Annotated in this window: 36 protein-coding genes and 1 pseudogene; 20 read left to right on the top strand and 17 right to left on the bottom strand. The window is 72.4% G+C overall.

Features of this window, described 5'->3' with window-relative positions; genetic code table 11:
• Nucleotides 1-325: 325 nt before the first annotated feature.
• Entirely contained in the window at nucleotides 326-976 is a 651-nt protein-coding gene (locus tag ACWDEN_RS42330) for a type III effector protein (RefSeq protein ID WP_351610519.1), read from the bottom strand.
• Between the two features lie 125 nt (nucleotides 977-1,101).
• Here ACWDEN_RS42330 and ACWDEN_RS42325 point away from each other — a divergent pair, with 125 nt between their 5' ends.
• The 4 genes from ACWDEN_RS42325 to ACWDEN_RS42310 all read left to right on the top strand — a co-directional run bounded on the left by ACWDEN_RS42325 (nucleotide 1,102) and on the right by ACWDEN_RS42310 (nucleotide 4,411).
• Nucleotides 1,102-1,533 carry an Hsp20/alpha crystallin family protein gene (locus ACWDEN_RS42325; RefSeq protein ID WP_351610521.1) on the top strand — a complete coding sequence of 144 codons (432 nt, stop codon included), beginning with the start codon at nucleotides 1,102-1,104 and terminating at the stop codon, nucleotides 1,531-1,533.
• 118 nt (nucleotides 1,534-1,651) lie between these two features.
• Nucleotides 1,652-2,047, top strand: coding sequence for a DUF2267 domain-containing protein (locus ACWDEN_RS42320; protein ID WP_351610524.1), 396 nt, complete (start codon nucleotides 1,652-1,654; stop codon nucleotides 2,045-2,047).
• Nucleotides 2,048-2,128: 81 nt separating this feature from the next.
• On the top strand, nucleotides 2,129-2,566 hold the full coding sequence (locus ACWDEN_RS42315) for a DUF2267 domain-containing protein (protein ID WP_351610527.1): 438 nt from the start codon (nucleotides 2,129-2,131) through the stop codon (nucleotides 2,564-2,566).
• 1,284 nt (nucleotides 2,567-3,850) lie between these two features.
• Entirely contained in the window at nucleotides 3,851-4,411 is a 561-nt protein-coding gene (locus tag ACWDEN_RS42310) for a hypothetical protein (protein ID WP_351610529.1), read from the top strand.
• A gap of 360 nt (nucleotides 4,412-4,771) precedes the next feature.
• On the opposite strand, the gene ACWDEN_RS42305 is transcribed toward ACWDEN_RS42310, so the two are convergent.
• Both ACWDEN_RS42305 and ACWDEN_RS42300 read right to left on the bottom strand, forming a co-directional pair.
• A complete protein-coding gene (locus ACWDEN_RS42305) occupies nucleotides 4,772-5,350 on the bottom strand; it encodes a Type-2Aa cytolytic delta-endotoxin (RefSeq protein WP_450863260.1) in 579 nt (192 codons plus the stop codon).
• 140 nt (nucleotides 5,351-5,490) lie between these two features.
• Entirely contained in the window at nucleotides 5,491-7,203 is a 1,713-nt protein-coding gene (locus ACWDEN_RS42300) for an MFS transporter (protein ID WP_351610534.1), read from the bottom strand.
• 279 nt (nucleotides 7,204-7,482) lie between these two features.
• Here ACWDEN_RS42300 and ACWDEN_RS42295 point away from each other — a divergent pair, with 279 nt between their 5' ends.
• A complete protein-coding gene (locus tag ACWDEN_RS42295) occupies nucleotides 7,483-8,346 on the top strand; it encodes a TetR/AcrR family transcriptional regulator (RefSeq protein WP_450863257.1) in 864 nt (287 codons plus the stop codon).
• A gap of 113 nt (nucleotides 8,347-8,459) precedes the next feature.
• A complete protein-coding gene (locus ACWDEN_RS42290; protein WP_351610540.1) occupies nucleotides 8,460-9,500 on the top strand; it encodes a vWA domain-containing protein in 1,041 nt (346 codons plus the stop codon).
• A gap of 166 nt (nucleotides 9,501-9,666) precedes the next feature.
• On the opposite strand, the gene ACWDEN_RS42285 is transcribed toward ACWDEN_RS42290, so the two are convergent.
• A complete protein-coding gene (locus ACWDEN_RS42285; protein WP_450863255.1) occupies nucleotides 9,667-10,497 on the bottom strand; it encodes an alpha/beta fold hydrolase in 831 nt (276 codons plus the stop codon).
• A gap of 151 nt (nucleotides 10,498-10,648) precedes the next feature.
• Nucleotides 10,649-11,314 (bottom strand): DUF4097 family beta strand repeat-containing protein, encoded by a 666-nt coding sequence (locus ACWDEN_RS42280; protein WP_351610615.1) that lies wholly within the window; start codon nucleotides 11,312-11,314, stop codon nucleotides 10,649-10,651.
• A gap of 255 nt (nucleotides 11,315-11,569) precedes the next feature.
• On the opposite strand from ACWDEN_RS42280, the gene ACWDEN_RS42275 reads away from it, so the two are divergent.
• Both ACWDEN_RS42275 and ACWDEN_RS42270 read left to right on the top strand, forming a co-directional pair.
• A complete protein-coding gene (locus ACWDEN_RS42275; protein WP_351610546.1) occupies nucleotides 11,570-11,809 on the top strand; it encodes a hypothetical protein in 240 nt (79 codons plus the stop codon).
• On the top strand, nucleotides 11,809-12,186 hold the full coding sequence (locus ACWDEN_RS42270; protein ID WP_450863252.1) for a toxin Doc: 378 nt from the start codon (nucleotides 11,809-11,811) through the stop codon (nucleotides 12,184-12,186). Before ACWDEN_RS42275 ends, ACWDEN_RS42270 begins: the two co-directional genes overlap by 1 nt.
• Nucleotides 12,187-12,283: 97 nt before the next feature.
• Here the strand turns inward: ACWDEN_RS42270 and ACWDEN_RS42265 are convergent, their stop codons facing one another.
• From ACWDEN_RS42265 to ACWDEN_RS42235, 7 genes are all read right to left on the bottom strand, one after another.
• Nucleotides 12,284-13,606: an aminotransferase class III-fold pyridoxal phosphate-dependent enzyme gene (locus tag ACWDEN_RS42265; protein ID WP_450863250.1), complete on the bottom strand. Its 1,323-nt coding sequence runs from the start codon at nucleotides 13,604-13,606 to the stop codon at nucleotides 12,284-12,286.
• Nucleotides 13,603-15,159, bottom strand: a complete 1,557-nt coding sequence (locus ACWDEN_RS42260) for an aldehyde dehydrogenase family protein (protein ID WP_450863248.1) — start codon at nucleotides 15,157-15,159, stop codon at nucleotides 13,603-13,605. The genes ACWDEN_RS42265 and ACWDEN_RS42260 overlap by 4 nt, the downstream gene beginning before the upstream one ends.
• A gap of 35 nt (nucleotides 15,160-15,194) precedes the next feature.
• Nucleotides 15,195-16,571 carry a KamA family radical SAM protein gene (locus ACWDEN_RS42255; RefSeq protein WP_351610557.1) on the bottom strand — a complete coding sequence of 459 codons (1,377 nt, stop codon included), beginning with the start codon at nucleotides 16,569-16,571 and terminating at the stop codon, nucleotides 15,195-15,197.
• A 47-nt stretch (nucleotides 16,572-16,618) separates the two neighbouring features.
• Complete coding sequence (locus ACWDEN_RS42250; RefSeq protein ID WP_450863246.1) at nucleotides 16,619-22,387, bottom strand: amino acid adenylation domain-containing protein; 5,769 nt, start codon at nucleotides 22,385-22,387, stop codon at nucleotides 16,619-16,621.
• A 43-nt stretch (nucleotides 22,388-22,430) separates the two neighbouring features.
• Entirely contained in the window at nucleotides 22,431-25,568 is a 3,138-nt protein-coding gene (locus tag ACWDEN_RS42245) for an amino acid adenylation domain-containing protein (protein WP_450863244.1), read from the bottom strand.
• 60 nt (nucleotides 25,569-25,628) lie between these two features.
• Nucleotides 25,629-26,918 (bottom strand): ATP-grasp domain-containing protein, encoded by a 1,290-nt coding sequence (locus ACWDEN_RS42240; RefSeq protein ID WP_351610565.1) that lies wholly within the window; start codon nucleotides 26,916-26,918, stop codon nucleotides 25,629-25,631.
• 452 nt (nucleotides 26,919-27,370) lie between these two features.
• Nucleotides 27,371-28,528 (bottom strand): hypothetical protein, encoded by a 1,158-nt coding sequence (locus ACWDEN_RS42235; RefSeq protein WP_450863241.1) that lies wholly within the window; start codon nucleotides 28,526-28,528, stop codon nucleotides 27,371-27,373.
• A gap of 384 nt (nucleotides 28,529-28,912) precedes the next feature.
• Here ACWDEN_RS42235 and asnB point away from each other — a divergent pair, with 384 nt between their 5' ends.
• From asnB to ACWDEN_RS42190, 9 genes are all read left to right on the top strand, one after another.
• Nucleotides 28,913-30,784, top strand: a complete 1,872-nt coding sequence (asnB, locus tag ACWDEN_RS42230) for an asparagine synthase (glutamine-hydrolyzing) (RefSeq protein ID WP_351610571.1) — start codon at nucleotides 28,913-28,915, stop codon at nucleotides 30,782-30,784.
• On the top strand, nucleotides 30,784-32,568 hold the full coding sequence (locus ACWDEN_RS42225; protein WP_351610573.1) for a carbamoyltransferase family protein: 1,785 nt from the start codon (nucleotides 30,784-30,786) through the stop codon (nucleotides 32,566-32,568). The genes asnB and ACWDEN_RS42225 overlap by 1 nt, the downstream gene beginning before the upstream one ends.
• Nucleotides 32,569-32,582: 14 nt before the next feature.
• Nucleotides 32,583-34,649: a hypothetical protein gene (locus ACWDEN_RS42220; RefSeq protein ID WP_351610575.1), complete on the top strand. Its 2,067-nt coding sequence runs from the start codon at nucleotides 32,583-32,585 to the stop codon at nucleotides 34,647-34,649.
• A 46-nt stretch (nucleotides 34,650-34,695) separates the two neighbouring features.
• Nucleotides 34,696-35,751: a MupA/Atu3671 family FMN-dependent luciferase-like monooxygenase gene (locus tag ACWDEN_RS42215; protein WP_450863238.1), complete on the top strand. Its 1,056-nt coding sequence runs from the start codon at nucleotides 34,696-34,698 to the stop codon at nucleotides 35,749-35,751.
• 40 nt (nucleotides 35,752-35,791) lie between these two features.
• Nucleotides 35,792-37,141 (top strand): MFS transporter, encoded by a 1,350-nt coding sequence (locus ACWDEN_RS42210; RefSeq protein WP_450863236.1) that lies wholly within the window; start codon nucleotides 35,792-35,794, stop codon nucleotides 37,139-37,141.
• Nucleotides 37,128-38,108 (top strand): threonine ammonia-lyase, encoded by a 981-nt coding sequence (locus ACWDEN_RS42205; RefSeq protein ID WP_450863234.1) that lies wholly within the window; start codon nucleotides 37,128-37,130, stop codon nucleotides 38,106-38,108. The genes ACWDEN_RS42210 and ACWDEN_RS42205 overlap by 14 nt, the downstream gene beginning before the upstream one ends.
• Nucleotides 38,092-41,052, top strand: coding sequence for a carbamoyl phosphate synthase preATP-grasp domain-containing protein (locus tag ACWDEN_RS42200; RefSeq protein ID WP_450863232.1), 2,961 nt, complete (start codon nucleotides 38,092-38,094; stop codon nucleotides 41,050-41,052). Before ACWDEN_RS42205 ends, ACWDEN_RS42200 begins: the two co-directional genes overlap by 17 nt.
• An 11-nt stretch (nucleotides 41,053-41,063) precedes the next feature.
• Nucleotides 41,064-42,299, top strand: a complete 1,236-nt coding sequence (locus ACWDEN_RS42195) for an epoxide hydrolase family protein (RefSeq protein ID WP_450863230.1) — start codon at nucleotides 41,064-41,066, stop codon at nucleotides 42,297-42,299.
• Nucleotides 42,300-42,445: 146 nt separating this feature from the next.
• The gene (locus ACWDEN_RS42190) at nucleotides 42,446-42,589 is read left to right on the top strand and encodes a hypothetical protein (RefSeq protein WP_351610590.1); all 144 of its coding nucleotides are present in this window, start codon (nucleotides 42,446-42,448) and stop codon (nucleotides 42,587-42,589) included.
• A gap of 162 nt (nucleotides 42,590-42,751) precedes the next feature.
• Here ACWDEN_RS42190 and ACWDEN_RS42185 read toward each other — a convergent pair whose 3' ends face one another.
• The 3 genes from ACWDEN_RS42185 to gdhA all read right to left on the bottom strand — a co-directional run bounded on the left by ACWDEN_RS42185 (nucleotide 42,752) and on the right by gdhA (nucleotide 45,197).
• Nucleotides 42,752-43,045: a hypothetical protein gene (locus tag ACWDEN_RS42185; protein WP_351610592.1), complete on the bottom strand. Its 294-nt coding sequence runs from the start codon at nucleotides 43,043-43,045 to the stop codon at nucleotides 42,752-42,754.
• Between the two features lie 204 nt (nucleotides 43,046-43,249).
• Nucleotides 43,250-43,654, bottom strand: coding sequence for a hypothetical protein (locus ACWDEN_RS42180; RefSeq protein ID WP_450863228.1), 405 nt, complete (start codon nucleotides 43,652-43,654; stop codon nucleotides 43,250-43,252).
• 187 nt (nucleotides 43,655-43,841) lie between these two features.
• Nucleotides 43,842-45,197 carry an NADP-specific glutamate dehydrogenase gene (gene gdhA, locus ACWDEN_RS42175; protein ID WP_351610597.1) on the bottom strand — a complete coding sequence of 452 codons (1,356 nt, stop codon included), beginning with the start codon at nucleotides 45,195-45,197 and terminating at the stop codon, nucleotides 43,842-43,844.
• Between the two features lie 262 nt (nucleotides 45,198-45,459).
• On the opposite strand from gdhA, the gene ACWDEN_RS42170 reads away from it, so the two are divergent.
• Entirely contained in the window at nucleotides 45,460-45,621 is a 162-nt protein-coding gene (locus ACWDEN_RS42170) for a hypothetical protein (RefSeq protein WP_351610598.1), read from the top strand.
• Between the two features lie 183 nt (nucleotides 45,622-45,804).
• Here the strand turns inward: ACWDEN_RS42170 and ACWDEN_RS42165 are convergent, their stop codons facing one another.
• A complete protein-coding gene (locus ACWDEN_RS42165) occupies nucleotides 45,805-46,548 on the bottom strand; it encodes a TetR/AcrR family transcriptional regulator C-terminal domain-containing protein (RefSeq protein ID WP_351610601.1) in 744 nt (247 codons plus the stop codon).
• Nucleotides 46,549-46,657: 109 nt separating this feature from the next.
• Here ACWDEN_RS42165 and ACWDEN_RS42160 point away from each other — a divergent pair, with 109 nt between their 5' ends.
• Both ACWDEN_RS42160 and ACWDEN_RS42155 read left to right on the top strand, forming a co-directional pair.
• Nucleotides 46,658-47,695 carry an alpha/beta fold hydrolase gene (locus ACWDEN_RS42160; protein ID WP_351610603.1) on the top strand — a complete coding sequence of 346 codons (1,038 nt, stop codon included), beginning with the start codon at nucleotides 46,658-46,660 and terminating at the stop codon, nucleotides 47,693-47,695.
• 205 nt (nucleotides 47,696-47,900) lie between these two features.
• Nucleotides 47,901-48,047 (top strand): hypothetical protein, encoded by a 147-nt coding sequence (locus tag ACWDEN_RS42155; RefSeq protein WP_351610605.1) that lies wholly within the window; start codon nucleotides 47,901-47,903, stop codon nucleotides 48,045-48,047.
• Between the two features lie 304 nt (nucleotides 48,048-48,351).
• On the opposite strand, the pseudogene ACWDEN_RS42150 reads toward ACWDEN_RS42155, so the two are convergent.
• Nucleotides 48,352-48,489 (bottom strand): annotated as a pseudogene (locus tag ACWDEN_RS42150) (2-oxoacid:ferredoxin oxidoreductase subunit beta); the annotation flags it as partial.

Genomic DNA, 48,489 nt, shown 5'->3' with positions numbered 1-48,489 from the left:
CCTCCGTGCGGTGAAGATTCGACACCTCCACCACACACGGGGGCCTTCGCCACGATCAAGACCGGCCAGCGTTAACAACGCTCGTGATCAATACAGCTAGGGCGTTGACCGCGAAAACGCGCCGGGTGGAGGCATGCTGGGTGGCGGCGATGCTGGTTGCGCCGGCGCAGGCAGGCGTGCAGGTCGCGCGCGAGGGCGGCGCCTGCACGCCATTGCCGGGCATCCCCTGGCATCCGAGATCGGCCGCTTGGCGCTGATGGCTTCCGTCGCGCCTACCAGCCAAGACACCTCAGTGACTGCGATACCGCCACACCGTGCGCATCGGTCAGTCGGAGGCGGCGATCGCGGCTTGGGCGGTGAGGGTGTCGAGTCGGGCGGCGAGGTCGGGGTGGACGGTTGCCAGGTGGGGACGGGCTGCGTTCAGGGGGCGCACGAGGGCGGCAGGATCGTCCTGGGCGAGAGCCGCGTCGAGCTGGCCGACGGGGCCGCGGGCGGCAGCGGGTAGGTCGGTGAGGGTGGTGATCTGGGCGGCGATGCGGCGCAGGTCGGCGGCGTTACGCCGGGCCCAGGCGACCTGGGCGCGGTCTGCGGCGCGGCGTTCGCGGGTGGCCTGGACGCGTTGTTCGCCGGTGGTTCCGGCGGGGCCGGGCCGACCCCGCAGGTAGCGGCGTTCGGCGGCCTGACGGCTGGCGACGCCGAGCGGGTGGGCGAGGTCTGCCCAGCTGGCGCCTGCGCGGCGGGCTGTTTCGATCAGGCCGGTTTCCCAGCCGGCGAGCTGCTCGCGCACCTCGCGCAGCAGCAGGAGGGAGGCCAGGGCCTGCTCGGGACCGGCGCCCGTGTCGTCGGGGGCGCCGGATACCTCGTGGGCGGCGCGCAGGGCTTCGTTGATGGTTTCCAGGGCCGCCGCGGCAGCGAGAAACGAGGCCGGGCTGTGGGCGCCGGAACCGGACGGGACCGGCTGGTCGGCTGCTGTCATCCGCGCCTCCTTCCGAAGCGTCGTCCTTTCGGTGACATCGTGTTTGTCATCCATTGGATGACATGTTACAACGTATACGAGGCGCATTGGCAGACCCTGCCCGACCCCTCTGGAGGTGTTTCACGATGTTGATGCGCACCGACCCCTTCCGTGAGCTCGACCGGCTGGCTCAGCAGCTGATGGGCACCGGCACCTGGTCCCGGCCGTCCGCGATGGCCATGGACGCCTACCGCGAGGGCGACGAGTACGTGGTGGCCTTCGACCTGCCGGGGGTGAGCCCGGAGGCGATCGACATCGACGTCGAGCGCAACATGCTGACCGTCAAGGCCGAACGCCGGCCCGTGGCGAAGGCCGACGACGTGCAGATGGAACTGTCCGAGCGGCCACTGGGTGTCTTCTCCCGCCAGATCGTGCTGGCCGACACGCTGGACACCGAGCACATCAAGGCCGACTACGACGCCGGGGTGCTCACCCTGCGCATCCCGATCGCCGAGCGCGCCAAGCCCCGCAAGATCGCCATCGGCGGGGGAACCTCCCAGAAGGAGATCTCCGGCTGACCGGCGGCGGCAGGAGCCGCCCAGCGGCGGAGGACGGGCATCCGATCTCCCCCTCACCCGCCCTCCGCCCACCGGAGCAAGAACCGGAGCAAGAAACCGAAGAAGGGTGGCGGCCGACGTGACCCTGCGACGCGAAGCGTTCCTCGACCACGTGAAGGAACGCGGCGAGTACAAAAGTGAGCAGGAAGCAGAACGCGCGGCCCGCGTGGTTCTCGCCCTCCTGGGCGCGCATCTGGTCGGCGAGGTACGCGCCCAGCTGGCGGCGCGCCTGCCGGAGGACTTCGCCCTGATCCTGCTCAACCCGCTGACCAGCGCCGAACCGCTGTCACCGGAGAGGTTCGTGCGGGCGACGGCGGCCTGGATCGACGGGGCCACCGAGCAGACCGCGGCCTGGGACGTCAGCGCCGTCCTCAGCACCGTCGCCGACGCTGCCGGCGACGACCTCCTGGGCCGGACCCTGCTCCAGCTCCCCGCAGGCTACGACCTCCTCTTCGGCCACCCCCAGCCCACCTGACCATCCCCGCACCCGGTGCCCCCGCACCCTGCCGGGCACCGGCACCACGACCTCGGCGACAGAAAGGCAACCAACCAAGTGATGTCCGACCAGCTGCGTGCACCGCTTCAGCACGTGCCGGTGATGACGTACGAGCAGATGCTGGAGAAGGTCCGCTACGAAGGCGCCTACCCCACCCGGGAACGCGCCGAAGAAGCCGTCCGACTCGTCGTTGCGGGACTCGGACGCCAGCTGACGGGCGACGAACGCGTCGACCTGGCCGCCCGCCTGCCCTGGGAGGCCGCACGCATCCTCACCGAACAGATCCCCGACACCCAGCCCCTGACCGGCTGGGCCCTCGTCAAGGACCTCGCCGCCCGCAGCGGCGCCACTATGGCCACCACCCGCTGGGACACCGGCTCCGTCCTCGCCGCCGTCGCCGCCGCGGCCGGCCCCGAACTCCTCACCCGCATCCTGCGTCAGCTCCCCTCCGGCTACGCGTTGCTGTTCGGGCGCGCCGAACTCACCCCAGCCGCCTGAGCAGGCTGGACACCAACAGATTCAGGAGAGCCCCGGCGCCCGCCTCACGCCGGGGCCCCTGCCCCACCACCGCCGGCCCGTCCTGGCACGATGCGCAGCCGCTGCCGACGCCCTGCCCCGCCGCCCCGCCGGGCTGATCCCCGAGGCCACAGGCCGGCGACGTGTACGTCGCGGAGGAGACGGCGATGCGCAGCTTCGTCAAGCGGGCCGGTTTGCCTGGTGTGCCCGTGTCGCTTGGTCACACGCTCGGAGCAGCGCCCTGGATGGGGGCCTGAACAGGTCTCGCTCCGGGCGCCGGTGGACGGTGCGGCTGGTCCCCCACGGTCGCCCGTCTGCCGGGGTGTGTGTCATCAACTGTGCGGATCCCACCTGTTCGTGCGCGGATCCCACCTGTTCGCCGGATCCTTCGCGTTTTCGTGACCCGGTCCAGGGACCCGGTCCAGGCCCGTACTCAGGCACTGCGACATGTCCGTGAGCATGTCGCCCGTGTCGAGGTCACGGCCGGCGCGGGGTGTCGGTGCCGCAGCGAGTCGTGTGCCTGGCGTTCGGAGCCGGTCACCCGGTGTCCCGGGCCGCCGGTCCTGGTGCTGGTCCCAGACGTTCTCGGACGCGTGTGGGTGATGGCAGAGGTCTGTTCGGTGTGTGCCCGCAAGGTGCCCCGCTGCAAGATCGTCGAAGAGAGTCCGCGGCCAGAACCACAGACGGCACCGCAACCGGAACCCAGCCCGGAGCCGCCCGACTGCACCGTCTGCGACCGCGAGGCCACTGTCGGGCCCGGGCTGAAGTCCCGCAAGGGCGAGCCGGCTCCGGAGGTCGATGGACGGGGCTTTGGCCCTCCCGGCGCGGGCTGGGCGCCGCGGCGCAGGCGCCGCGACGGGAGCGTGCGGCTCATCACGGAGGATGTCTCCCGAGGCTCGCACCGGGCTGGGTGACGCCGCGCTGGAGGAGCTGATCGAGGACGGCCGGCTCCGCACCAGTGCCGGCTGTCCGGGCCGCCGTGCCCGGAGCCCCGCCCGCCATGGCGAGCGCGAGGTCGCGAAGATCACCGACAGTTCGTGGTCTTCGTACCGGCTCCCGCCGGCAGCCTCGCCCGGCACCGAAAGGCGACTCCACCCTATCGGGAGCCAAGTCCGATGGTCGGCCCGTCACACCAGCTGCTGCAGCTCCCAGTGGGGGCCGTACCAGCAATACGCTCACCGTGAGCGGCTCAGGAATTGAGCAGAGTCGCAGGCCTCCGGCGTGTATGGGCGGGCGATGGCGCCTTCGTGGCGCGAAGCTGAGGGCGTGAGTATCAGAAGCGAGCATCCGGCGAGTGCTGAACAGATCTATGCAGCACTGGTCGCTCTCGGGGCTGAGCCGGTGGCGCATCCGGAGGCACGGCCCGAGGAACTGCGGGAAGCGGACCGTCTGCGGCTGCTGGGGGGTCTGCTGGCCAAGACAGAGTTGGAGATCACCACCGCCACGCGTCTGACCGAGGAGGGAGAGATCGAGGACGTCCTCGACACGATGCTCGGCTGGACGGATCAGCTTGGTCCCGACCCCGGCCTCGCGGTCAACGTCCTGACGAACAGACTGCAGCGCACCGCCATGCAGGTCTCGGAATCCGAGGCGGACGAAACACCTCCGGGCCAGGAGGCGTCCTTCGCCGCCGCGATGACGGCGTTGTACACCCTCAGCGCCCAACTCCACGCCGACCGAGGTGACGTGGAGGCGACCCGCCGAGCTCTCAGCGGGGCGGAGGAAGCCCTCATCGACATCATCCAAGGCATGCATGACCTGCGCGTCGCCATCGGCGACGCGCCCGCGGAGGACGAAGAGCCGGAGGACGAAGAGCCGGAGGACTGACTGCCGGCCGGCGCAACAGGTTGGGCCGAGCGGGCTGAGGTCCCATCGACATGGCCTCCTTCATGGCCGGCCTCCCCTTCCCCGCCGACCGCACGGCCGCCGCAGTGGTTGAGGGGAACGGCGGCCTGTGCCGCAGGAAGGGCGGAGCGGCGGTCTCGCGGCCGTCGGAGAGGACAGCGAAGGCGGACAGGCCCAGGTCGATCCCGGGTGTCGGATGACCGGTGGGAGCGTATCGAGCCGCTGCTGCTCAGTGCCAACTGTCCATCGGTACGGGGTAGTTGTCGGCCTCTGTTCCATTCGTTCCGCTGACTGAGCGATGCGCGATTTCGTGGCCCGGGACGGCGGGCCGTGATCGGAGGTTCAGGCCGCGTTCGCGAGCTTCTGGCGTACGACGATCGCGTTGAGCCGGACCGCGAACGGTGCGGTGTCGGTGAGGCCCAGGGTGCTCACGCGGGACTTGTCGAGGCCGATGGTGACGTCGGCGCAGAAGGCCACGGCGTACAGATACGGGCCGGCTTCCTCGTCCTGGAGGGCGAAGAACAGGTCGCGGTAGTAGCTGGTGTGGTCCGGGCCCTCGTCGTAGTAGGCCAGTCCCGGTTCGCCCTCCTGTGCCGCGAGACGGGTGAAGGCGTCCGTGAGGTCGCGCTCGACGGTGTCCCAGAACGACGCCTGAGCCGCCTCGGGCGGGAGCGCCTGACGGACCGCCTCCTTGAGGGAGAGGGCCATCACCAGGATCGGCGCCTCCTCCTGGAGCCCCCAACCGCGGACCATCTTGACGATGTCGCTGTCGGGGAGTGCGGCGGCGGCATCGCGGATGTGGCCGAAGTCGTAGTTGACGGTGGCGGGCGCGATCGCCTCCTGGAAGGCACGCCCCAGGGCTTCCGCTTGGGCACGGTGAGCCTCTCCCACCTGGGTGACTGTCCTGAAACTGGCTGCCAACTGCCCCTCCTTCAACATTTTGTTGCACTAGTGGGGCGTCAGTATGCCGTAGCGGTACGCCACCGCCAGCCGTGGGGCGCCGGCCGGGCAGCCACCGCGGGGTGGTGCCCGGCCGTTCGTCTCGCCGGGGCCGCCGGGTTTCAGTGACCGGCGGAGCCTTCGGGGCGTGCGTGGCGCGGCAGGAGGAAGGAGAGCAGGAACGTCAGGACGAGCATGCCGTCGACGATCCACAGCACCGTCTTCATCACGGAGCCGAAACCGCTGCGGAAGGCCGACTTCGCGGTGGTCTCCAGCGCGCCGGGTATCCGGGCGCCGGCTTGCGGCGACGTCACGGCGGACCGGGTGTCCTTCTCCAGGCGGGCGCAGGACGCCGGGGTGGCGGCCGGATCCTTGGCGACGGCACGGTCCGAGGCGCACCGCCGCAGGTCCGCCACGACGCGGTCCTGGGCGGCCGGTGCCACGTGCGCGGCGCTCAGCTGACCCCGCAGGCCGGTCGCGTGGTGGTCGACGGCGGTGGCGATGCCGCCGCCCAGCAGGCCGAAGAACACGGTGCCGAGGAGCGCCACGCCGAAGGCGCCGCCGAGTTGCTGCATCGCGGTCATCGTGCCGGACGCCGAGCCCGTCTCGTGCTGCTCGACGCTGGCGAGCACGATGTCGAAGAAGGGTGCCATCAGCAGGCCCATCCCGATGCCGGTGACGAGCAGGGCCGGTACGAGCTGCCAGGGGCCGACGCCGCTGCCCACCGTGTCGAGGGTCAGCCACACGCCGAACACGCCGAGCGCCATGACCAGCGTGCCGGCCTGGAGCACGGCCCGGCCGAACCGGGCGACAGCCTGAGCGACGCCGAAACCGACGATCATGCCGCCCGACCAGGGCACCATCACCAGGCCCGCTTTCAGCGGCGAGTAGCCGAGGCCGATCTGGGTGTAGAGGTTGAAGACCAGCATGAAGCCCTGCATGGTCGAGAAGAAGACCAGTCCGAGGGTCATGCCTCCGCTGAACCCGCGCTTGCGGAAGAGGCTGGGGACGACCAGCGGGTCACGGCCGGCCTTGCTGCGGCGCGACTCGTAGGTGGCGAAGGCGACGAAGACGGCCACCGACGCGGCCATCATCGCGAACGTCCACCCGGGCCAGTCGTACTCACGGCCCTGGACCAGCGGGAAGATGATGAGCAGCGCGGCGAGCGAGACCAGGAGCATGCCGGGGATGTCGAGGCGCGGCCTGTCTCCGGACCGGCCCCTGGGCAGGTAGCGCAGGGCCCCGAGGAAGGCGGCGGCGCCCAGCGGCAGGTTGATCAGGAAGATCATCCGCCAGCCGGTGCCGAAGTAGTCGGCGTCCACGAGCCAGCCCGCCAGGATCGGCCCGCACACCGCGGACAGCCCCATGACCGGGCCGAACATGCCGAACGCCTTCTGCGATTCCTTCGGCGGGAACATCTCCTTGATCATGCCGAGGCCCTGCGGCAGCATCACCGCGCCGAACAGTCCCTGGACGACGCGTGCGGCGATCAGCATCTCGGGCGACACGGCGACCGCGCACAGCAGCGAGCCCAGGGTGAAGCCGGCGGCTCCCACCAGGAACATCCGGCGGCGCCCGTGGATGTCCCCGAGCCGGCCGCCGGTGACGAGTCCGACGGCCATCGAGAGGGTGTACGCGGCGGCGAGCCACTGGAGGGTGGAGGCGCCGCCGCCGAGGTCGGCCCGCATGGAGGGGCCCGCGATGTTCGTGACGACGGCGTCGAGGAGATCCATCACCTCGGCCGCGAGGATCACGAACAGTGCAGCCCAGCGCCACCGGTAGGGCGCCGGCGAGTCGGTGGGCGTCTCGGCGGACGCGACACCGGTGGTGGACATCGGAAACTCCTCGCGGAAGGCCGCGTCGCACTGAGGAGACGCGGGTGCGGTGGGGCGGGTGGAGAAACTGCCCGGCTCGCTGGTACGGCCCAGGGGGACGGGCGACCGGACACTCGGGAGAACGGTGTTCACCGTAGCAGAACAACGTTCATCGAGAGAACGGCGTTCATTAAGATATAGCGCAAACGCCCGGCCGGGACAAGATATATCGCGTTCTGCGACGGTGGACGCCTCCAGCCTGGGCAGAACACTGTTCTCCAGGTCCCTAGACTGGTCCCCATGAGCGACGCGGCCGCCGGCACCCCCGCACCCCCTCCGCCGTCCCCGTGGGAGCGCGAGCGCCCCGCACGCTCCGGCGCGCCCGCACGCGCGCCGCTGTCACGCGACCGCGTCGTCGAGGCCGCCCTCACCGTGCTGGACCGGCACGGGCTCGACGGACTTTCGATGCGTCAGGTGGCGGCCGAACTGGGCGTCGCGGTCTCCGCCCTCTACGCCCACGTCAGCTCCAAGGACGACCTGCTGGAGCTCATGTACACGCGGCTCTTCGACGGCTACGCGCTCCCCGCACCCGATCCGGAGCGCTGGCAGGAGCAGCTGCGGGACTTCGCCCGCGCCTGGCGCCGGCGTCTGCTGTCCCACCGGGACATGGCCAGGATCTCCATGGGGCACGTCCCCTTCACCGCCGAACTGCTGCCGCACGTCGAGGCGTTGCTCGCCCTCTTCCGCACCGCCGGGCTGCCCGACCGCATCGCGGCGGAGGCCGGTGACCTCATCTCTACCTATATCGACGGTTTCGTCCTGGAGGAGGGCATGTGGCGGGACCGGGCCGCTCGGCACGGCGGTGGCACCGTCTCGCCGGCCCGCCCCGACTGGGGCGAGATGGCCGGCGAGATGCAGAAGTACTTCGCGTCCCTGCCCGCCCAGGACTTCCCCCACCTGCGAGCCCTGTCCGGGCTGATGGTGACGGACTCCTCCGACGAGAGGTTCGACATCGGCCTGGAGATCATCCTGCGCGGCCTGGCGAGCTACCTGCCGGCCACGCCAACCGGTGCGGTTCCGGGAGCCGGTGCGGTTCCGGCAACCGGTGCGGTTCCGGAGGACGGCCCGGCACCGGACGCCGGCCCCGGCCCCCGCACCGCCTGAGCAGGGGCGGTCCCGGTCAGCGCGGGCCCGGTGGCCGGGCCGGGAGTCAAGATCGATTGTCAGTGGTGCGTGAGACGGTAGGAGCATCGAGTCGGCAAGAGGGGGAGCTGGTCATGTCCGGAAACCAGAACTACATCAATCACGTTGCTCTGGTGCTTGATGCCAGTTCGTCCATGTCGCATCTGAGCCGCAAGGTCGTCGAGGTCGCCGACCAGCAGATCGCGTACCTTGCCCGCCGATCGAGGGAGCTGGACCAGGAAACCCGCGTCACGGTGTACGTCTTCGCGGACAAGGTGGAGTGCGTCATCTACGACAAGGACGTGCTGCGGATGCCGTCGCTGAAGCAGCTGTACCGGGTCGGTGGAATGACGGCTCTGCTGGCGGCCGCACTGAAGTCACAGCGGGAACTGGCGCAGACGGCCCAACTCTACGGCGACCACAGCTTCCTGACGTTCATCCTCACCGACGGCCAGGAGAACGCGAGTCATCGCTGCCCGGATGCCCCTGCCAGGGATCCGCGTGAACTGGTCGAGGCCGTAGGCGAGTTGATCGCGACCCAGGAGGACAACTGGACGCTGGCCGTCCTCGTGCCCGACCAGATGGGCAAGCGCGAGGCCACGCAGTGCGGTTTCCCGAAGGACAACATCGCCGTCTGGGACGCCACGAGCACCCAGGGTCTGGAGGAGGCCGGGCAGGTCATCCAGCAGGCCACCGAGAAATTCATGGTGGGCCGCAGCCAGGGCATCCGGGGATCGCGGGCGGTGTTCTCCACGGGCGCCGAGACGGTCAACAAGGACACCATCAAGGCGGCCGGCCTCACCCCGGCGGATCCGTCGCAGTACGAGCTGATACCCGTGACGCGTGACGCAGGGATCCGGGACTGGGTCGTCGAATCCGGGCACACCTACCGTACCGGTGGCGCGTTCTACCAGCTGAGCAAGTCGGAGAAGATCCAGGCACGGAAGCAGATCGCGGTGCTGGAGAAGAAGACGGACCGGGTGTACTCGGGACCCGAGGCCCGAGCCCTGCTCGGCCTGCCGGACGTGGAGGTTCGCGTCAAGCCGGACCACAACGACGACTTCACGATCTTCGTGCAGAGCACCAGCGTGAACCGGAAGCTCGTCGCGAACACGCGGCTGCTGCTCATGATCTGACACCGGGGAGACCCGTAGTGGTCGCTCGGTCAGCGGCGCATCCGCGAGGCCGCACGCGAGGGGAGGTGCCCGAAGCGGCTGGTCAGGGACCAGGGCAGTAGCCCGGAGCCGGATCCTTCCCGGATCCACGCAGGTTCACCTCCTGCCCTCTGCGCTGGTCGTGCCTTCAGCGACCCTCGCGGGCGAGGGCAGCCACCTCGCGTACGGCCCCGGCGATGGCGGGGAAGTCCTTGCGCAGCAGCGCACCGTGGTTGCTGGGGACCTTCGCGCTCACCTTGATGTTCGGGTTGCGGGTGACCACCGCGTCGAGGCCGGCGCGGATCCGTTCCTGCTCATCACCCCGGCTGCCCAACGACGTTCCCGAAGCGACCACGTACCGCGCCGGGACGGCGATGCCGTCCAGCACGGGGCCCAGCGCGCACGCGCGGGAGAGCCTGCCGAGCTCGATGTTGCTGTCCGCCTGCTGTTCGGCCGTCATCCGCGGGGTCAGGCCCGTCGGGCGCAGCAGCGGGCTGAACCAGCTCATCCGCCTGAACAGCTTCCGGATCCGCTGCTCCATGGCCTCGTCCAGCCAGTCGTACGGGAACGCGCCGTCGACCAGCACCGCGCCCAGGGCACGCTCCGGGTTCCGGCCTGCCCAGTGTGCCGCGACGACCGCTCCGTAGGACCAGCCCACCAGCATCGCCCGGTCCACGCCCCTGGCCGCGAGGACGGCGTCGACGTCCCGGACGGCGGCCTCGAAGGAATAGTCCGCCGAGGGCTTCGACTTCCTGCCGCGAGCCCGCTCGTCGTAGGTGATGTGCCGCCACTGCGGCCCCAGTTCGGCGACGACCCGCCGCCAGTACCCCTGCGTGGCGAACTGGCCGTTGAGGTAGACCACGGGGACACCGGGGCCGCCGGTGTCGGTGACGGCCAGGGCCGTGTCGTCGACCGGCACCATGCCGGTCCACCGCGCAGTGGTCTTCGAAGTGGTCGAGGACCTGCTGTTCTTCGTCATGGGTTCCCCCTGGTCGGGTGAGAGCGGCTTGTGCGACGTCTCTTCAGGCCTGGCACGTGGAGCGCAGGCGCTGGGGAGGACGGCCGGGTCGTCGGCGACGACCCGGCAGGACCTCGATCCGGGCAGTGCGGTCCTGCTCTTCCGGAGGCCTTCAGAGGCTGCGGGCGGTGATGTCGCCGTGGGAGGTGGTGGCGCGGATGTCGAGCTCGGCGGTGCCGTCGTTCTTCAGGGCATTGCTGATACGGCCGTAGGCGGTGCCCGCGTCCAGGACGGCCGAGACACCCGCGGCGGCACCGACCGTGATGTCACCGGACTCGGTGCGCAGCCCCACCTTGCCGCCCAGGGCCTCGGCGATCCGGATGTCACCGCGCGCGGTGCTGATCTCCGCCGGACCACCCAGCCGGCCGACCTCGACGTCGCCGTCGATCGCGGTCAGGCGCAGGCTCGCGGCCTCGTCGAGCTTGATCTGGCGGTACGCGCCTTCGAAAACCACGTCGCCGAGGCGGCCGACGGTCCGCAGTTCGGCGCTCGCGGCCTTGGCCTCGACGCGGGAGCCGGTGGGCAGCTTGACCGTCACCTCGACCGATCCGGACGGGCCGAAGAGCTGGTTCTTCGGTTCGGCGGTGCGGATCCGCAGGACTCCGTCGGCGTAGTCGGCCTCGACCTGTTCCGCCGCCTTCACGTCCCGGCTCTTCGAGGGGTTCGCCGGCAGGACCTCGACGGTGGTGTCGGCCCGGTCCGCGGCGATGAACTGGACCCGTCCCGCGGGGATGTCCAGGACGGCGGAGATGGCGGCGGGGGTCTCGAACTTCTGCATCATGCTCTCCCATGTTCGTTGCTCGTTTCCAACAACAGAAACGCTACGTTGCTTTCCAGGTTGAGGCAACATCTGTTTTGCACGAGAACAGCATCCATGCAGCTCAGAGGGCAAATTTCATTGCAACACCCTCCCGCTTAACGCAACGAGAGCACAGTAATCGTTGCAATAGCTTGAAGGCGAACGCTATGAACGGCCTCCCCTGCGCCGAGTTCGCACCTGGCGGGCCAGGTACCAACTAGGTACCCTCGGAGCATGCCATCACTGAACGTGTCCTTCTCCGACGAGGAAATGGAAGGCGTCCGCGCCTCCGCCGCGGCGGAGGGCAAGAGTCTGAAGCAGTACCTGCATGATCTCGGTGTGCGCGAGATGCACCGCAAGCGGTTCGTCGCCGGTGCCGCCGCCTGGGCCGACAGGCTGCGCGGCGAGTTCGACGACGCGTTCCCCGACGAGGTCCCGCCGTCCCGGCGCGGCGACGGGGCCGCGGCCGCCTGATGGTGCTGCACATCGACGTTTCCTGGCTGCTCGACGTCCAGGAGGCGGCCCTCGGGCACGAGGACGTGACGGTGACCGACTACTCGGCGCTGGTGGCGGCCGTAGCGCGGCACAAGACCAGGATGCCGACGCTCGAGACGGCCGATCCGGATGCTGCCTGGCGCGCGGCCGCGCTGTTGCACACGATCGTGCGGCTTGAACCGCTTCCGCATCGCAACAGCCTTTTCGCCGCTTTCGTGGCCGCTCAGTACATGGACCAGTCCGGAGAGGGCATCGATCCGCCGTACGGCGCTCTGTCCGACCTCGTCCGGAAGGTCCGGGACACTCGCCTGAGTGTCTATGCCGTCGCCGAGGCGCTGCGTTCCTGGAAGATCTGACGGCCGGCGCGAGGTGGCTGTGGTTCTCGGCTGCGAGAGCCGTGTTTCGGTCGTCGTACTCGCGACAGCCGTTGGCGCGACGCTCCGAGCACCAGCGCTAGCGGGTGGTCGCGGCGCACTCCGCGACGGCCTCGATCAGCAGATCGGCACCGGTGGCGGCCTGGTCCTCGCGCAGCACCAGGGGCGGTGAGACACGGACGGTGCGGTCACCGGCCTGCAGGACCAGCAGCCCGCGGCGGAAGCAGGCGGCCTCGACCCGGGAGGCGAACCGCGCCGAGGTGAAGGTGATGCCGATCATCAGCCCGAGCCCCGTCACGCTCTCCACGTCCGGCTCGTCCGCGAGGCACCCGAGCCGGTCGAGCAGGAAGGCGCCCTGTTTCAGGGCGTTCTCGGCCAGCGACCCGGTGACGAGGTCCGTCGTCGCGAGGGCCGCCGCACAGCTGACGGGGTTGCCCCCGAACGTGGAGCCGTGCGCACCGGCCGGCCAGTCCATCACGGAGCCGCGCGCGATCATCGCGCTCAGCGGCAGACCGCTGGCGAGGCCCTTGCCGGCCAGCAGGATGTCGGGCGTCACGCCGTACCGGTCACAGGCCCAGAAGGTGCCCGTGCGCCCGCAGCCGGTCTGCACCTCGTCGGCGATCAGCAGGATGCCGTGGCGGTCGCACAGCTCCCGCAGCCCACGCAGCCAGTCCGGGTCGGCCGGTACGTATCCGCCCTCGCCGAGCACGGGTTCCACGAGGATCGCGGCCACCTGGTCGGGCGCGGTCAGCCGTGCGAAGAGCACGTCCTCCAGATAGCCGGGCACCGTGCTGGGGGTGCCGTCGCCGAGGGTGAAGGTGTCGTTGTACGGGGCGTGGAACACGCCGGGCAGCAGCGGGCCGAACCCGTCGCGGTAGGCGTGCTTCGAACCCGTCACCGACACGCTCCCGTAGGTGCGGCCGTGGAACGAGCCCAGGAAGGAGACGACGTTCGGGCGTCCGGTGTGGCGTCGCGCGAGCTTCAGGGCCGCCTCCACCGCCTCCGTGCCGGAGTTGCCCAGGAACACCCTGGCGTCCTCGCCGAACGGGCTGAGCCGCGCGAGCCGCGCGCACAACTCGGCGTAGACGGGGACGTAGAAGTCGGAGCTGCAGTAGTGCAGCAGCCGGGCAGCCTGCTCCTGGACGGCAGCGACCACGCGGGGATGGGCGTGTCCGGTGGAGTTGGTGGCGATGCCGGCGTTGAAGTCGAGCAGGACGTTGCCGTCGGCGTCCTCGATGAGGCAGCCCTCGCCGCGCACCGGCACACAGGGGTAGGCGCGGGGCAGCGACGGGCTGGTGACCCGCTCGTCCTCGGACACGGCCCGGCGGGCCCGCGGTCCGGGCAGCGGGGTGCGCAGCACCGGCCCGGAGTGGTCACCGAGTCGACGGACCTGGTCGTTCATGAGGGCAGACCTCGCAGACTGTGGAGGGTGCGGCTCTGTTCCCGCACGTAGATGTGGGTGTAGTGCTCGCCGCCGCCGCCGCGGCCCGTGCTCCCGGAGCCCTTCCAGCCGCCGAACGGCTGCATCCCGGGCCAGGCTCCGGTGGTGGCGCCGCCGGGCCGGTTGACGTAGACCACGCCGCACTGCACGCCGTCGAGGAAGGCCGTGATCTCGTGTTCGTCGCGGGAGAACAGCCCGGCCGACAGGCCGAACCGGGTGGCGTTGGTCTCGGCCAGGGCCTCGTGGAAGGTGTCGAAACGGGAGACGGCGACCAGCGGCAGGAACAGCTCCTCCTGCCACAGGGGTTCGTCGCGCGGCACCGCGACCACGGTCGGCTCCAGATAGACCCCGTGCGCGCGGATCCCGCCCGTCAGCCGCGACCCGCCGGTGAGCACGGTCCCCGCGGCCGCGGCGCTCTCGACCGCCCGGGTGAAGCGCTTGCCCGCGCGTTCGTCGATGACCGGCCCGTAGTCCGTCGCGCGCTCGCGCGGGTCACCCACGCGCAGCCGGGCGGCCCGCTCGACGACCGCGGCGAGGAGGTCGTCGTGGACGCCGTGCTGGACCAGCACCCGGGAACACGACGAGCACTTCTGCCCACCGAACCCGAAGGCCGACCGCACGATGCCCTCGGCGGCGTCCGCGATGTCCGCGTGCCGCGTCACGATCGCGGTGTTCTTGCCGCCCATCTCGCAGATGACCGGGCGGGGCCACGGCCCGGCCGCGGTGCGCTGCAGGATCTCCGTGCCGACGTCGTGGGAGCCGGTGAAGGTGATGCCGTCGACGCCCGCACCGACGAGTTCCGCGCCGACCGTCGGTCCGTCCCCGAGCAGGACCTGCAGGGCGTTGGCCGGCACCCCGGCCGCCAGCACGGTCTGTCGCAGCCGCAGCGCCGCCAGGTAGCCGTGTTCGGACGCCTTGACGACCACGGTGTTGCCCGCGGCGAGGGCCGCGGCGGCGGGGCCCGCGACCAGCGCCAGCGGGAAGTTGAACGGTGCGATCACGGCCCACACCCCGTGCGGCCGCAGCACACTGCGGGTCTGTTCGCGGGGGGACGCGCCGGCCATGGGCCGCTCGAAGCCGCCGTCGGCCCGCCACCGGCCGCTGTAGTAGCGGAAGAACTCCGCCGCCTCCTCGGCCTCGCCGATGGCCTCCAGGCGGGTCTTGCCGATCTCCAGGGTGAGCAGTGCGGCCAGGTCGTAGACCTGCTCGGAGAGCCGTTCGGCCGCCGACTCCAGTATGTCCAGACGCTCCTGCCAGGGCCGCCCGGCCCAGTCGGGTACGGCGGCACGGGCCACCGCCACCGCGTGGTGCACCTCGTCCGTGCGGGCCTCGGTGAAGTGCCCGACGACGATCCGCTGGTCGAGCGGGGAGCGTTCGGTGCGGTGCGGGGCTCGGGTGGCACCGGGCGGGTGCTCCGCGCTGCCGTGCCGCGCGGCCAGCGCCTGTTCGTATGCCCGGTGCAGTTCCTCCCCGGGCAGGGCCAGGTCCGCGTACGTGAGTCTGCTGGGTGCCATGGATGCGTCCTTGTGGAGTCGGGGCCGGGGCGGCTTCAGGCGGCGTGCCGTTCCCACCACCGGCGGCCCTCGGGCGGCAGCGTGTGCAGCGGGTCGTAGTAGTGGAAGGTGCGTGCGGTGCCGTGCGCCCCGAAACGGGCACCGGTGGCACTGGCCTCCCAGCGGGACACCCCGGTGACCCGGTCGTACTCGGCGGCCTGGTGGACCCAGCGCTTGCCGAGGTAGGGCACGTCGCACACCAGACGGGGTGTCGCGAAGCCCGGGAGGTGGCCCATGAGCGCGTTCTGCAGTTCCTGGGCGCGGCCCAGCGGAATCCGCCAGTGCTCGCTCTCGGGGATCATGTCGCAGAGGTAGAAGTAGTACGGCATCGCACCGGCCCCGTCGAGCAGCGCGAAGCACAGGTCGAGCAGCGCCTCCGCGGAGTCGTTGACCCCGGCCAGCAGCACGCCCTGATTGCGTACGTCCCGGATGCCGGTGGCCAGGACGGCCCGGCTCGCCTCCGCCACGATCGGCGTCACGGACTGGGCGGCGTTGGCGTGGGTGTGCAGGGCGATGGCGACGCCGCGGCGCGCCGCGCGGTCGGCGAGCCGGGCGAGGCCGTCGAGCACCTCCGGCGCGAGCCAGTGCTGCGGCAGCCCGACCAGTGCCTTGGAGGCCAGGCGGATGTCACGGATGTGGTCGATGTCCAGGAGCCGGCCCACGAAGGCCTCCAGGCGCGGCCAGGGCACGTTGGCGACGTCGCCGCCGGAGACCACCACGTCCCGGACGCCCGGGGAGCGGCGCAGGTATCCGAGCATGGCCTCGGTGCGGTCCGGGGGACGCATCTGGAACCTGGTCTTGGCCACCGTGGGCGTGGAGTTGCCGACCAGGTCCATGCGGGTGCAGTGCCCGCAGTACTGGGGGCAGGTGGACACCAGCTCCACCAGCACCTTGTTGGGGTAGCGGTGGGTGAGGCCCTCCACCGCCCACATCTCGGACTCGTGCAGCGAGTCGCGGGTGGCCATCGGGTGGGACCGCCAGTCCGGCCGCCGGTCGGAGGCGAGGGGCAGCATGTAGCGGCGGACCGGATCGGCCCGGAACGCCTCGGTCAGCGATCCCGGGCCGGCCGGACTCGCGCCCGGCATCAGCGTGTTGAGCATCTGCGGTGGGACCAGCAGGGACATCGTCGCCTGCTTGTCCTGGTCGGCCTGGAGGTCGTCGTAGACGCTGTCGTGCAGCAGGTCACCGAGGACCCCGCGCAGTCCCCGGACGTTCTTGACGCAGTGGCCGCGCTGCCACTGGGCGGAGCGCCACTGCTGTGCGGTGACGCCCCGCCATCCGGGAAAGCGGGTCCAGTCGGGCTCCTCCAGGGCGCGATGGCGGTAGACGTACGGCGTCTGGCGTTCGACGGGGGCGAGGGTGGGTGCCGTCATGCGCTTACCTCCGTGTGGTGCGGCGGCGGTCGGGGCGGGATGTGCCGTCAGCTCTCTGTTGCGGCCTCCCGCAGACGACCGGCGAAGGAGGCGACCGCGGGCTGCCGCAGCGCGGAGTAGTGGTCGGCGTCGACCGGCAGCACGTCCGGCCCCTCGCCACCGGTGAACCGTTCCCAGCCGAGCGCCGCCGAGGTGCCCTCGGGGCGTTCCTGGCCGGTGGCGCGCACCAGCAGGAACCGGTCGACCTGGAGCCGCCGGGCGCTGGGCCGGTAGCGGGCGGCCGCCGTGGAGTGGGCCAGGTACGTCTTGAAGCGTCGGCGCAGTTCCTCGTCGGGGCCGCCCGCCGAACCGTCCGGCAGGGCGAGGGACTCGGGGTCGGGGATGTCGCCGGGGAACCCCGTACCGGCGAGTTCGGCGGTGAAGGAGCGTGCGCGGGCGCGGGCATCGCCGTCGAACCCGTCGTAGGCACGCGTGCCGGGCGCGTACGTGTCGATCAGGAGCAGCAGTTCGGTGCGCTCGCCGTCGAAGGAGAGCTGGCGGGCGATCTCGTACGCCACCAGACCGCCCAGCGACCAGCCCGCGATCCGGTAGGGCCCGCTGGGCTGCACCTTGCGCATCTCGAAGAGGTAGGCCGCGGCCATCTGGCGGATGTCGCCCCGCGGCTTCTCGCCGAGGTCGGTGCCCTGGGCGCGGAACGCCAGGACCGGTCCGTCGTCGCCGAGTTCCTCGGCCAGCGGCCTGAACGGCAGGACGTCCCCGCCGATGCCGTGGACGCAGAACAGCGGGCGGGTGCCCGAGCCGCCAGAGAGCCGGACCAGCTGGCCGTCCTCGGCCGGGTTCTCCTCGCCGCGGGCGGAGTCGACGGCCCGGGCGAGTTCGGCGATCCGGGGCATCTCCAGGACCTGACGCAGCGACAGCTGGGCGCCCAGCTGCTTGCGCACCCGGGTGATCATGACGGTGGCGAGCAGGGAGTGTCCGCCGATCTCGAAGAAGTCGTCGTGGACGCCGAGTTCGTCCTGGCGCAGCAGCTCGCCCCAGATCCGTGCCAGCGCCTGCTCGGTCGGTGTGCTCGGCGGGGCGGGCCGGCGTCCGGCGGCGGGCCGGGACCGGTCGAGCAGCGCCCGCCGGTCCACCTTGCCGTTGGGCAGCAGCGGCAGCGCGGGCACGGTGAACAGCAGCCCCGGCACCACCGGAGCGGCCAGGCGTTCCGCCAGGTGCCGGCGCAGCGCCTCGGTGCCGACGGCGGTGTCCTCGCGCGGAGCGACGAAGGCGACCAGCTGGGTGCCGCCGTCCTGGGTGACGGCCTCGACGTGGCAGGCGGCGACGTCCGGATGCGTCAGGGCCGCCGCCGCTATCTCCGCGGGATGCACCCGCACCCCGCGGATCTTGAGCAGTCCGTCGCGCCGCCCCTGCGCGACGAGCGTCCCGTCGGGCCGCTCGACTCCGATGTCGCCGGTCCGGTAGGGCACGCCATGGATGCCCGGCAGGACGTCGAGCAGTCCCGGTCCCTGCGGAGGGGTGAGGTAGCCGAGGGTGCCGAAGGGCGTGTCGATGACGATCTCGCCGCGCTCACCGGGCGCACACGGCCGTCCGTCGCGGCCGAGCAGGAGGATCCGGGTGCCGGGCAACGGGCGGCCCACCGGCTGCACCCCGGGGACGGGGTGCGCGGGCACCTCGAACCAGCTCTTGATCATGGTGGTCTCGGTCGGCCCGTAGAAGTTCACCACCTTGGCCGCGCAGTCGGCGAACAGCCGGCGGAAGCCGCTCACCGTGGCGTCGAGCAGCGGCTCACCGGCCAGGCAGACCAGGCGCAGCGCGCGCAGCCCCACCCCGTCGGCGTCCGCGCCGACGGCGAGCAGCGAGCCCAGCACGCTGGGCGTGGTGTGCAGCACCGTGATCCGTTCGCTCTCCAGCCACTGCAGCAGGCGAAGGGCGTCGTCGCGCACACCCGGTGCGGGCAGCACGACCGTGCCGCCGCAGGACAGCGGCAGGAAGACATCGCGCAGCACCGCGTCGAACGAGTACGAGGTCAGCTGGGCCACCCGGTCGTGGGCGCCGACGGCGAACTCCCGGCGCTCCCAGTCCACGAAGTGGTCGAGGGAGCGCCGCATCCCGAGGACCGGCTTGGGCTCGCCCGTGGTGCCGGAGGTGAAGAAGACGTAGGCCGCGTCGTCGGGCACCCGGCACACGGGGAGCGCCGACAGGTCCGGCGCGGTGGTCGTGAACCGGGCGTCGTCCGTGACGTGCAGGGTGGGCACCGGCAGTGCCGCGTCCGGCTCGTCGATCACGACGGCCAGCTGGGCGCCGGCCCGGGCCAGCATCTGCCGGCGCCGCACCGGGGGCAGCGAGGCGTCCACCGGCACGGCCACGCGGCCGCGGTCCGTGGCGGCGACGAGCGCCGCGACCGAGGCGAGGCTGCCTCCGCCGACCACGGCGACGACGGCACGCTCGGGGAGGGCCGCGTCCAGCGCCCGTACCGTGTCGGCGAGTTCGGCGTACGTCCAGGCCCGCTCGCCCGCGCGTACCGCCACCGCTCCCGGTGCGCGCCGCGCGGCCTCGGCGAACAGACCGTGCGCCGAGGGCGGGGTCCCCGTCTCGCGGGTCTCCCGGGCGTCCTCGCGCCCGGCCGGGACGAGCAGGGCCGACTCCGGGATGCGGGGGGCGCGCACGGCCTCGGCGAGCAGGTCGCGGTACCGGGTGCCCAGCGCCTCGGCGACCTCGTCGTCGAACAGGTCGGTGTTGTACTCCAGTTCGCAGACCAGGCCGTCGTCGGCGGCCCGCACCATCAGGGTCAGATCGAACTTGGAGGTCACGAAGGTGCCCTCGAGGTCCACCGGGCGCAGCGCGGTCGCCGCCTCGGTGCGCAGCCCGCTCGGCGGCATGCGGAACAGCACCTGGAACAGCGGGGTGCGGCTCGGGTCGCGCTCCGGGTTCAGCGCCTCCACGATCCGGGAGAAGGGGACGTCCTGGTGCGGGTACGACTCCAGGAAGGTGTCGTGCACGCGCTGCACCGCCTGCAGGAACCCGGGTGAGTCCGCGAAGCCCATGCGCACCGCGTGGGTGCGCACGAAGAAGCCGACCGTCTGCTCCAGCTCGGCGTGGTCACGCCCGGCGCTGTCCACGCCGACCACCACCTCGTCCTGGTAGGCGGACCGGGACAGCAGCAGGCCGAAGGCGGTCAGCAGCGCCATGTAGCGGGTGAAGCCGTGCTCGTGGCAGAACCGGTCGAGCTCCGCGGCGAGCGACACGTCCAGCGTGAAGCGCTGCACCTTGCCGTGGTGCGTGAGCCGGGCCGGCCGGGGCCTGCTCAGCGGCAGGTCGAGCTGGGGGGCGTCGGCCAGTTTCCCGGTCCAGAAGGCCAGATGACGCTCCAGCTCGGTCTCGTCGGTCTGCTCGTGCTGCCACACCGCGTAGTCGCCGTAGCTCAACGGCAGTGCCTGGGCGACCGGACCGCGGCCGTCCAGGGCCGCGTTCAGCTCGCTCGCCATCACCTCCCACGACCAGCCGTCGCACACGATGTGGTGCACGGTCAGCCCGAGGAGCAGTCCCCGCGGCTCGGCCACCAGCCGGGCCCGCAGCAGCGGCCCCTGGGCCAGGTCGAAGGGCTGTGCGGCAGCGGCGGCGAGCGCGCCGAGCGCCGCGGCGCGGTCCTCGGTCGCGGGCAGCACGGCCAGGTCGGGCACCGTCGTGTCGAGCACGATCTGCACGGGCCGGCCATCGCCCCTCTCGCCCGGACGGAAAACCGTGCGCAGCGCTTCGTGCCGCCGCAGCAACTGGCTCAGTGCGCGCTCGACGTCCTCCACCGCCGTGCCCGGTGCCACCTCGAAGGCCCCGGCCATGTGGTAGGCGAAGCTGTCCGGGGCCACCTGGTGGACGAACCACAGGCCCTCCTGCTCCTGGGACAGCGGCAGCGGCCCGCTGCGGGTGCGCCGGGTGATCGTGTCGCCGCTCTCGGCGCCGGCCCCGCTGTCGCGGGCCACCGCGGCGAGCCCGGCGACCGTGGGGTGCCGGAAGAAGTCCTGCATGCCCACGTCGGCACCGGTTTCCCGGCGCAGCCGGGAGAGCACGCGCACCATCGTCAGGGAGTCGCCGCCCAGCTCGAAGAAGTGCCGTCCGCGCGGCACGGCCGAGGGAGCGAGGCCCAGGATCCGCGCCCAGACGGCGGCGACCTTCTGCTCCAGCGGATCCGTCACCGGCTCCTCGTCCCCGGCGGGCCGTTCGGCGGCGGAGGCAGGAGCGGGCAGCCGGGTGCGGTCCAGCTTGCCGTTCCCGGCCAGCGGCAGGGCGTCGAGGGCGAGCAGGTGGGCGGGTACGGCGGCGGTGGACACCCGGGCCGCCACCAGGTCCCGCAGCTCCTGCTGCCAGGTGGCGGGTGCGTCCTGGCCGAGCACCACGTACCCGACGAGCTCCGGGCCGCCGTTCTCGGCCGTGCGCACGACCGTCGCGGCCTGCCGCACCGCCGGGTGCGCGGCCAGCACGGCGGCCACCTCGGACGGCTGCACCCGCACGCCGCGCAGTTTGACCTGGTCGTCGAGGCGCCCGGCGATGAACAGGGTGCCGTCGGCGTCCCAGCGGCCCACGTCGCCCGTGCGGTAGACCCGGTCGGCCGGGTCCTGGCGGAAGGGGTTGGTGCCGAACCCGGACTCGGCGGACGGCTCCAGATAGCCACGGGTCAGAAACGGCGAGCGGACGACGACTTCACCGGGCTCGCCCACGCCGCACAGGGCGCCGCGGCGGTTGAGCACCAGCAGCTGGGTGTCGCCGATCGGCGCGCCCACGGGAAGGGCCGCGTCGTCGGTGTCCTCGGGCACCTCGTAGCAGGACTGCAGAATGGTTCCCTCGGTGGTCCCGTAGAGATTGAGCACCAGGCCGGTGAACTCGGGGAACCGGGCACGCCAGCGGCGCACCAGGGCGCCGGAGAGAGGTTCCCCGGCCAGCCCCAGCAGCCGGACGCGGCGCAGCGAGGGGCCCGCGTCCTGGGCGGCGTGCAGCCAGGAGGCGAGCACGCTGGGGACGGTGTGGACGACGGTGACGCCCTCTTCGTCGAACCATTCGAGCAGCCCCTCCGGGTCCTCGAAGGGACGGTCCGTCGGCGGCAGGCTCAGGGTGGCCCCGCAGCCCAGTGCGAGGAACACGTCGCGCAGTACGGCGTCGAAGGAGAACGAGGCGATCTGCGCGACCCGGTCGTGCGGCCCGAAGCCGTACCGGGACTGTTCCCAGTCCACGTAGTGCGCGAGCGCGCCGTGCCAGCCGAGCACTCCTTTGGGGCGTCCCGTGGTGCCGGACGTGAAGATCACATACGCCGGGTCCTGGGCGTCCACCTCGGCGAGCGCCGCGGGCTCGGTCGCCGCCAGCTCCGCGTACCGCAGCACCTTCCGGTCCGCGCCGTCGCCTGCGTCGTCGGTGGCCACCACGAAACGGGCGCCCGCCTCCTCCAGCAGGATCCGGCTGCGGTCCGCCGCCTGGGCCGGGTCCAGGAGCAGCAGCACGGCCCGGGCGCGCATGACGCCGAGGAGCGCGGCCACCGTCCCGAAGCCGCGCCCGCCCCGCACCGCTACGGTCTCGCCCGGTGCGACCCCCGCCGCCACCAGGCCGGAGGCGACGCGGCGGGCCGTCTCGGCGAGGTCGCGGTAGGTCCACTCCCGCGTGCCGCGGCGCACCGCGGGGCGGTCGGGCGCCTCGGCGGCGAGGCGCTCCACCTGTGCGGTCAGCGGTGCGGGAACGGTGAACGGAAGGGGGGCCGATGCCTGCGCCGCGGTCGGCAGAGCCGGCGCGGTGGCGGTCAGCGGGCCCGCCTGGCTGCTGTGCGAGGTCATGACGGCGAGTTCCTCCGGGTCGGTTGCGGCAGGGGGTGCGGACTCATCGGCGCTGGGGGTCGAGGAGCGAGAAGTCGTAGACGTATCCGTCCGGCTCGGTCAGGGCCTGGTCGAGCAGGGTGACCAGTTGTGCGGCGATCGTCGCGGCCCGGTCGGCGTCCAGCGCGTCGGCCGCGTACACCAGGCGGGTCGGCAACGGCGGTGCCAGGGCGAGGACTTCGAGCTTCAGCAGATAGTGGGTGCGCGGGCTCGGCAGCTCGACCACCTCGACCCGGCGGCCGAGGTGCTCCGCGTGCCACGGCGGTGTGTTCTGCACGACGAGGAGCGCCTGCAGCAGGGGGGACCGGCCGGGACCGCGGTCGGCGTCGGCCAGCGGCATCCGCTCGATGGGCAGCCGTCCGTGGGCCTGCGCGGCGGTCGCGACGGCCCGGGCCCGGTCCAGCAGCTCCGTGAAGGTCTGGTCCTCGTCCAGTTGCAGACGCAGCGGCAGGGTGTTGATGAAGCAGCCGACGAGGGGTGCGACGTCGACACCGGTGCGGTTCGCCACAGGTGCGGCGACGATGACGTCCTCCTGCTGGGCGAGCCGGCCCAGCAGCAGCGCGTACCCGGCGAGGAGCACGGTGAAGGCCGTGACCTCGTGCCGGGCGCAGAACGCGCCGAGCCGGTCGGCGAAGCCGTCGGGCCACACCACCTCGGTGACGTCCGCGGCGATGCTCAGCTCCTGGGGGCGCCCGGGAGATCCGGCCGGCCGCGGGGGCGGCGGCGGGTCGCGCAGCACCTCGCGCCAGTACGCCACGTCCTCCTCGCTCTCCGGCACCGCCGCCTCCCAGGCCGCGTAGTCCTGGTACTGCACGGGCAGGTCGCGCAGCCCGTCGCCGTCCTCGGCCCACAGGCGGGCGAAGTCGTGAGCGAGTACCGACCAGGACCAGCCGTCGGTGACGATGTGGTGCAGGCCGAGGGCCAGGAAGTGGTCGTCGTCCGCGAACGACAGCAGCCGGGCCCGTACGAGGGGGCCGCCCGCGAGGTCGAACGGCGCCGCGCCGATCTCGGCGCAGGCCGCCCGCGCCGCGCGGTCCCGTTCGGGCGCGCTCAGGCCCCGGCACTCCAGCAGCGGCACCTCGATCGCGGTGACCTCACCGACCACCGGGACCGGCCGGCCGTCGAAGTCGGGGAAGGTGGTGCGCAGCACCTCGTGACGGTGTGTCAGTTCCGTGAGGACGCGGGTGGCGACGGCCCGGTCGATCGGTCCGGTCAGCCGCAGCCCGCCGTGGATGTTCATCGCCACGTCCCGGGGATCGGACCGGTGCAGCAGCCACATCCGGCGCTGCGCCGACGACAGGGGCAGCCGGCCGGTCCGGGGCACCGGCAGCACCCGGGCGGACTCCCGCCCGCCGGAGGCGAGCGCCTTGTCGACCATCAGGACCAGACCCTCGATGTGCGGGGTCCGAAGGAAGTCCGCCGTGGAGAGGTCGATGTCGAACTCCCGGCACACGGCGGCCACCAGCTGGCCGGCGAGCAGCGAGTCCCCGCCGGCCACATGGAAGTTGGGCTCCTGCAGCGGGGCGCGGCCCACCATCTCCCGCCAGATCCGGTGCACCCGGGCGACCACGCCGGCCGGCTCCGCGTCGCCGGGGACGGAGGCGGCTTCCGGCTCCTGCGGCGCACCGGTCCCCTCCCCCGGCGGCGGCCACGGCAGCTTCGCACGGTCCACCTTGCCGTGCCGGCTCAGCGGCAGCTGTTCGAGCGGAATCAGCACACCGGGCACGAAGGCCGCGGGCAGCGTCCGCAGCAGTCGCTCCCGGACGCCCGCGGGCCCTTCGGGGCCGAACCGCCCGGTTGTCCAGCCGACCAGCACCGGCCTGCCCGTGGGCCAGGTACGCAGGCCCACCACGGCCTGCTCGACGTCCTCGAGCGCCTCCAGGGCGGCCTCCACCTCGCCCGCCTCGATGCGCACGCCGCCCAGTTTGACCTGGTTGTCGATCCGCCCGTGGTAGTCGACGACACCGTCGGCGCGCTGCGAGGCCAGGTCTCCGGTGCGGTAGAGCCGGGCGCCCGGCTCGTCCGCGTACGGATCCGGTACGAAGCGGGTCCGCTGTTCCTCCGGCCGGTTGAGGTAGCCGCGGGCGATGACCGGTCCGCCGATGCACAGCTCGCCGGGCTCCCCCTGCGGAACGGGGCGCAGCTCCGCGTCGAGGACGTAGAGCCGGGCTTTGTCGATGGCCCGTCCGATGGGCACCCGGTCCGGGTCCTCGCCCGGGGCGCACTGCCAGTGCGTCACGTCGATGGCGGCCTCGGTGGGGCCGTACAGGTTGTGCAGTTCGGCGGTGGGCAGAACCTCGAAGAAACGGTCCCGCACCCGTGGCTTGAGCTCCTCGCCGCTGACCAGCACCCGCCGCAGCGACGCGGCTCTGCGGTCCGGCAGCTCCTTGAGGAACTCCTCCAGCATGCTCGGCACGAAGTGGGTGACCGTCACCTGGTGCCGGTGGACCGTGTCCAGCAGATAGCGCGGGTCACGGTGGCCGCCCGGCCGGGCGAACACCAGCCGGGCGCCGGTGATCAGCGGCCAGAACAGTTCCCACACCGACACGTCGAAGGTGTACGGCGTCTTCTGCAGGACGGTGTCGCCCGGACCGATCGGCAGCGCCCGCTGCATCCACTCCAGCCGGTTGACGATGGCCGCGTGCTCGGTCAGCACGCCCTTGGGCAGGCCGGTGGAGCCCGAGGTGTAGATGAGGTACGCCAGGTCGCCGCCCGTGGGCGCCACCGGCGCGGGCCCACCGGGGCGGGGCGCCGCGTCCGACGGCTCGGCCGGGTCGAGGACGGGCACCGCCCACGGCCCGGCCGCCATCGCGTCGGGTGTCGTGAGGACCGCGACGGCGTTCGAGTCCTCGACGAGCAGCCGCAGCCGGTCCGGCGGGTCCTCCGGCGCGAGGGGCAGATAGGCGGCGCCCGCCCTGATCACGCCGACGACCGCCACGGCCAGGGCGGCCGACCGCTGCAGGGCCAGGGCGACCACCCGGTCGGGCCCCGCGCCGAGCGCGCGCAGCCGCGCGGCGAGGGCCTCCGAGCGCCGCGCGAGCTGCCCGTACGTCAGCGTCTCGCCGTCGCTGACGACGGCCACCGCGTCCGGGGTGCGGGCGCACTGCCGGTCCACCAGGTCCATCAGGGTCGATGTGCTCACGTGCATGGTCACTCCGCTGTCGTCTCGTGCGGGCCGGCAGGAGGGCGGGGCAGGTGCGACTCAGGACGTCCGGTATCCCAGGCGGGACGCCTGGTCGAGCTCGCCGATCAGGTCGCGGTGACCGGCGTCGTCGGCGGCGACGTCCGGTGCCACGGGGTCGACCACGAGCTGGATCCGGGACGCGAGGTCCTGGGCGAGTACGCGGGCCTCCTGGGCCGTGCCGGCCCGGACGACGACGTACCCGGCCCGGTCCAGGGACCAGCGCAGCCGGGGAACCGTGTTGCCCACGGGGAAGTTGACGTGCAGTTCGAGAACCTGCGGGTGGGCCCGCACCTCCTCGGCGCCCAGCACCTCGCGCACCACACCCCGCTCTGCGGTGTAGAAGGACACGGCGGCGCCGCACCGAGCCTCGGGCGAGGCGGGCAGCGCCTCGGCCACGCCGGCCGCCCAGGCCAGACCCAGCTCCTCCAGGTCGACGCCGTACACCGCGTCGGTCATGGTGTTCAGCCGGTCACCGCCGCGCCGGTTGTGTCCCTCGACGATCTTCGGACCGGCGCTGGTGAGCTTGACCTCGACGTGCGAGAGCCCTTCGGTGAGACCGACGCAGTCCAGGAACCCGGAGACCAACTCCTCGACGGACCGGAGCTGTTCGGCGTCGAGCGCGGCCGGCAGCGAGTGGCCGAACTCGATGAAACCGGGGCCGGTGATCTTGTCGCAGACGGCCAGCATGACGTAGCGCCCGTGGAAGCTGATGCCGTCGACGCTGATCTCGTGGCCGTCGAGGAACTCCTCCATGAGGAACAGGTCGAGCCCGACCTCCCGCAACCGCTCCGCCACGGAGGGGACCTCGTGCGCGGAGTCCACCCGGAAGATGCCGAGGCTCGCCGAACCCGCCACCGGCTTGGCGATGAACGGGTAGCCGTGCTCGGCCCCGAAGGCCGCCAGATCCGCCTCGCCCCGGCCGAGTGCCGCCGCGACGGTGCCGACCCCGGCCTGCCGCAGATGCTCGCGCATCGCCCATTTGTCCGTCAGCAGCTTCACGGTCTCGTACGACGCACCGGGCAGTCCGAGCGCGTCGACCAGGTGCGCGGCCGGCAGCAGGGCCTCCTCGTAGACGGTGAAGACACCGTCCAGCGGCCGCGCGGCGTGCAGCGCCCGCACGGTTTCGACCAGCAGGTCCCGGTCGTGGTAGTCCAGCGCCAGCGTGGTCACCGCGTCGGTGAGGTCCGCCGGCAGCTTGCGGAACTCCTCCGGCGTCTGCACCGACAGGACCTCCAGGCCCAGCGCGGCGGCGCGCCGCAGCAGCGGCTCCCTGGCCGCGATCAGACACACTCGCTTCTTCGTCGACACGATGTCATCTCCCACTCGTCTGATGGCCCCCGTCCCGGGGCCGCCGTGGCCAGGACGTCCCTGGGCCGGTCCGGCAACTCGTCCTCGAAGGCGCCCGGCCTGCGCGGTTCCCGCGGCGTGCGCGCTGCGCCGGGTGGCCGCGGCGCCCCGGAGCGCGTGGCGGCGGACCGCACCGGCCGCGCCCGTCCAGGGCGGCGGCCTCGTCGCGGAGCACCTCGCGGGACGGCGCGCGTCCGTGCGCCGCCGCCCACGGCCCGCTCCGCACGGCGAGGACGTCCGGGCTCCGCCCGGCCCCCCAGGTCAGCCACCCGGGCTGTGCGGGACCGCGCGGCGCGACGGTGGGGTGCGGCATCCGCCCCGGTACGTCCGCGCGGCCTGCCGTGCCCGGGCCGGCCGCCGGGTCCGGCTCCCACCACGGGCAGGGCGGATCGATACGGCGGGCCGGCGCGGCGTCACCGGTGCCCAAGGCCGACCGCTCCCGCGCACGGTGCGCCGCATCCGGCGGTACGGGGCAGGCGGTGAGGGGGCCGAGAACGCGCGAGTCGCCCGGAGCCCGGGGGCGTCAGCCGCGGCCGACGATCGACGCCGGGGACGCGGCACACCACCTCGGCGTGCCTGCCGACCACGACTTCGGGCCCGCCCGGGGACCCCGGGGCGTGCAGGACGCGCACAGGGCCGGACGGGATCAGGGCGGCCAGGGAAACCAACCGGTGCGGCCGGCGGCCGGGCGGAGGGAAAGGCCGCGGCCGACGATCGACGCCGGGGACGCGGCACACCACCTCGGCGTGCCTGCCGACCACGACTTCGGGCACGCCCGGGGACCCCGGGGCGTGCAGGATGCGCACAAAGCCGGACGGGATCAGGGCGGCCAGGGAAACCAACCGGTGCGGCCGGCGGCCGGGCGGAAGGAAAGGCCGCGGCCGACGATCGACGCCGGGGACGCGGCACACCACCTCGGCGTGCCTGCCGACCACGACTTCGGGCACGCCCGGGGACCCCGGGGCGTGCAGGATGCGCACAAAGCCGGACGGGATCAGGGCGGCCAGGGAAACCAACCGGTGCGGCCGGCGGCCGGGCGGAAGGAAAGGCCGCGGCCGACGATCGACGCCGGGGACCCGGCACACCACCTCGGCGTGCCTGCCGACCACGACTTCGGGCCCGCCCGGGGACCCCGGGGCGTGCAGGAGGCGCACGGCCGGGCCGTGCCCGGGTCGGCCGGCGGGGCCGGCTCCCACCACGGGCAGGGCCGGCCCCGGCCGCCGTACCGGAAGGTTCGGGGCGAGCGGCGAGGAGGCGTCGGCGATCACGCAGGTGGGTGCGTCATCGGCGAGGAGGTGTGCGGAGGCATGGCCGGGCGGCTCGGGTTCCGCCAGGACGTCCACGACTGCGGTGGCGGTCGTCGCGGGCAGCGGCGCGAGGACGCTCGCCGGATCCTCGAGGGCGACGACCATCCGGTCGCCAGGTGGGAGCCCGGTCCGCCGCAGTTCGGTGAGGGTGACGGTGCGGTGCGCGCGGACCACGGCGGCGCGGCCCGGCCGGCGGGCCATGGCGCGGGGGGCCGGATCGCTCAGCAGGCGCAGCGAGTTCTCTTCGCCCGCACTCAATTCCATGCGTTCCGCCGGTGATTCCAACAAGCGGTCAGCCATGGAGAATGACCGCCCTGCGTCGCTCGTGTCGGAATTCCCGGGAGCGTGTTGAAGGAGCTTGCGGAATCTGGCTCATGAGTTCTCATCCAACGGATGGTGCGGTAGCCGGTCAATCGCGAACCCGGGGCTCTCCAGTGCCTCTTCAGCGCGTCACGAGCGAGGCCACGGCGGAATTCAACCTCTCGAGAGGTGATCGAGAAGAGCTCGACCGCCCCGGCCGGGCCTCCGATTCAGTGCTACGTTTCCTGGCGTCCCCGAGTGCGTTCTCATGGGCCAACCCATGCCCCTGCGCGGGTGCTGCGGCCGTGTGGCACTCGCGTCATCGACCATGGGGGAACGGTTTATCCAATGTGCGGTCTATGCGGTTTCATCAGCACGAAGGCGATTCCCGCCGAGGCCCCTGAACTCAGGTCCATGCAGAGCGCGATCCGCCATCGCGGCCCTGATTTCTTCGGCTCCCACGTGGAGGAGAACGTCGCTTTCGGCTTTGCCCGCCTGGCCATCAACGACCCGGCCGGCGGCCGGCAGCCGATGTACAGCGAGGACGGCCAGGTGGTCGCCATGACCACCGGGGAGATCTACAACCACCGTGACCTCAGGCGGCAGTTGACGGCGCGGGGCCATGTCTTCAAGACCACCTGCGACACGGAGGTCGTCCCCCACCTGTACGAGGAGTACGGCAGCGATTTCGTCCGCAGGCTGGACGGACAGTTCGCCCTCGTGCTCTACGACCGCCGCGAGCGTCTCTTCCTCGGTGCCCGGGACCACTTCGGGGTCACTCCGCTGTTCTACACCAGCACCGGCGACACCCTGGTGTTCGCCTCCGAGATCAAGGCGATCCTCCAGCACCCGGCGGTGGAACGGGAGGTGGACCCCGTAGGCCTGGACCAGGTCCTGACGCTGCCCGGCCTGGTCAGCCCGCGCACCATGTTCCGGGGGGTGCGCAGCGTCCCGCCGGGCACCACCGTGCTGTGCCGCCTCGGCGAGCAGCCACGGGAACAGCGCTACTGGGACCTCGTCTATCCCCGCGCCGACGAGCCCGTGGAACGGCACAGCGAGCGCCACTACGCCGAACGCCTGGAGGAACTCCTCGTCAAGTCCGTCGAGAAACGCCTCCTCTCCGACGTGGGCGTGGGCCTGTACCTGAGCGGCGGCCTCGACTCGTCGCTGGTCGGCGCCATCATGCGGCGGCTGATGCCGGACGCGGACATCCCGTCGTTCTCCGCGGCCTTCCCCGAGCGGGAGCTGTCGGAGGCCGACCACCAGCGCACGATGAGCCGCGCGCTGCGTACCGAGCACCACGAACGGTTCATCCACGGCGACGAGATCAGCGAACGGCTTCCCCAGGTGATCCGGCACACCGAGTGCCCCCTGAAGGAGTCCTTCGACGCCGCTGCCATGGCGCTGTCGGAGACCGTCCACGACAACGGCGTCAAGGTGGTGCTGACCGGCCAGGGGGCCGACGAGTTCTTCGGCGGCTACATCGGCTACCGCTTCGACCAGGTACGCGGCGGCCGGGTGACCGGCTTCGGGCCGGAGGAGCTGCGCGAGGCCGAACTGCGGGCCCGGGTGTGGGGGGACGAGAACTTCTTCTACGAGGGGGACGACGTCGCCTTCCGCGCCACCAAGCGCGGCCTGTACGCGGACGGCCTCCTGGAGGACTTCCCGGACATCGACTGCCTGGAGCACCCGCTGCTCGACCGGGAACGCCTGGTGGGACTGCACCCCCTGCACCGTCGCTCGTACATCGACCTCAAGGTGCGGCTCGCCGACCACCTCCTGGGCGACCACGGCGACCGGATGGCCTTCGCCAACTCCGTGGAGAGCCGGCACCCCTTCCTCGACCGCGAGCTGGTGGAGTTCCTGGCCACCGTGCCACCCGACCTCAAACTGCGGGGTCTCGAGGAGAAGTACCTGCTCAAACAGGTCGCCCGCGACTGGATCCCGGCATCGATCGTGGACCGCGAGAAGTTCGGCTTCACCGCACCGGGAAGCCCCTACCTCCTGCGTCAGCAGGACGAACTCGTCGAGTCCCTCCTCGACCCCGTGCGGATCAAGGCGGACGGCTACTTCGACCCGGCGGCCGTCGCGCGACTCGTCGAGGAGTACTCCCGGCCCGGATTCCGGATCAACGTCCCCTTCGAAAGAGACCTGCTGATGACTGTCATCACGTTCAACCTCCTGCTCGACGAGTACGACCTGCCGCGGCGGGGCCGGTGATGGGGGCCCTGAAGGACGGTCCGGTCGTCGTCGGGATCTCCGCACACTTCCACGACTCCGCCGTCGCCGTGCTCGTCGGCGGCGAACTGGTCAACGCGGCGCACGAGGAGCGCTTCACCCGCATCAAGCAGGACCCCGGCATTCCGTACCGGGCGCTGCGGCACTGTCTGGACGAGGCCGGGCTCTCCATCGCCGACGTCGACTGCGTGGCGTACTACGAGGACCCGGTCAAGAAGCTCGACCGGCAGCTGTGGATGGGGCTGCCGAAGGTGCCCGACACCCGGCCGGAAGCGCTCTTCCGGCTCGACGCCGACCGGCCCCGCCGTGACATCCGGGAGGTCCTCGGTTTCGACGGCCGCCTCGAGATAGTCGAGCACCACCTCTCGCACGCGGCCAGCGCCTACTACTACTCCGGCTTCCCCGACGCCGCCGTCCTCACCGTCGACGCGGTCGGCGAGTGGGCCACCACCACGTGGGGCCGGGGCGACGGCGACCGGCTCGACCTGGTCGACGAGGTCCGCTTCCCGCACTCCCTCGGCCTGCTGTACTCGACGATCACCGGACACCTCGGGTTCGAGGTCAACGAGGGCGAGTACAAAGTGATGGGCCTCGCCCCGTACGGAGAGCCCCGGTTCGCCGACCGGGTACGGCGGCTGATCACGGTCACCGACGACGGCACCTTCTCCCTGGACCTGTCCTACTTCGACTTCCGCAACCCCGACGGCATGGGCACCGAGCGGCTCACCGAGCTGCTCCAGGTGCCGCCCAGGGAACCGGAGTCGGAGATCGAGCAGATCCACTGCGACCTCGCCCGCAGCCTCCAGCTGGTCACCGAGGAGACCCTGCTCGCCCTCGCCGCCCGTGCCCGGCGCCTGGTGCCCAGCGACCGGCTGTGCATGGCCGGCGGCGTGGCGCTCAACGTGGTGGCCACGCGCCGTGTCGTCGAAGAGGGGCCGTTCAAGGAGGTTTTCGTGCAGCCGGCCGCGGGTGACGCCGGCGGCAGTCTCGGCGCGGCGGCGGTGGCCCATCAGCGGATCACCGGCAGCCGGATCTCCCCGGCCCGGATGCGCTCGGCCCTGCTCAGCCCGCCGGTTCCCGCAGCCGAGGTGGCCGGCACGCTTCGGGCGGCGGGCCCCCGGGGCTTCCTGGACTTCAGCGGCCGCGAGCCGGAGCTGCTCGACGCCGTCGCCGAACGGCTCGCCGCGGGGAAGGTCATCGGGTGGTACCACGGCCGGATGGAGTTCGGGCCGCGGGCGCTCGGCGGACGGTCCATCCTCGCCGACCCACGCGGGTCCGACATGCGCGACCGCATCAACGCCTCCGTCAAGATGCGGGAGGCCTTCCGGCCCTTCGCGCCCGCCGTACTCGCCGAGAAGGCGGCCGAGCACTTCCGGCTCGACCACGCCTCGCCGTTCATGCTGGAGACGTGTGAGGTGATCTCGCCCCTGGATCTGCCGGCCATCACCCATGTGGACCGCTCCGCCCGGGTGCAGACCGTCACCGCGGCCGACAACGGCCGCTTCTACCGCCTGATCAAGGCGTTCGAGGCACGGACCGACTGCCCCATCGTCCTGAACACCTCGTTCAACCTGCGCGGCGAGCCGATCGTCTGCACGCCGCAGGACGCGCTGCTGTGCTTCCTGCGCTCGGCCATCGACTGCCTGGTGCTCGAGGACTTCGTGATCGACCGGGAGAACCTGCCCACCGCCTGGCGCACCTGGTTCGAAGGAACCCGCCCGCCGCGCGCGTCGGTGGTCAGCGACTCCGTCTACACCCTCCTCTAGGCGAAGGCAGTCCCATGAGCACTCATGACCTGAACCGCGTCTACACCCGGCGCCTCAGCGAGCTGCTGTCGGGTGAGAACGGCACCCTGGCCCTGGCGCTGCTGCAGAAACTCGGCACAGCCGGCCCCACCGACCGGCCCGCACCCGTGCCGGTGCCCTCCGCGGACCCGGACACGGTCGGGGTGTGGCGCCGTGCGGGGCAGGAGTACGTCCGCGATCCCGGCCGGCGTGACCACTGGCGGTACTGGGCGGATCTGGACCGGCTGCCGCTCACGCCCGGCCACCGCCGGACCGTGGTCCTCGGCGAGTCCGCCGCGCGCGGCTACTTCTACGACCCGGCCTTCAGCTTCGCCGGCGTCCTGGGCGAGATGCTCACCTCGGTCCCGGGGCTCGCCGACGTCGACGTCCTGGACCTGGCCCGCACCAACGCCGACTTCGGCGACCTGGAGCAGGTGCTCCTGGACTCGGCCGGCCTGCGGCCCGACGCCCTGGTCGTGTTCGCGGGCAACAACTGGAACAACATCGACCTGACGCCGCATCAGACGCAGCAGCTGGCCGAGGCCCTGCGCGAGGGCGGCTACCCGGCCGCCGGGCGGCTCTTCCAGGACTACGTCGTGGAGCGTTCGGGCCGCTTCCTCGACCTCCTGGCGGCGACCGCCGCCGACTGCGGCGCACCGGTGACCCTGGTCGTCCCCGAGTTCAACCTCGCCGACTGGGAGGACGAGCGTTCCCTGGTGTGTCCCGCCCTGCCCGGCGACGCCGGGGCACGCTGGCTGCGGCTGCGGGACCGTACGCTCGACGCGCTGGAGGCACGCCGCTACGAGGAGGCGCTGCGCCTGGCCCGCGAGCTGACCCGGCTCGACGGCGGCACCAGCCCGGTCAGCGGGCGTCTGCTCGCCCGCGCCGCCGCCACGTGCGGTGACGAGGCGACCCGCGAACAGGCCCTCGTGACCGCCAAGGACGCTGCCGTCGGCCTGTTCACCCTCCACTCGCCCCGCGTCCTCGCCGTCGTCCAGGCCGAGATGCGCCGCAAGGCGCGGGAACACGGCTTCCACCTCGTCGACCTGTCCCGGCTCTTCCGCGGGGCGGCCGACGGCGCCCTGCCCGGCCGGCGCTTCCTCCTCGACTACTGCCACCTCTCCTTCGAGGGGCTCGCCCTGGCCGCCGCCGCCACCGCCGCGGCCACCGCCCCCGCGCTGGGCGGCACGGCACCCGCGCAGGCCGACCTGGTCCGCGCGACGAGCGAACCGACCCCCGCCCAGGCCGCGGCCGCCCATCTACTGGCCGCCGTGCACAACGCCCACTACGGCCAGCCCGCCGAGCTGCTGCGCCACCACCTGGAGCGGGCGCTGGAGCTCGACGCCGGAATCGCGCCGCGCATCGAGGACTACCTCGACTACCAGACCCGCACCGCGCCGCACTGGATGTGCGCCAGCTACGAACGGTCCGCCGTCCTGCCGCAGTTCGCCCGCTATCTCGTGGCCGGCGACACCCGCCTGACCGGCAAGCTCGCCGACCACACGCTGCGCGAGACCATGGTGGAGGTCCTGGCCGCGGCGGGCGTGGACGTGCGGGACCGGTACGAGGAGCTGCTCATCGCCGAGCACGCCGGCGGCACCGTGGACCTCCTGGCCGACCACGCACAGGCGGCCACCTTCGGCGAACGCATGGGAGCGGCCATCGGCAGCGGGGCGGCGTACCTGCTGGCCCGTGACCTGACCAGCGAGTTCCACCTCGTCGTCGACGATCCCGCGGACACCGTGCTCACGCTCACCTGGCGGCTGCCGCGGCCCCGTACGGGCGAGGCCGCCGTCACCCTCGCCGTGAACGGCAAGCCGTGCGCCGAGGAGCGGCTCGGCGACACCTGGACGAAGAGCTCGCTCACCGTGCCCGCCGCACTGCTGCGCCGGGGCCGGAACGTGCTGAGCATCGCCTGGCCCCTGCCCGAGGCGTCCGGGGACGAGCAGATCGCCGCGGGGGCGACGGCCCTGGAGCGCGGGGCGCTGCCGCGAAGCCTGCCGGCCCACGGACACGTCTTCGCGTTCACCGCCCACACGTCCCCCGTGCGGGAGGCCTCCTGACATGGCAACGGCCCAGCGGTCTCCGCGCTCGGGAACGGGAGTCACCATGCGTTTCGGCATCATGTTCTTCGCCTCCGCCACCGGCGACGCCCACGAGACGTACCGCACGATGGTGGACGCCGCCCGGCTCGCCGACGACGGCGGACTCGACGCCGTGTGGACCCCGGAACGGCACTTCGACACGTTCGGCGGTGTCTTCCCCAATCCGGCGCTCACCAGCGCGGCGCTCGCCATGGTGACGAACAGGGTGCAGCTGCGGGCCGGGAGCCTCATCTCGCCCCTGCACCACACCGTCCGGGTGGCCGAGGACTGGTCCGTGGTCGACAACCTGTCCGGCGGGCGCGCCGCCATCTCCTTCGGCGCGGGCTGGAACACCAACGACTTCGTGCTGAGCCCGGCGTCCTACGCCAACCGGCGCGACGTCATGCTCGAACAGCTGCGGACCGTACGGACGTTGTGGCGCGGAGCCACGGTCGAACTGCCCAACGGCGCACAGCGGCCCACCACGGTACGGCTGCACCCGGTACCCGTGCAGCGGGACCTGCCGGTATGGCTGACCTCGTCGGGCAACGTCCAGACCTTCGAGGACGCGGGCGCGCTCGGCGTCAACGTCCTCACCCACCTCATCGGCCAGGACCTGGACCAGCTCCGGGAAAAGATCGACGTGTACCGCAAGGCCCGCGCCGAGCACGGTCACCGTGCCGAGGACGGCATCGTCTCGCTGATGCTCCACACCCACCTCGACACCGACACCGAGACGGCCGTCGCCCGCTCCCGCGCCCCCTTCCGCGAGTACCTGCGCTCCGCCGTCGGCCTGGAACGGCAGGCCGCGGGCGGCGGCGGCACCATCAGCGGCGGCCTCTCGCTGCCGGACGAGGACATCCCGGAGGACCTGATCGAGGAACTCCTCGACGTCACCTACGAGCGCTATCTGCACCAGGGCTCCCTGATCGGCTCCCCCGACAGCTGCGCCGCCATGGTCGAACGGCTCGCCGCCACCGGCGTCGACGAGGTGGCCTGTCTCGTCGACTTCGGCCTGCCGGCCGAGAGCATCCTGGCCGGCATCACCCCGCTGTGCGCCCTCGCGGACCGGCACCGCTGACCACCGCCGCCCCGTCCACCGCCGCGAAGGAGAGCACACCGTGCCGAACCGAGCGCCCACCGGCCGCGCGGCCTCCCGGCTGCGCACGATGGCCGACACCCTCATGCTGGGCAGGCGGGAGACCCGGCTGCTGCTGCTGACCGCCGGTGTCGACTCCTTCGGGACGGGCCTGTACAGCGCGACGTCCATCCTGTTCTTCACCCTGGTACGGCACTTCTCCGTCGCCTCCGTCGGCCTTGGCATCTCGGCGGGCAGCGTCTGTGCCCTGCTCATCAGTCCGCAGATCGGGCGCCTGGCCGACCGGCTGGGCGCCCATCGGGCCCTGATGATGCTCTTCCTCGTCCGCGCCGCCGGCTACAGCCTGTATCTGCTGGCCAGGCCGTACTGGGCGTTCGTCCTGCTCACCTGCCTGGTCTCCACGGCCGACCGGGCCAGCCCCGCCATCAACCAGAGCCTGATGGGCGCCCTGTTCGGTGAACGCGACCGGGCGACCATCCTCGGCACGGTGTTCTCCGTGCGCAACGCCGCCATCGTGGTGGGCTCGATCACCGCGACCGTACCGGTCATGCTCGACTCGCCGTCGTTGTACGAGGCGTGCGTCCTGGCCAACGCCGCCTCCTTCATCGCCGCCGCGGCCCTGCTCGTGCGGATGCGGGCGAGCGCCGAACAGGCCACCGGAACCGCCCGGAACGGCACCGGGCGGCCCGGCACGGCCGGTGTCCGCTCCCCCCTGCGCAGCCCCGCCTATCTGCTGATCACGGCCGTCAACGCGGCCCTGCTGACCCACAACACCATCCTCACGCTGGTGCTGCCGCTGTGGATCACCTCGCACACCCACGCGCCCCGCTGGACGCTGACCGCCCTCCTCGCGCTCAACGGAGCCCTCGCCATGCTGGCCCAGGTGCCGGTGAACCGCCGCTTCGCCAGCTACCGGGCGGCCGTCGGCGCGTCCGCGCTCAGCGGTGTGGCGATCGGCGTGGCCTGTCTGGTGTATGCGGCCTCCGGGGCCGTCACGAGCGCCCTCGGGGCCACCACGCTGCTCCTCCTGGCGATTCTGGCCCACTCGGCGGGCGAGTGCCTGCACATCGCCAGCACCCCGCTGTCCTTCTCCCTGTCCCCGCCGCAGGCCCGCGGCCGCTACCTGACCTTCTACAACCTCGGCCGGGTGGGTCAGGACCTGGTGGGCCCGGTACTGCTCGGCACCGCCCTGCTGCACCACACCTGGGCGTGGTGGGCCGTCGCCGCCGTGGTCGCCGCCGCCGGCGCCCTGCCCCGCCTGCTGCTGCGCGGACCCGAACCGGTGTGGGAGACCCCCGTCCGCGCCGCCGTGGCGGACAGCGGTTCGCCCGGCCCTCTCACTTCTCAGGGACACGACCATGCAGATCAATGAGGTGTACCAAGCAGCCGAGCGGATCCGCGGGCGTGTGGTGCGCACCCCTGTGCTCACCCTGCCCGAACTCGACGCGGAGCTCGGCACGCGGATCTTCCTGAAGGCCGAACTGCACCAGGTCACCGGCGCGTTCAAGATCCGCGGCGCGCTGAACAAGCTGCTGACCCTGCCACCCGAGGCGATACGCAAGGGCGTTGTCGCGGCATCCTCCGGCAACCACGGCCGGGCCGTCGCGACGCTCGCCCGCACCCTCGGCGTACCCGCCGTCCTCGTCCTGCCCGCCGACGCGCCGGCCGTGAAGATCGAGGCGGTACGCCGGGAAGGTGCCCGGGTCGTCCGCTACGACCCGGTGCGCGACGACCGTGACGCGCTCACCGCCGCCATCGCCGCCGAGGAGGGCATGCAGATCCTGCCCTCCTCCGACGACCCGGCGGTGGCCGCCGGTCACGGCACGCTCGCCCTCGAACTGCTCGACGCGACCGGCCCCCTGGACCGGCTCGTCGTCCCGGTCGGCGGCGGTGGGCTGGCGGCGGGCTGCGCCACCGTGGTCAAGACGCTGTGCCCGGCCATCGAGGTCATCGGCGTCGAGCCGCGCGGCGGCGACGACACCGCGCGGTCGCTGCGTGCCGGGCACCGGGTGTCCGTGCCCACCCCGGACACACTGGCCGACGGACTGCGCCACCAGACCCCCGGCCGGTTCACCTTCGACGTCAACCGCCGTCTGCTGGACGACGTCGTCACCGTCGACGACGACGAGATCGCCGCGGGCATGGCCGAGCTGTGGCGGCACGGCCGCCTCGTCGTGGAACCCAGCGGGGCCTGCGCGCTGGCCGCGGTCCTCGCCCGGCGCCCGGACCCCGCCGGCCAGCGCGTCGGCGTCGTGCTGTCGGGAGGGAACGTGGACGAGGAACGCTTTCACCGGATCATCGCCCCGCACGTGGACCGCTCCTATGCCCCGGCGCTCTGACCTCACGTCCGTCCTCGTCCTCGCGGGCGGCGGGGCGGACCTCGCAGCCGGTGCCGCCGAGGCCTGCCGGACCCTGGCGCAGCAGGGGGTGCGCACCGTCCTGCTGGGCTCCGACCCGGCAGTGCTCGCCGCCGCCGCCGACGCCGCCCACACCACGTACGCCGAACCTCTCACCCCTTGGTTCGTGGAGCAGGTCATCGCCCGCGAACGGCCGGACGCGGTCCTCGCCGACCTGGGCGGGGCCGCCGCGCGCGATGTGGTGGGGGCCCTGTGCTCGGCGGGGGTGCGCGAGAACCACGACGTCGAGTTCATCGGCGCGGACCAGGTCACCGCGTGCGGCGCCGAGGGGCTGCGCGCCGCGCGCGCGGCGGCGCGCGCGTGCGGCGCCGAGACCGACGCGGGCCGGGAGAACGCCAGGCGAGGGTGGCGGGAGTTCGACGTCCAGGTGCTGCGCGACCGGGAGGGCGGAACCCGCGCCCTGTGCGCCGCCGAACGCGTCGACGCGGTGGGCGCGGACGCCCTGTTCTCGGTCACCCCGCCGCAGACACCGGCAGCCGGGCAGCTCCGCCGCCTGACGGACCTCGCCCGCGCCGTGGCTGGGGCCCTGCCGGCCGCCGCCGGGGCGCTGAGCGTGCGGATCGCGCTCAGCCCCGACGGGCGGCGCTCGGCCCTGGTCGAGCCGCGGCCCGGCGAACCCTGGACCGTGCAGGGAGCGGTCACGGCCGACGGGCAGTCGCTCGGCGGCCTGGTCGCACGCCTCGCCGTCGGCGAGACCGTGGACGAGCTCGGGCTGCCGCCCGACGGGGGCCCGGGCCTCGTCACGGTGAGCGTGCCGCGCCTCGGCGGGAGCCCCGGGGCCGTCACCGCCCGGGGCGCCGGCTTCCGCGACGCCTTCAACAAGGCGTTGGAGCTGGCGGTTCCGGCCGGCGGCGAACCACCGTGGTGCGAACCGGCCGGCGACCCGGCCGCCCTCCTGGCCGGGCTGCGCGTCCCGGCCCCCGACCGGATCGCCACGCTCGTGCGGGCCCTCGGCTCCGGCGCCGAACCCGCCGACGTCGCCCGGGCCACCGGCATCCACCCCTGGTTCCTGAGCGAACTGTCCGCCCTGCACCGCACCGCCGCTGACCTCGGCCGCGCCCGCCCGCTCACCCGGGACGTCCTGCTCCGGGCCAAGCGGCAGGGCTTCGGGGACCGCCGGATCGCCGCCCTGAGCGGCCTGCCGGAGCAGGTGGTGCGCGGGGTACGCCACACGATCGGCCTGCGCCCCGGTCATCCGGCGGCGCACGCCACCCGGAGCTCGGTGTATCCCGGCGGGCGGTCCCGGGTCACCGGTGACGGCCGCGATGCGGTGCTGGTGCTGGGCCCGGGGGCCTGGACCGGCGAGGGAGCGAGCCACTCCTGCCGCCAGGCCGCCCTCGCCCTGCGCGCGGCCGGCTGGGCGCCCGTGCTCATCGCCTCCGACCCCCGGACGCTGTCCGCCGCCCGGAACGCCTTCGACCGCGGCTATCTGGAGCCGCCCACAGCCGAGGCCGTCCTGGAGGCCGTGGCGGCCGAACGCCGGGCGGGTCCCGTCGCCGCGGTGCTCGGCCAGTTCGGCGGCGCCGCCGCGGTGGCTCTGGCTCGCGAACTGCAGGACAGCGGCGCCCCGTTGAGCGACCTGTCCGCCTCTGTGGCCGGCCTGGTCACCGACCCGGAGGCGCTCGGCCGGGCGCTGGCCGGCGCCGGGCTGCGCACCGTGGCCCTGCGTGCCGCCGCGTCCCTGACCGAGGCCCTGGCCGTCGCCGGCGAACTCGGCTACCCCGTCATCGTCACCGGCCCGCACGAGTCCGGCCGCGCGACGCGGCGCACCGCCGTCGACCCGACCGCCCTCGCGCACCTCCTGCGCGGGTACCCCCAGGGCCGGCCGGTCCTCGTCGAGCGCGCCCTGCGGGCCTGCGTCGAACTGGGCGTGGACGCGCTGTACGACGGCTGGGAACTCGTCCTGGCCGGCGTGTTCGAGTACCTCGACGACGACCACGACGACGCCCCCGTGTGCGCGCTGCCCCCGGTCTCCCTCGGTTCCGGCGGCGTCGCCCGGCTGGCCGAGGCGACCGAACGGGCCGCCCGGGCGCTGGGGCTGCGCGGTGCGCTGAGTGTCCGCTTCGCGTCGGCCGGTGACGCGTTGTACGTCAGGGACGTCGTCCCCGGCACCGCGCACACCGCACCGTTCACCACGGTGGCCACCCGGGTGCCCCTGGCGGCGGCCGCCGCCCGCATCGCGACGGGTGCCGGCCTGGCGGAACTGCGGGCCGAGGGGCTGCTGCAGGCGGAGGGGCCGCGGGCGGCCGCGGGCGCCGGCACGCGGGTGTTCGTGCGGGCCCCCGGCGACGGGAACGGAGGCGTCCTGACGGCGGCGGGGCCCGAGTTCGGGGCCGCCTACGCCAAGTACCTCATCGGCCGGTACGGTTCACTGCCCACCAAGGGCCGGGCCTACCTCTCCGTCGCCGGCCAGGACCTGAGGTCCCTGATCCTGCCCGCCCGCAGGCTCACCTCCTACGGCTTCGAACTGTTGGCCGACGGCGACACCTTCCGCGCACTGCGCCGCGCGGGCGTGCCCGCCACGGTCCTGCCTCCGGTCGCGCATCCGGAACCCACCGTCGTACGGCTGCTGCGCGCGGGCCAGCTCGATCTGGTGCTCAGCGCCCCCGGCCCGGCGGGCGACCGGGAGGAGGCCACCGCCGTACGCATCGCCGCGGCACGCCAGGGCGTGCCCTGCTTCGCGGGCGTCGCTGCCCTGAGTGCGGGCGTGCAGGCCATCGGCGCCGTCCTGGACGAGCGGGTCGGGGTGGCCCCGCTGTACGAACGGGACGGGCCGTCGTCGGTTCTGCACACCTACCATGAAACGGCCCGGATCGCCGCCCGCCCACCCGACAGGCCGACGGCACCGCTTCCCCCTGTCCAGTAAGGAACCACGGCATGACCGCCCCGCACGCCTTCCCCCTGGAGCCCACCTCGATCCATGTGTCCGACGAGGTCCTCGATGACCTGCGCGCCCGTCTCGCACTGACCCGTCCGCCGCTGGACGAGGGGAACGGGGACTGGTCCTACGGCGTCCCGGACAGCTGTCTCCGTGAGCTGGTCGCCTACTGGCGGGACGGCTACGACTGGCGCAAGGCCGAGACCGCCATCAACGCCTACGAGCACTACGAGGCGAGCGTCGCCGGTGTCCCGGTGCACTTCATGCGCAAGCCCGGCCGCGGCCCCCGCCCGATCCCGTTGATCCTCACCCACGGCTGGCCGTGGACGTTCTGGCACTGGTCGAAGGTGATCGACCCGCTCGCCGACCCGGCCGCGTTCGGCGGTGACCCCGCCGACGCGTTCGACGTCATCGTGCCGTCCCTGCCCGGTTTCGGTTTCCCCGGTCCGCTCACCGGCTTTCCGGACGTCAACTTCTGGAAGGTCTCCGACCTCTGGCACACCCTGATGACCGAGACCCTGGGATACGAGAAGTACGCCGCCGGGGGCTGCGACATCGGCGGGATCGTCTCCAGCCAGCTCGGCCACAAGTACGCCGACGCGCTGTACGGCATCCACATCGGCTCCGGGTTGCCGCTCGACTTCTTCACCGGCCCCCGCGCCTGGGACTTCGCCCGGAATCGGCCCCTCACCGACGACCAGCCCGCCGACGTCCGCGCCCGCATCATCGAGCTGGACCGCCGCTCGGCCTCCCACCTCGCCGTGCACATGCTCGACGGTGCCACCCTGGCCCACGGGCTGAGCGACTCACCCGCCGGACTGCTCGCCTGGCTGCTGGAGCGCTGGAACGCCTGGAGCGACAACGGCGGCGACCTCGAATCCGTCTTCACCAAGGACGACCTGCTCACCCACGCCACGATCTACTGGGTGAACAACTCCATCGCCACGTCGATGCGTTACTACGCCAACGCCAACCGCTACCCCTGGGCCCCCGCCCATGACCGCACCCCGGTCGTTCAGGCTCCGGTCGGCCTCACCTTCGTCACGTACGAGAACCCGCCCGGCGTCCACACCGCCGACGAGCGCGTCCGGGCGTTCAAGTCCGGCCCGCAGGCCGATTGGTTCAACCACGTCAACGTCAACGCCCACGATCACGGCGGCCACTTCATCCCCTGGGAGAACCCCGACGCCTGGGTGAGCGACCTGCGCCGCACCTTCCACGGCCGCAGGCCCTGAACGACCCTGCGGGCTCGCTGCCGGGGCCGCCTCCACCGATGCCACCACCGAGCGGCTGAATCCACGGGCCGGGCGGCGTGGCCGGGCGGGTGTGGGCCGGCGGCTCGGAGCAGGGTGGTCGGTACTGCCGTCGTCGAGGAGGACTCATGATGCGTCGTGTCGTCACCGTCCTGGCCGTTGTCGTTGCCGGGCTGATGCCGTTCGCGGTATCGGCCGCGGCGCAGGACGGTCGTGGACATGCCGAGAGCAGCGACTGGAACGTCCCACTCACCAACATCGGCCTGCTGTAGTGCCGAGTCCAGCCCCGGGAACGAGTCGAGCTTCTCCTGGATCACGCAGGGGATTCTGCGAGGGGCACGCCGCAACGAACGTGATCACCAAAGGGTGCGCAGCGGCGGCGCAGGTGAGTACACCCCGGTATCCCCTCCGTGGACGGATCCGACCCTGAGTGGCTACTCCCCGTCGACATGGGGCCGGATCTCCACCGTGAAGGCCGCGTCCTCGGGACCGGCGCCTTCCTCACCCTCCCAGACGGTCACGCGCACGTGCTGCTGGCCGGTGCCGTTCGCCGTCCACTCGGTCACCAGGTCAGTGACGACGAGTGCGGCAACGTACTCGTCGTTCTCGGCCGGGTCGTCGGTGGTGATGGTCCCCCGCCACCGGTCGGGGTAGTCACCGTAGGGTCGCCAGCCGGCCGAGCCGTGCGGCTCGTCCACCCGGTACGCCCAGCGCATCTCGGTGCTCATGGCACCGATCCTCCCACCACCCTCGGGACTGCGCCTGCCGCCGTGCAGACGTTCCTCTCACGATGCTTCGTGCAGGTCGGAGGGGTTGCACGAGTAGCGTACCCGGATCCTCAGTCGCTTCGGTCGCTGCCTGTCCCGAAGGGACGAGGGCATCCGCCTGCGGCAGCAGCGCGTTGCGGCGCGGGCCGCCCGCACGGCCCACGACTACTTCGTGCAGGCCTTCGTCAGTTCTCCGGCCGAGTCCTTGACCGGGCTGAGGTCAGGGCTCTTGTTGCCCTTCTCGATGGACACGCGGACGTTGTCCACGGCCCGGCCGAGATCGTCGACCGCCTTGTTCACGTCGACGTTGTCGGTCTGGTGGCCGATGGCCTTCAGGTTCTTGTCGATGGGGTCGAAGTACGTGCCGGCCTTCGAGGGTTCCAGCGCCGCGTCCCGTGCCGCCTGCTGGAGGTCGGTGACGCTGTCGGCGATGGCGTTGGCGGTGCGCACGCAGTCCAGCGCGCGGTGGGCGGCGTCGCAGCCTGTGGCGAGCACGGCGGTGAGTGCGACGGCGGCCGCGGCGGTGACGGCTGCGGCACGGTCCCGTCGTAAGCGACGGCTGGGCGTCATAGTGGGGTTCCCTCCCTGGTACGGCCGGCCGGGCGCAGGGTGCTGGACCGGGCGCCCGAGCCCATGGTGGCGCCGGTGGAGATGCCGGGGTGCTCCCGTCCACGCGGCCTGGATCGACGTTCTGTCACCTCTCGAGCCGGGCCGTGGCCCGTACCGCGCGGGCCGGTCGGCGCCTGGCTGCCGGACCTCACACCACGCCCTGCGCCAGCATCGCCTCCGCCACCCGCTCGAAGCCCGCGATGTTCGCGCCCGCCACATAGTCGCCGGGCACGCCGTAGCGCTCGGCGGTCTGCCAGCACAGGTCGTGGATCTCCCGCATGACCGTGGCCAGTTCGCTCTCCACACGCTGCCGGGACCAGGACTCGCGGCCGCTGTTCTGCCGCATCTCCAGCGCGCTGACCGCGACACCGCCGGCGTTGGCCGCCTTGCCCGGCCCGAACGCCACCCCGGCGTCCCGCAGCACGCCGGCCGCCGCCGGGGTCACCGGCATGTTCGCGCCCTCCGACACCGCCTTCACCCCGCCGCGCACCAGCGCCAGCGCATCGGCGGCGTCCAGCTCGTTCTGGGTCGCCGACGGCAGCGCCACATCGGCCGGAACCTCCCACACCGAGCCGCCCGGCACGAACACCGCGGAACCGCCCCGGCGTTCGGCGTAGTCCCGCACCCGGCCCCGCTCGACCTCCTTGACCTGCTTGAGGAGGTCGAGGTCGATGCCCTTGTCGTCCACGACATAACCGTCGGAGTCGGACACCGTGATCGCCCGTGCGCCCAGCTCGTGCAACTTCTCCACGGTGTACAGGGCGACATTGCCGGAGCCGGAGACCAGCACCTGCTGCCCCGGGAGGTCCTCGCCGCGCCGGCGCAGCATCTCGGCCGCGAACAGCACGTTGCCGTATCCGGTGGCCTCCACCCGCCCGGCCGAGCCGCCCCAGCCCACGCCCTTGCCCGTGAGGACGCCCGCCTCCCAGCGGTTGGTGATGCGCCGGTACTGGCCGAACAGGTAGCCGATCTCCCGGCCGCCCACACCGATGTCGCCGGCCGGTACGTCCGTACGGTCGCCGATGTGCCGGTACAGCTCCGTCATGAACGACTGGCAGAACCGCATCACCTCGGCGTCCGAGCGGCCGCGCGGGTCGAAGTCGCTGCCGCCCTTGCCGCCGCCGATGCCGAGACCGGTCAGCGCGTTCTTGAAGATCTGCTCGAAGCCCAGGAACTTCACGATGCCGAGGTTCACCGAGGGGTGGAAGCGCAGGCCGCCCTTGTAGGGGCCGAGGGCGCTGTTGAACTCCACCCGGAAACCCCGGTTCACCCGTACGCGGCCCGTGTCGTCCACCCATGGCACCCGGAACAGCAGCTGCCGCTCCGGCTCGCAGATCCGCTCGACCAGGGCCGCATCCGCCAGCTCCGGCCGTGCCGCCAGTACCGGCGCCAGAGACTCCAGGACCTCCCGCGCGGCCTGGTGGAACTCCGGCTCCGCCGGGTTGCGGCGGACGACCTCGGCGTAGACGGCGTCGAGCCTTTCGCGTGCGGATGCTTCTGTCATGGCAACCTCTTTCGGCCGGGTCGAGCGGACGGGGCGGAAGCGGGCGGCTCACCGGTGCGGGGCGGTCACCCTCCGTCCGGCCTGTGGTACGGCCCGGCGGACGGTCCGGACTCACCTGCGCTGCCGTGGCCCTGTGGCCTCACCCTGCCGCCGTCCGCTATGACGTCGCCGGAGCGGGAGACGACCGGGCCGTGCCGCTCCGGACCGTCGTCACCCACCAGAGGCCGGGGAGCAGGCGGGGACGGCCGGTGGTGAGCTGGTCGTGCCGTTGACCGAGGCGGCCACGCCTTTTGGTTCGGGCGGCACTTGGCGGTTGGTGACCCGTCTGCCGGGGCTGGAGCCGGCGGTTCCTGCCGAGGACATCGCCTGGCGGGAGGACATGCACATCGGCGGACCGCGGGCGCTGCCGGTGCGCTGGTCGTAGGAGCCGTGGCCGCCGGCCGCTCAGCAGGTGATGTTGTTCCCCGGCCGTGAGGCGGGTACGGCCGGGGGTCCGGGTCGTGAGGACCGGCAGGACGGCTCGGCGGTCCTGCCGGGAGTGCGGTGATCCGCTGCCGCGGACGACGGCGACAGGAACGGCCGGGCACCGGACCGTGCCGACCAGAGGTCATGGCCGGCCGGCGATCAGGGCTTCGACTCCGTCGAGGATCCGGGCGAGGCCGAATTCCAGCGGGTCGGTGCCGTCGGGGTCGAAGGCGCCCTCGGCGACCGCCTTGGTCAGCGCCGGGTAGCGGTCGGCGTGCCGGGCGAGCAGTTCGGCGGTGAGCCGGTTCCACTCCCGATCCTGTTCCTCGTCGTAGTCGCCCTGCTGCTGGGCCAGGTTGCGCACGAGTCCGATCAGCAGCAGGAAGACCTGGTGGCGCTGGGCGCCACCGAGCCCGGTGGGTTCCAGGGCGGCGAGTGCCGCGTCGAGCCAGCGCAGCTGATGGGGGCCCATCTTCTGACGGCGCATACCGGTGGCGGCGAGCAGCCATGGGTGGGCCGCGTAGACGCCGGCGCACTGCAGGGTCCACTCGCGTGCGGCGGCCCTCCAGTCGCCGTCCGGCACCCCGGACAGGTCCGGAGCCTCGGCCAGCGCCAACTCCACCATCAGCTCGACGAGTTCGGTCCTGCCAGGGACGTACCGGTACAGGGCCATGGCCGAGAGGCCGAAGCCGGAGGCGACCTTGTTCATGGAGAGGGCGTCCAGCCCGTCGGCGTCCGCGAGCGCGACGGCGGCGGCGGCGATCCGCTGCGGGTTGAGACTCGGCTTGGGGCCCCGGGTGGGCGGCTCCTGCTCCCCCCACAACAGCGCGAGGCTCGCTCGCGCATCGCGCGGTTCGTGCTGCTTCTTGGCGTTCCGGCCGGCCATGGGCCCTCCCCTTCGATGTCCGCTCGGGCGAAGCCTGTTGACTCCACCCACCAACTGTATATACCGTAAACACATCTGCTGACGACATAAACAGTTTAGGGGGAACACCATGCTGCTGACCTATCGGGCGCTGAAGCGCCGCGCCCTCGCCAGGAAGCTCGCGATCACCACCCCGAACGGCATCGACGAGTCCTCCTACGTCCGCATCGGCGGCATCGACCAGTGGATCTCGATCCGCGGCGAGGACCTGTCGAACCCGGTGATCCTGGAGGTCCACGGCGGCCCCGGCGCCTCCAACCTGGTCTTCACCCCGCGCACCCGCGCCTGGGAGCGGCACTTCACGATCGTCCGCTGGGACATGCGGGGCGCCGGCAAGACCTTTGCGGCGGGCGGCCCCGAGGGCCAGGGCGAGATGACCCTCGACCGCGTCTACCAGGACGCGCTGGAGGTCACCCACCACATCCGCGCCCGGCTCGGCGTCGACCGGCTCCTCCTCGTCGCCAACAGCTTCGGCACGGTCACCGGGCTGCGTCTGGCCCGCGACCACCCCGAGCTGTACTCGGCGTACGTCGGCACCGACCAGAACATCATGGAGGGCGGCCGCAACACCTCGCCGTACGAGGCGCTGCTGGCCCGCCTGGAGAAGGCGGGGAAGCGCAAGGAGCTGGCGCGGATGGTGTCGATCGGCCCGGACCGCTCGGCCTGGTCGCCGCAGGAGTGGTCGGAGTACGCGAAGACCGTGGTCACGACCGACCCGCTGACCTACGACACCATGAAGACGGTCGTCATCCGCTCCCTGTGGTTCTCCCCGTTCCACTCCCTGCGCGGCCTGCGGGCTTATCTGAAGGGGATGACCTTCTCCGAGCAGCTCGGCCCGCAGGGGACGACGATCGACGAGTACGCCGACGGGACCGCCTTCAGCATCCCGTTCTTCCTCTTCCAGGGCGACAGCGACGTCCTCACCCCGCCGGAACCGGCTCGCGGCTACTGGGAGGAAGTCACCGCGCCGGTCAAGGACTTCGCCCTCATCCGGGATGCGAGCCACTTCGCGTCCTTCCGCCACCCCGACCAGTTCCTGGAGCTGATGCTGGCCAAGGTGCGGCCGGTGGTGACCGGGGAAACCACAGGACGACCCGCAGGGCGGTGAGCCGACCGGCGGCACGGCCGGATGGTCCCGGCTCGTCCGTGACCTCGGTGACGCCATAGCCGCGGGCGGGCCCGAGGCCGAGGACGAGGCGCCGGGGGGGCTCTCTCGAACGCTTCCGGGCGGCGTTGGAGGGCATCATCCGAACCTACGGGCCGGGCTGATCCGGACGTTCACCGGCCGCTCCGAGGACAGCCTGGACCGGCACGTGGTGGACAGCCTCGGCGCCTTCTACCAGGTCATGCTCAACGGGCTCATGATGCAACTGCTGTTCGATCCCCATGCCGCACCCGACGCCGAGCGGCTCACCGATGGGCTGCGCCAAGTGATGGAACTGGCACGGCGGACGGACTGAGCCGGTCCGCCGGCGCGCGGCGGATGCGACGCCGGCCCCGGTCCGGGGCCGTGGCGTCGTCGGCGTGCCGTCAGTGGCTTCCGGCGCTGTGTCTCGTACGGCCGCCTGCAACACCGACGCCTCCGACCGGATGACCGTCAGCCTCTCCTTCGGCTCGGACTCCGCGGCCCTGGCCCCGTGCGGGCGGACCGGGCAGGAGCAGGCGGTGCGGGAGGCGTTCGCCGTCCACGGCTGGGAGGCTCCCGGCGGAGCTCGGGCCGTACGTCGCCGAGGACCAGGGCAAGGGTGTGCAGGGTGCCTCTTCTCAGCCGACGACGGTCCAGGTGTCGCCGCCGGCGAGGAGTGCGGCGAGGTCGCCCTTGCCCTTCTGCTCGATGGCGGTGTCGAGCTGGTCGGCCATGGCGGTGTCGTAGACGGGGCGGTCGACCGAGCGGAAGACGCC

The organism is Streptomyces sp. NPDC001153 (genome assembly GCF_053598315.1).
Note: the sequence above shows the minus strand (reverse complement) of the source record. Positions and strands in the feature narration are given on the sequence as shown.

Excerpts from the sequence above, each read along its gene's own strand:
- ACWDEN_RS42205 (WP_450863234.1), top strand. The coding sequence starts at position 37,128 with ATGCAGATCAATGAGGTGTACCAAGCAGCCGAGCGGATCCGCGGGCGT.
- ACWDEN_RS42180 (WP_450863228.1), bottom strand. The coding sequence starts at position 43,654 with ATGACGCCCAGCCGTCGCTTACGACGGGACCGTGCCGCAGCCGTCACC.
- ACWDEN_RS42165 (WP_351610601.1), bottom strand. The coding sequence starts at position 46,548 with ATGGCCGGCCGGAACGCCAAGAAGCAGCACGAACCGCGCGATGCGCGA.
- ACWDEN_RS42330 (WP_351610519.1), bottom strand. The coding sequence starts at position 976 with ATGACAGCAGCCGACCAGCCGGTCCCGTCCGGTTCCGGCGCCCACAGC.
- ACWDEN_RS42295 (WP_450863257.1), top strand. The coding sequence starts at position 7,483 with ATGAGCGACGCGGCCGCCGGCACCCCCGCACCCCCTCCGCCGTCCCCG.
- ACWDEN_RS42235 (WP_450863241.1), bottom strand. The coding sequence starts at position 28,528 with ATGGAATTGAGTGCGGGCGAAGAGAACTCGCTGCGCCTGCTGAGCGAT.
- ACWDEN_RS42315 (WP_351610527.1), top strand. The coding sequence starts at position 2,129 with ATGTCCGACCAGCTGCGTGCACCGCTTCAGCACGTGCCGGTGATGACG.
- gdhA (WP_351610597.1), bottom strand. The coding sequence starts at position 45,197 with ATGACAGAAGCATCCGCACGCGAAAGGCTCGACGCCGTCTACGCCGAG.
- ACWDEN_RS42270 (WP_450863252.1), top strand. The coding sequence starts at position 11,809 with ATGGTGCTGCACATCGACGTTTCCTGGCTGCTCGACGTCCAGGAGGCG.
- ACWDEN_RS42290 (WP_351610540.1), top strand. The coding sequence starts at position 8,460 with ATGTCCGGAAACCAGAACTACATCAATCACGTTGCTCTGGTGCTTGAT.
- ACWDEN_RS42265 (WP_450863250.1), bottom strand. The coding sequence starts at position 13,606 with ATGAACGACCAGGTCCGTCGACTCGGTGACCACTCCGGGCCGGTGCTG.
- ACWDEN_RS42255 (WP_351610557.1), bottom strand. The coding sequence starts at position 16,571 with ATGACGGCACCCACCCTCGCCCCCGTCGAACGCCAGACGCCGTACGTC.
- ACWDEN_RS42300 (WP_351610534.1), bottom strand. The coding sequence starts at position 7,203 with ATGTCCACCACCGGTGTCGCGTCCGCCGAGACGCCCACCGACTCGCCG.
- ACWDEN_RS42220 (WP_351610575.1), top strand. The coding sequence starts at position 32,583 with ATGAGCACTCATGACCTGAACCGCGTCTACACCCGGCGCCTCAGCGAG.
- ACWDEN_RS42185 (WP_351610592.1), bottom strand. The coding sequence starts at position 43,045 with ATGAGCACCGAGATGCGCTGGGCGTACCGGGTGGACGAGCCGCACGGC.
- ACWDEN_RS42250 (WP_450863246.1), bottom strand. The coding sequence starts at position 22,387 with ATGACCTCGCACAGCAGCCAGGCGGGCCCGCTGACCGCCACCGCGCCG.
- ACWDEN_RS42325 (WP_351610521.1), top strand. The coding sequence starts at position 1,102 with ATGTTGATGCGCACCGACCCCTTCCGTGAGCTCGACCGGCTGGCTCAG.
- ACWDEN_RS42260 (WP_450863248.1), bottom strand. The coding sequence starts at position 15,159 with ATGGCACCCAGCAGACTCACGTACGCGGACCTGGCCCTGCCCGGGGAG.
- ACWDEN_RS42280 (WP_351610615.1), bottom strand. The coding sequence starts at position 11,314 with ATGCAGAAGTTCGAGACCCCCGCCGCCATCTCCGCCGTCCTGGACATC.
- ACWDEN_RS42275 (WP_351610546.1), top strand. The coding sequence starts at position 11,570 with ATGCCATCACTGAACGTGTCCTTCTCCGACGAGGAAATGGAAGGCGTC.
- ACWDEN_RS42285 (WP_450863255.1), bottom strand. The coding sequence starts at position 10,497 with ATGACGAAGAACAGCAGGTCCTCGACCACTTCGAAGACCACTGCGCGG.
- ACWDEN_RS42200 (WP_450863232.1), top strand. The coding sequence starts at position 38,092 with ATGCCCCGGCGCTCTGACCTCACGTCCGTCCTCGTCCTCGCGGGCGGC.
- ACWDEN_RS42225 (WP_351610573.1), top strand. The coding sequence starts at position 30,784 with ATGGGGGCCCTGAAGGACGGTCCGGTCGTCGTCGGGATCTCCGCACAC.
- ACWDEN_RS42215 (WP_450863238.1), top strand. The coding sequence starts at position 34,696 with ATGCGTTTCGGCATCATGTTCTTCGCCTCCGCCACCGGCGACGCCCAC.
- ACWDEN_RS42195 (WP_450863230.1), top strand. The coding sequence starts at position 41,064 with ATGACCGCCCCGCACGCCTTCCCCCTGGAGCCCACCTCGATCCATGTG.
- ACWDEN_RS42190 (WP_351610590.1), top strand. The coding sequence starts at position 42,446 with ATGATGCGTCGTGTCGTCACCGTCCTGGCCGTTGTCGTTGCCGGGCTG.
- asnB (WP_351610571.1), top strand. The coding sequence starts at position 28,913 with ATGTGCGGTCTATGCGGTTTCATCAGCACGAAGGCGATTCCCGCCGAG.
- ACWDEN_RS42160 (WP_351610603.1), top strand. The coding sequence starts at position 46,658 with ATGCTGCTGACCTATCGGGCGCTGAAGCGCCGCGCCCTCGCCAGGAAG.